At 46.8% G+C, this 57,671-nt stretch carries 57 protein-coding genes (2 of these 57 cut by a window edge); 26 read left to right on the forward strand and 31 right to left on the reverse strand.

Annotated features, from left to right (window positions below; all coding sequences use genetic code 11):
- The 14 genes from lpxB to rpsB all read right to left on the reverse strand — a co-directional run.
- Window positions 1-17 carry the start of a lipid-A-disaccharide synthase gene (gene lpxB / locus CWC33_RS00340; protein WP_100690329.1) on the reverse strand. It extends 1,129 nt beyond the left edge of the window, so the window shows 17 of its 1,146 coding nt (coding positions 1-17); its start codon is at window positions 15-17; its stop codon lies beyond the left edge, outside the window.
- A 39-nt stretch (window positions 18-56) separates the two neighbouring features.
- Window positions 57-824, reverse strand: a complete 768-nt coding sequence (lpxA, locus tag CWC33_RS00345) for an acyl-ACP--UDP-N-acetylglucosamine O-acyltransferase (protein WP_100690330.1) — start codon at window positions 822-824, stop codon at window positions 57-59.
- Entirely contained in the window at window positions 824-1,279 is a 456-nt protein-coding gene (gene fabZ / locus CWC33_RS00350; RefSeq protein ID WP_100692236.1) for a 3-hydroxyacyl-ACP dehydratase FabZ, read from the reverse strand. Before fabZ ends, lpxA begins: the two co-directional genes overlap by 1 nt.
- A gap of 17 nt (window positions 1,280-1,296) precedes the next feature.
- Window positions 1,297-2,313, reverse strand: coding sequence for a UDP-3-O-(3-hydroxymyristoyl)glucosamine N-acyltransferase (lpxD, locus tag CWC33_RS00355; RefSeq protein ID WP_100690331.1), 1,017 nt, complete (start codon window positions 2,311-2,313; stop codon window positions 1,297-1,299).
- Between the two features lies 1 nt (window position 2,314).
- A complete protein-coding gene (locus CWC33_RS00360; protein ID WP_088768394.1) occupies window positions 2,315-2,830 on the reverse strand; it encodes an OmpH family outer membrane protein in 516 nt (171 codons plus the stop codon).
- A 37-nt stretch (window positions 2,831-2,867) separates the two neighbouring features.
- A complete protein-coding gene (gene bamA / locus CWC33_RS00365; protein WP_100690332.1) occupies window positions 2,868-5,354 on the reverse strand; it encodes an outer membrane protein assembly factor BamA in 2,487 nt (828 codons plus the stop codon).
- A gap of 32 nt (window positions 5,355-5,386) precedes the next feature.
- A complete protein-coding gene (rseP, locus tag CWC33_RS00370) occupies window positions 5,387-6,742 on the reverse strand; it encodes a sigma E protease regulator RseP (protein ID WP_100690333.1) in 1,356 nt (451 codons plus the stop codon).
- Complete coding sequence (gene ispC / locus CWC33_RS00375) at window positions 6,736-7,932, reverse strand: 1-deoxy-D-xylulose-5-phosphate reductoisomerase (protein ID WP_100690334.1); 1,197 nt, start codon at window positions 7,930-7,932, stop codon at window positions 6,736-6,738. Before ispC ends, rseP begins: the two co-directional genes overlap by 7 nt.
- A gap of 4 nt (window positions 7,933-7,936) precedes the next feature.
- Window positions 7,937-8,803 (reverse strand): phosphatidate cytidylyltransferase, encoded by an 867-nt coding sequence (locus CWC33_RS00380; protein WP_100690335.1) that lies wholly within the window; start codon window positions 8,801-8,803, stop codon window positions 7,937-7,939.
- Between the two features lie 3 nt (window positions 8,804-8,806).
- Window positions 8,807-9,580, reverse strand: coding sequence for a polyprenyl diphosphate synthase (gene uppS, locus CWC33_RS00385; RefSeq protein ID WP_100690336.1), 774 nt, complete (start codon window positions 9,578-9,580; stop codon window positions 8,807-8,809).
- Between the two features lie 81 nt (window positions 9,581-9,661).
- Complete coding sequence (gene frr / locus CWC33_RS00390; RefSeq protein ID WP_088768400.1) at window positions 9,662-10,219, reverse strand: ribosome recycling factor; 558 nt, start codon at window positions 10,217-10,219, stop codon at window positions 9,662-9,664.
- A 30-nt stretch (window positions 10,220-10,249) separates the two neighbouring features.
- A complete protein-coding gene (gene pyrH, locus CWC33_RS00395) occupies window positions 10,250-10,984 on the reverse strand; it encodes a UMP kinase (protein ID WP_100690337.1) in 735 nt (244 codons plus the stop codon).
- A 98-nt stretch (window positions 10,985-11,082) separates the two neighbouring features.
- Window positions 11,083-11,961, reverse strand: a complete 879-nt coding sequence (tsf, locus tag CWC33_RS00400) for a translation elongation factor Ts (protein ID WP_053952692.1) — start codon at window positions 11,959-11,961, stop codon at window positions 11,083-11,085.
- A gap of 15 nt (window positions 11,962-11,976) precedes the next feature.
- Window positions 11,977-12,705: a 30S ribosomal protein S2 gene (gene rpsB, locus CWC33_RS00405; RefSeq protein ID WP_053952693.1), complete on the reverse strand. Its 729-nt coding sequence runs from the start codon at window positions 12,703-12,705 to the stop codon at window positions 11,977-11,979.
- A gap of 318 nt (window positions 12,706-13,023) precedes the next feature.
- Between rpsB and map the strand changes: the two genes are divergently transcribed.
- Genes map through dapD form a run of 3 tightly spaced genes read left to right on the forward strand, consistent with a single transcriptional unit; the run spans window position 13,024 to window position 17,297 of the window.
- Window positions 13,024-13,815 carry a type I methionyl aminopeptidase gene (map, locus tag CWC33_RS00410; RefSeq protein ID WP_100692237.1) on the forward strand — a complete coding sequence of 264 codons (792 nt, stop codon included), beginning with the start codon at window positions 13,024-13,026 and terminating at the stop codon, window positions 13,813-13,815.
- 11 nt (window positions 13,816-13,826) lie between these two features.
- Entirely contained in the window at window positions 13,827-16,463 is a 2,637-nt protein-coding gene (gene glnD / locus CWC33_RS00415) for a [protein-PII] uridylyltransferase (RefSeq protein WP_100690338.1), read from the forward strand.
- A 9-nt stretch (window positions 16,464-16,472) separates the two neighbouring features.
- Window positions 16,473-17,297 carry a 2,3,4,5-tetrahydropyridine-2,6-dicarboxylate N-succinyltransferase gene (dapD, locus tag CWC33_RS00420; RefSeq protein WP_100690339.1) on the forward strand — a complete coding sequence of 275 codons (825 nt, stop codon included), beginning with the start codon at window positions 16,473-16,475 and terminating at the stop codon, window positions 17,295-17,297.
- A gap of 11 nt (window positions 17,298-17,308) precedes the next feature.
- On the opposite strand, the gene truC is transcribed toward dapD, so the two are convergent.
- Window positions 17,309-18,034 (reverse strand): tRNA pseudouridine(65) synthase TruC, encoded by a 726-nt coding sequence (gene truC / locus CWC33_RS00425; protein WP_100690340.1) that lies wholly within the window; start codon window positions 18,032-18,034, stop codon window positions 17,309-17,311.
- Window positions 18,034-18,378, reverse strand: a complete 345-nt coding sequence (locus tag CWC33_RS00430) for a YqcC family protein (RefSeq protein WP_088768406.1) — start codon at window positions 18,376-18,378, stop codon at window positions 18,034-18,036. The genes truC and CWC33_RS00430 overlap by 1 nt, the downstream gene beginning before the upstream one ends.
- Before the next feature lie 92 nt (window positions 18,379-18,470).
- Between CWC33_RS00430 and CWC33_RS00435 the strand changes: the two genes are divergently transcribed.
- Window positions 18,471-19,496 carry a DUF3549 family protein gene (locus CWC33_RS00435; RefSeq protein WP_100690341.1) on the forward strand — a complete coding sequence of 342 codons (1,026 nt, stop codon included), beginning with the start codon at window positions 18,471-18,473 and terminating at the stop codon, window positions 19,494-19,496.
- Window positions 19,497-19,500: 4 nt separating this feature from the next.
- Window positions 19,501-19,812, forward strand: a complete 312-nt coding sequence (locus tag CWC33_RS00440) for a DUF3301 domain-containing protein (RefSeq protein ID WP_100690342.1) — start codon at window positions 19,501-19,503, stop codon at window positions 19,810-19,812.
- On the opposite strand, the gene CWC33_RS00445 is transcribed toward CWC33_RS00440, so the two are convergent.
- The 3 genes from CWC33_RS00445 to syd all read right to left on the reverse strand — a co-directional run bounded on the left by CWC33_RS00445 (window position 19,783) and on the right by syd (window position 21,397).
- A complete protein-coding gene (locus CWC33_RS00445) occupies window positions 19,783-20,097 on the reverse strand; it encodes a DUF962 domain-containing protein (RefSeq protein ID WP_100690343.1) in 315 nt (104 codons plus the stop codon). The two genes, CWC33_RS00440 and CWC33_RS00445, sit on opposite strands and share 30 nt — an antisense overlap.
- A complete protein-coding gene (locus tag CWC33_RS00450) occupies window positions 20,097-20,780 on the reverse strand; it encodes a GNAT family N-acetyltransferase (RefSeq protein ID WP_100690344.1) in 684 nt (227 codons plus the stop codon). Before CWC33_RS00450 ends, CWC33_RS00445 begins: the two co-directional genes overlap by 1 nt.
- Window positions 20,781-20,845: 65 nt before the next feature.
- A complete protein-coding gene (gene syd, locus CWC33_RS00455) occupies window positions 20,846-21,397 on the reverse strand; it encodes a SecY-interacting protein (protein ID WP_100690345.1) in 552 nt (183 codons plus the stop codon).
- Window positions 21,398-21,456: 59 nt separating this feature from the next.
- Here syd and queF point away from each other — a divergent pair, with 59 nt between their 5' ends.
- On the forward strand, window positions 21,457-22,287 hold the full coding sequence (queF, locus tag CWC33_RS00460) for an NADPH-dependent 7-cyano-7-deazaguanine reductase QueF (protein WP_100690346.1): 831 nt from the start codon (window positions 21,457-21,459) through the stop codon (window positions 22,285-22,287).
- A gap of 16 nt (window positions 22,288-22,303) precedes the next feature.
- Here the strand turns inward: queF and CWC33_RS00465 are convergent, their stop codons facing one another.
- On the reverse strand, window positions 22,304-24,085 hold the full coding sequence (locus CWC33_RS00465) for a M61 family metallopeptidase (RefSeq protein ID WP_100690347.1): 1,782 nt from the start codon (window positions 24,083-24,085) through the stop codon (window positions 22,304-22,306).
- Window positions 24,086-24,239: 154 nt separating this feature from the next.
- Between CWC33_RS00465 and CWC33_RS00470 the strand changes: the two genes are divergently transcribed.
- From CWC33_RS00470 to CWC33_RS00490, 5 genes are all read left to right on the forward strand, one after another.
- Window positions 24,240-25,784, forward strand: a complete 1,545-nt coding sequence (locus CWC33_RS00470) for a GGDEF domain-containing protein (protein WP_100690348.1) — start codon at window positions 24,240-24,242, stop codon at window positions 25,782-25,784.
- Between the two features lie 62 nt (window positions 25,785-25,846).
- Complete coding sequence (ppnN, locus tag CWC33_RS00475) at window positions 25,847-27,202, forward strand: nucleotide 5'-monophosphate nucleosidase PpnN (protein WP_100690349.1); 1,356 nt, start codon at window positions 25,847-25,849, stop codon at window positions 27,200-27,202.
- A gap of 7 nt (window positions 27,203-27,209) precedes the next feature.
- A complete protein-coding gene (locus CWC33_RS00480; protein ID WP_088768416.1) occupies window positions 27,210-27,596 on the forward strand; it encodes a DUF3192 domain-containing protein in 387 nt (128 codons plus the stop codon).
- Complete coding sequence (locus tag CWC33_RS00485; RefSeq protein ID WP_100690350.1) at window positions 27,593-29,131, forward strand: hypothetical protein; 1,539 nt, start codon at window positions 27,593-27,595, stop codon at window positions 29,129-29,131. The genes CWC33_RS00480 and CWC33_RS00485 overlap by 4 nt, the downstream gene beginning before the upstream one ends.
- Before the next feature lie 105 nt (window positions 29,132-29,236).
- The gene (locus tag CWC33_RS00490) at window positions 29,237-30,241 is read left to right on the forward strand and encodes an isocitrate dehydrogenase (protein WP_088768418.1); all 1,005 of its coding nucleotides are present in this window, start codon (window positions 29,237-29,239) and stop codon (window positions 30,239-30,241) included.
- 49 nt (window positions 30,242-30,290) lie between these two features.
- Here the strand turns inward: CWC33_RS00490 and rlmM are convergent, their stop codons facing one another.
- The 9 genes from rlmM to CWC33_RS00535 form a co-directional block, all read right to left on the reverse strand.
- Window positions 30,291-31,376, reverse strand: a complete 1,086-nt coding sequence (rlmM, locus tag CWC33_RS00495) for a 23S rRNA (cytidine(2498)-2'-O)-methyltransferase RlmM (RefSeq protein WP_100690351.1) — start codon at window positions 31,374-31,376, stop codon at window positions 30,291-30,293.
- On the reverse strand, window positions 31,376-31,756 hold the full coding sequence (locus CWC33_RS00500; protein WP_100690352.1) for a DUF423 domain-containing protein: 381 nt from the start codon (window positions 31,754-31,756) through the stop codon (window positions 31,376-31,378). Before CWC33_RS00500 ends, rlmM begins: the two co-directional genes overlap by 1 nt.
- Window positions 31,753-32,376: an alpha/beta fold hydrolase gene (locus CWC33_RS00505; RefSeq protein ID WP_100690353.1), complete on the reverse strand. Its 624-nt coding sequence runs from the start codon at window positions 32,374-32,376 to the stop codon at window positions 31,753-31,755. The genes CWC33_RS00500 and CWC33_RS00505 overlap by 4 nt, the downstream gene beginning before the upstream one ends.
- A complete protein-coding gene (locus tag CWC33_RS00510) occupies window positions 32,376-33,275 on the reverse strand; it encodes a transcriptional regulator GcvA (protein WP_088768422.1) in 900 nt (299 codons plus the stop codon). The genes CWC33_RS00505 and CWC33_RS00510 overlap by 1 nt, the downstream gene beginning before the upstream one ends.
- A 92-nt stretch (window positions 33,276-33,367) precedes the next feature.
- A complete protein-coding gene (locus CWC33_RS00515; RefSeq protein WP_088768423.1) occupies window positions 33,368-34,132 on the reverse strand; it encodes an SDR family oxidoreductase in 765 nt (254 codons plus the stop codon).
- A 20-nt stretch (window positions 34,133-34,152) separates the two neighbouring features.
- Entirely contained in the window at window positions 34,153-35,049 is an 897-nt protein-coding gene (gene mmsB, locus CWC33_RS00520) for a 3-hydroxyisobutyrate dehydrogenase (RefSeq protein ID WP_100690354.1), read from the reverse strand.
- A gap of 27 nt (window positions 35,050-35,076) precedes the next feature.
- Window positions 35,077-36,198 carry an enoyl-CoA hydratase/isomerase family protein gene (locus tag CWC33_RS00525; protein ID WP_100690355.1) on the reverse strand — a complete coding sequence of 374 codons (1,122 nt, stop codon included), beginning with the start codon at window positions 36,196-36,198 and terminating at the stop codon, window positions 35,077-35,079.
- A 9-nt stretch (window positions 36,199-36,207) separates the two neighbouring features.
- Window positions 36,208-37,365, reverse strand: coding sequence for an acyl-CoA dehydrogenase family protein (locus CWC33_RS00530; protein WP_100690356.1), 1,158 nt, complete (start codon window positions 37,363-37,365; stop codon window positions 36,208-36,210).
- A 12-nt stretch (window positions 37,366-37,377) separates the two neighbouring features.
- Window positions 37,378-38,877, reverse strand: a complete 1,500-nt coding sequence (locus CWC33_RS00535; RefSeq protein WP_100690357.1) for a CoA-acylating methylmalonate-semialdehyde dehydrogenase — start codon at window positions 38,875-38,877, stop codon at window positions 37,378-37,380.
- Between the two features lie 69 nt (window positions 38,878-38,946).
- On the opposite strand from CWC33_RS00535, the gene CWC33_RS00540 reads away from it, so the two are divergent.
- Window positions 38,947-39,825, forward strand: a complete 879-nt coding sequence (locus CWC33_RS00540; protein ID WP_100690358.1) for an EamA family transporter — start codon at window positions 38,947-38,949, stop codon at window positions 39,823-39,825.
- Between the two features lie 20 nt (window positions 39,826-39,845).
- Here CWC33_RS00540 and CWC33_RS00545 read toward each other — a convergent pair whose 3' ends face one another.
- A complete protein-coding gene (locus CWC33_RS00545; protein ID WP_100690359.1) occupies window positions 39,846-41,027 on the reverse strand; it encodes an acetyl-CoA C-acyltransferase in 1,182 nt (393 codons plus the stop codon).
- A gap of 78 nt (window positions 41,028-41,105) precedes the next feature.
- Between CWC33_RS00545 and CWC33_RS00550 the strand changes: the two genes are divergently transcribed.
- The 12 genes from CWC33_RS00550 (at window position 41,106) to rcsF (ending at window position 55,409) form a co-directional block, all read left to right on the forward strand.
- Window positions 41,106-41,525 (forward strand): MerR family transcriptional regulator, encoded by a 420-nt coding sequence (locus tag CWC33_RS00550; RefSeq protein WP_088768430.1) that lies wholly within the window; start codon window positions 41,106-41,108, stop codon window positions 41,523-41,525.
- A complete protein-coding gene (locus CWC33_RS00555) occupies window positions 41,522-42,691 on the forward strand; it encodes an isovaleryl-CoA dehydrogenase (protein ID WP_100690360.1) in 1,170 nt (389 codons plus the stop codon). Before CWC33_RS00550 ends, CWC33_RS00555 begins: the two co-directional genes overlap by 4 nt.
- 14 nt (window positions 42,692-42,705) lie before the next feature.
- A complete protein-coding gene (locus CWC33_RS00560; protein ID WP_100690361.1) occupies window positions 42,706-44,313 on the forward strand; it encodes a carboxyl transferase domain-containing protein in 1,608 nt (535 codons plus the stop codon).
- A 16-nt stretch (window positions 44,314-44,329) separates the two neighbouring features.
- Window positions 44,330-45,115 (forward strand): enoyl-CoA hydratase-related protein, encoded by a 786-nt coding sequence (locus CWC33_RS00565; RefSeq protein ID WP_100690362.1) that lies wholly within the window; start codon window positions 44,330-44,332, stop codon window positions 45,113-45,115.
- A 14-nt stretch (window positions 45,116-45,129) separates the two neighbouring features.
- Window positions 45,130-47,100 (forward strand): acetyl/propionyl/methylcrotonyl-CoA carboxylase subunit alpha, encoded by a 1,971-nt coding sequence (locus CWC33_RS00570; RefSeq protein WP_100690363.1) that lies wholly within the window; start codon window positions 45,130-45,132, stop codon window positions 47,098-47,100.
- Window positions 47,101-47,102: 2 nt separating this feature from the next.
- The gene (locus CWC33_RS00575) at window positions 47,103-48,008 is read left to right on the forward strand and encodes a hydroxymethylglutaryl-CoA lyase (protein ID WP_100690364.1); all 906 of its coding nucleotides are present in this window, start codon (window positions 47,103-47,105) and stop codon (window positions 48,006-48,008) included.
- Window position 48,009: 1 nt separating this feature from the next.
- Entirely contained in the window at window positions 48,010-49,953 is a 1,944-nt protein-coding gene (locus tag CWC33_RS00580; protein ID WP_100690365.1) for an acetoacetate--CoA ligase, read from the forward strand.
- Window positions 49,954-49,956: 3 nt separating this feature from the next.
- Complete coding sequence (locus CWC33_RS00585; protein ID WP_100690366.1) at window positions 49,957-52,173, forward strand: putative bifunctional diguanylate cyclase/phosphodiesterase; 2,217 nt, start codon at window positions 49,957-49,959, stop codon at window positions 52,171-52,173.
- A gap of 17 nt (window positions 52,174-52,190) precedes the next feature.
- Window positions 52,191-53,837 (forward strand): electron transfer flavoprotein-ubiquinone oxidoreductase, encoded by a 1,647-nt coding sequence (locus tag CWC33_RS00590; RefSeq protein WP_100690367.1) that lies wholly within the window; start codon window positions 52,191-52,193, stop codon window positions 53,835-53,837.
- Window positions 53,838-53,966: 129 nt separating this feature from the next.
- Entirely contained in the window at window positions 53,967-54,431 is a 465-nt protein-coding gene (locus tag CWC33_RS00595) for a hypothetical protein (protein ID WP_100690368.1), read from the forward strand.
- Between the two features lie 131 nt (window positions 54,432-54,562).
- On the forward strand, window positions 54,563-54,976 hold the full coding sequence (locus tag CWC33_RS00600) for an H-NS family histone-like protein (RefSeq protein WP_100690369.1): 414 nt from the start codon (window positions 54,563-54,565) through the stop codon (window positions 54,974-54,976).
- A 151-nt stretch (window positions 54,977-55,127) separates the two neighbouring features.
- Window positions 55,128-55,409 carry an Rcs stress response system protein RcsF gene (gene rcsF / locus CWC33_RS00605; protein WP_100690370.1) on the forward strand — a complete coding sequence of 94 codons (282 nt, stop codon included), beginning with the start codon at window positions 55,128-55,130 and terminating at the stop codon, window positions 55,407-55,409.
- 5 nt (window positions 55,410-55,414) lie between these two features.
- On the opposite strand, the gene CWC33_RS00610 is transcribed toward rcsF, so the two are convergent.
- Window positions 55,415-56,053 carry a hypothetical protein gene (locus CWC33_RS00610; protein WP_100690371.1) on the reverse strand — a complete coding sequence of 213 codons (639 nt, stop codon included), beginning with the start codon at window positions 56,051-56,053 and terminating at the stop codon, window positions 55,415-55,417.
- 177 nt (window positions 56,054-56,230) lie between these two features.
- On the opposite strand from CWC33_RS00610, the gene tsaA reads away from it, so the two are divergent.
- Window positions 56,231-56,956, forward strand: coding sequence for a tRNA (N6-threonylcarbamoyladenosine(37)-N6)-methyltransferase TrmO (gene tsaA, locus CWC33_RS00615; protein WP_232709809.1), 726 nt, complete (start codon window positions 56,231-56,233; stop codon window positions 56,954-56,956).
- A gap of 79 nt (window positions 56,957-57,035) precedes the next feature.
- Window positions 57,036-57,671, forward strand: the 5' portion of a protein-coding gene (locus tag CWC33_RS00620; RefSeq protein WP_100690373.1) for a proline--tRNA ligase. 1,071 nt of this gene lie beyond the right edge of the window; only the first 636 of its 1,707 coding nucleotides appear in the window; the start codon lies at window positions 57,036-57,038; its stop codon lies beyond the right edge, outside the window.

The raw sequence follows: 57,671 nt of genomic DNA on the forward strand, positions 1-57,671 counted from the left end.
GCAGTGCTATCTTTCATAGTAAGATCGCTAATTACCGGTGAACAAGCTCGGCTAAATCAGCCGCGAATAATGCCACGGCTGCTATGGCGAACAAAGTCAGTAAAGCCATCCAAAGCAGGTTCATTTAAGGCTTCAATATGCTCTAGCGCTTCTTCGGTCGTGTGTCCCGCGCGATAAAGAAGCTTATAAGCTCGGCGGATATTTTGGATTTGCTCTGGCGTATAGCCGCGACGTTTCAGTCCTTCTGCATTTATTGTACGGGGACGTGCATTATGTCCCTGCGCCATCACAAACGGAGGAATGTCTTGTACAACAATGGAGTTCACTGCTGCAAAGGCATGGGAACCAATATGACAAAACTGATGAACGCCTGTCATACCACCAAGAATAACCCAGTCACCAATATGCACATGTCCAGCTAAACTCACTTGGTTAGCAAAAATATTGTTATCGCCAATCATGCAATCGTGTGCCACATGCACATAGGCCATGAACAAATTATTGTCACCAATTTTAGTGACGCTGTTATCCTGAATCGTCCCACGGTGAATGGTGACCGATTCACGAATAACGTTATTATCGCCAATCACCAGTTCAGTGGGTTCACCGGCGTACTTTTTATCCTGACAGTCCTCTCCCACCGAGGCGAATTGGTAAATCGTATTACTCTGCCCGATAGTGGTTGGTCCCTTCAGAACAACATGAGAGCGAATGTCACAGTTATCACCAATAACAACGTCCGGCCCGATAACCGTCCATGGACCAACACTGACGTTCTCGCCAATACGTGCTTTAGGATCGATAATTGCTGTTTCGTGAATCACTACACTTCTCTTCTTGCACAGATAATGTCAGCCGTACACGCGACCTCACCATCGACTTCGGCACGACCACTAAATTTCCAGATACCGCGACGCTCTTTCTCAAACGTCACATAAAAGTCGATTGTATCGCCAGGCACAACCTGGCGTTTGAAACGTGCGTTATCGATACCCGCGAACAAATACAAGTCGTTCGCGTTTTTCTTACTTTCGGTAATTTTAAAACCCAATAGACCACAGGCTTGCGCTATTGCTTCCAATAACAGAACCCCCGGGAAAATAGGTTTTTCCGGGAAATGTCCATTAAACATAGGTTCGTTAAAGCTCACGTTCTTTATGGCGTGCAACGAGTCCTTTGAATTTGTCTCAATAACTCTGTCAATGAGCAAAAATGGATAGCGATGCGGGAGTAACTCAAGCACCCCCTGAATATCAAATCCTGAGTCCTTTATTTTCAAACCATTCACCTTGAAAGTTAATCTGCTTTTTTCTCAAGCTCTTTAACACGCTTGAATAAGTCATCCAGCTGCCTAAAGCGCGCACCGTTGCGTCGCCACTCACGATGGCTGGCCGCCGGTATACCCGATGCATAAACACCAGGCTCGGTTATTTCTTTTATCACCATGGCGAAGCCCATAATTTGGACGTCGTCACAAATACTGATGTGTCCGTTAATCGCTGATGCGCCGCCAATCATGCAGCGTTTACCGATATGGCAGCTCCCTGCTAATACCGTACAACCGGCAATCGCGGTGTCTTCATCAATAAAGACATTATGAGCGATTTGGCATTGGTTATCGATAATGCAGCCAGAGCTTATGACGGTGTCGTCTAACGCTCCGCGATCGATGGTGGTACTTGCACCAATATCCACGTTGTCTTTGATAACGACTCGACCTAACTGAGGTATTTTAACCCATTTACCGTCTTCTGGCGCCCAGCCAAAACCATCAGCTCCGACAATCGCTCCGGAATGGAACAGGCAGTTATTACCAATAACGCACTGATGATAAATTTTAACCCCTGACCATAAGGTACAGTCGGAACCAATTGTTGTTCCACGCCCTACATAACAGTGTGGCCCAATACTGGTGTTATCACCAATATGAACGCCTTCTTCAATTACTGCATACTCACCAATACTGACATTTTTACCAATGTGCGCCGACTCGGCGATCACTGCCGTTTTTGCGATTCCCTCTGCCGGTTTTGGTGTGGTATCGAGTAATTGAGCTATGTGAGCAAATGCGGCATACGGATTATTAACGATAATCGCGTTATCCACTGTATCGCTGTCATCCTTTGGGCTAACTAATACTGCCCCGGCCTGGGTTGTTTCTAACTGTTTTTTATAGCGACTGTTTGCCAAAAATGCGATGGCATCAGAGCTCGCTGATTGCAAGGTTGCCACGCGCAAAATGGGGAGCTGCGAGTTCCCTCGCACCTCCCCACCCACATGGTCAGCCAACTGCTGCAATGTGTATTCAGACATATTAATTTCCTGAAGACATTTTCTCGACAACTTCGTCTGACAAGTCGTTGTCGCTTTTCATGTACGCTACTGCGTTACTTTCTAAAACAATGTCATAGCCTTCTTCTTCGGCAACATCTGTTATCACGCCCTGAACCTTAGCAAGTAGCTTATTACGCTCCTCGTTCTGGCGACGACGAGTATCTTCTTGCAAGGCTTTGCTTTTAAGCTGAGCTTGAGAGATTGTTTGCTCAAGTTCACGAGCCAGCTGAGTTTTTTCAGCTTCTGACATGATCGACGCGTCGCGCTCTTGCTTCTGACGAAGTTCTTGAACTTTTTGCTCTAGTTGACGCATTTCTTCAAAGCGATCCTGAAATTCGTTTTGCAGGCTTTCAGAAATTTGCTCGCGCTGTGGCAGCTGTTGAAAAACGTTCATCATGTCAACAACACCAATTTTCTGCTGCGCCTGAGCGGCACCAGCAAACAATGCGGTTGAAATAGCGACAGCTGCTGCTGTTGATTTCATTAACTTTTTCAAAATATTACTCCTTCAAATTGCTATTTTAGCTTTATTATTAGAATGTCGTGCCAATATTAAATGAGAACACTTGGGTTTCATCGCCTTCTACTTCTTTAAGCGCTCGACCTAATGAGAAGGTTAACGGCCCCATTGGGGAGATCCACTGCACTGAAACACCAGCAGAAGCTCTAAAGTCTCCCGGTGAGCTATAATCGCTTAATTCGTAGCGACTGTTTGGACTCATCGGCAGATCCTTGTAGGTATCGTAATTGAATTCTGTATCCCAAACCATACCAAAGTCAACAAAGACGCTCGTTCTTACACTATTACGCATACCTTCGTCGATAAACGGTGTCGGTACAATCAGTTCCAAGCCACCAACGACTTTGGCATTACCCCCTACTGCGTATCGACTAACGAAAACGCTTTGGTTTGTCGACGGTATTCCATCCGGACTACCATCAACTCCTGGAGGAGAGGTCATACTACCATCCAAACGAACGGCTCTCGGCCCCACGGTATTCGATTCGAAGCCTCGCAAATCTCCTTGCCCAGCAACACGGAAGTTTTCCCAGAAAGGCAATAGAAACTCATTGCCACCATCGCTTTCTCCATACCCGTTACCATAACCCAAGTTTAGGCGAGTTAAGAAGGTCCATTGCTGATCCCGGGTAATAGGGAAGTAATGGTTATATTCATAATTAAAACGGAAATATTGTACATCACTCAACGGTGTTGCAACTTCGACACCGAGACGTTGTGATGAACCACTAGTCGGAAAAGTACCTCGGTTAAGGGTTACTCGCGACCACCCCGCGTTCAGCTCATAAATATCGAAACCTACAGCTTCATCGGGTGCTTCAGGATTCAAAAATGGTTGAAAGAAATTACTGATTTGCTCATAGGAATCTGTATTGGCTGCAGCAACTTCTTGGTTTTTATAGCCGACCCCAAAATTAAGACGGTTAATTTCGTCGACTGGAAAGCTCAGCCCTGTCGATACGCCGTAAGTCTTTTGGTTATACTGAACTAAGTTCTCAGCACGGCCAGCATCAAATTCACTCATATACACTTGGCCAGAAAGACTCACACCATTAATGGTAAAGTACGGATCGGTGTAAGAAATATTGGCGTTTTTATTAAAACGACTAGTGCTGATATTAAAGCCAACCCGGTTACCGGTTCCTAAAAAGTTATTTTGTTGTATGCCAGCGTTCAACTGAAGACCTGAATAGTCACCATAGCCGATACCTGCATTAAATGAGCCAGACGGTTGCTCTTTAACTTTATAAGTAATATCAACTTCGTCTTCACTGCCTTCCACGCGCTCTGTTGATGTTTCAACCGTTTCGAAGAAACCTAAACGTTCCAGGCGAACTTTACCCTGCTCTACGTTACTGTCCGAAAGCCACGCCCCTTCCAACTGACGCATTTCGCGGCGCAACACGCGATCTTGAGTAGCGCTATTTCCTTCAAATTTAATGCGGCGCACATAAACGCGTTTGCCTGGGTTTATAGAAAACGTAATTTTTACCGTTTTATCTTCTTCATTATGTTCCGGAATGGCTCGTACCTCTGGATACGCATAGCCATAACGGCCATAAAAACGGCTTATCATGTCTTCTATATAAGTGATTTGCGCGGCATTATAAAGTGTTCCCTCTTCAATCTGAGCGATACGCGTAATCATTTCCTCGTGACCTTTTAGATCACCAATGACGTCCGTTTCACTGACATTGTATTTGTCACCTTCATTAACATTCAGAGTGATATACACGCCTTCGCGATTTGGGGTCATAGAAACCTGCACCGACTCAACTCGGAAGCGCAAGTAGCCACGGTCTCGATAAAAGGATTCCAGTGTCTCCAGGTCGCCACTCAACTGCTGCTTCTGATAACGCTTTTCGCCGATAACATTCCACCACGGCAAATCATCTTTTAACTCAAACGTGTCAAGAAGCTGAGCATCAGAAAACGCTTTGTTGCCGACAATATTAATCTGCGCAATTTCAGCCGCATCGCCTTCTTCAAAGGTCATACGCAGTTCAACACGGTTTCGCGGTAAGTCAACGACCTGAACCTCTACTGACGCGTTGTATTTACCGACACTGTGATAAAAATCCTCAAGGCCCTTTTCGATACCTGCAATTGTCGTTCTGTCGAGCGGCTCCCCGACAACGATGTTGTTGTCAGTTAAGCTTTCTTGTAGCTGTTCATCTTTAATATCGCTGTTACCGTCAAAGGTAATGTCGGAAATCGTTGGACGCTCACTAACGTTAAAAATAAGCGTATTATCATCCCGTCTTGCATCGATATAATCGAAATGAGTCGATGAATAGAGAGAGCGAATGGCGCTGCGAATTTGCAGCTCGCTGACTTCGTCACCGACTCGCACAGGAATGTAAGTTAACGCAGCGCCCAAAGCGACACGTTGTAACCCTTTAACTTCGATATCTTCTACAACAAATTCTTCTTGTTGTGCATAAGCCGGAGCGACAGCGCTCGCTATCATTGCACTTACTAACAGCTTTTTAAACGTCATTATCACTAGCTACTTATTGTTTATTTCGTGATTTAGAATGCAAAACGGATGATATCATTTGATATTGCCAACGCCATTAACGCGAATACCAACATCCCGCCTATCCTATAGCAAATATCCTGCACCCTTTCGGATACCGGCTTCCCTTTCAACCACTCAATGCAATAAAACATCAAGTGACCGCCATCGAGAACCGGCAACGGTAATAAATTTATAATCCCCAAATTGACACTCAGCAGGGCTAAAAAGCTCAAGAAGTAAACAAAGCCGTTACTTGCACTAACACCGGCTCCTTCCGCAATGCTTAATGGCCCTGCCAAATTCTTAACTGACACATCACCGGTCAGCAGTTTACCTATCATTTTGACGCTAACAACCATTAACTCCCAAGTTTTTTCAGCGCCTTTTAAGAATCCGCTAAATACCCCATATTGGTGGTTATAGACATACCCTTCCGGCAGTGCGTCCGTTTTCGGCGCAACGCCAAGATACCCTATGACACCATTTTCAGTATCGCGTTCCCCAATTTTAACTGGAACGGTTGTTTTTTCCCCATCCCGAAGGACTAATACGTCAAGCAAAGCCCCAGGAGAGTCAGCAATACGCTGCTGAAGGGAACGCCAATCATCAATACTCTGACCATTAATTGCGAGGACATCATCTCCTTCTCGCAAGCCAGCTAAAGCCGCAGGAGAGCCAGCTTCAACGCGAGCTAATACAGTATAAACTTCCGGCTGATACACCGAAATTCCTAAACTTCCAAAGGTTGACTCAGTTTCCGGATCAAACTGCCAGTTTTCGATATTTAATACACGCGTAACTTCTTGTTGGTCACTCGTACGCAACGTCATGCTTGTCTGCTCATTACCTATCGCGGACATAAGACCCAATTGGACTTGCTGCCAGTCATAAGTTTCCACGTCGTCGATATAGAGTATTTCACTGCCTTTTTGAATACCGGCTTCCGCTGCAATAGAATCTGGCTCGACTTCCCCTACTACCGGCTTAACGGTGGGAACACCAACACCAAACATCAACCATAGAACAGCTACTGCTAACACAAAGTTCGCGATGGGGCCTGCCGCAACAATGGCGAAACGTTTATAGACAGACTGTGCATTGAAACTCACGCTCTTTAACGCATCTGGAACGTCGTCAACGCGTTCATCGAGCATGCGAACATACCCGCCAAGCGGTATTATGCTGACTTGATAAACGGTGCCATCTTTTGCTTCTCTTTGCCAAATAGGACGCCCGAAACCAATAGAGAATGTCAGTACTTTGACCCCACATCGACGTGCCACCCAAAAGTGACCGAATTCATGAAAAGCAACAAGAATGCCCAGAGTGACAACAAAAGATAAGGCGTACCACAAAATCTCTAACATACCCCATACTCCTTGATCCATTCAGAGGCCTGCCGACGAGACTGGGCATCGAGTTGTGTCAATACATCAAGGTTGTCAGCAATAACGGGTACTGTTTTTTGCAACGCGAAATCACACACTTTTGCGATATCAGTAAACAGGATATGGCCATCCAAAAAGGCTTGCACTGCGACTTCGTTGGCTGCATTTAACGTCGTTGTTGCCCATTGACCATCCCAGCACGCCTGAATGGCAAGCTTCAAACACGGGTAGCGTGCGTAGTCAGGCTGTCTGAACGTCAGTTCATTAAGCGTACTGAAATCTAGGCCTCCAACGCCACTTTGCAACCGCTCTGGGTATCCAAGAGTATGTGCAATTGGGGTGCGCATATCGGGTTGCCCCATTTGCGCCAAAACCGAACCGTCAGTAAATTGCACCATTGAATGAATGACACTTTGTGGATGAATAACCACTTTCAACTCAGACTCTGAACAATTAAACAACCAACGCGCTTCAATATATTCAAGCCCTTTATTCAGCATTGTTGCAGAGTCCACCGAAATTTTTTGCCCCATTGACCAATTAGGGTGGTTACAGGCTGCTTTCGGCGTTTGTTTATCAAGTTCGCGAACAGGCAAATCACGAAACGGACCGCCAGATCCGGTCAACAATAAGTAGTCGACGCCATGTTCACCCAACTGCATTGAGCCAACTTGTTCCTGAGCCTCTTTAGGTAAACACTGAAAAATTGCATTATGTTCGCTGTCAACGGGTAATATTGTCGCTCCTGAGCGATTGGCATGATCAATAAACAGCTGCCCACTCATAACCAGAGCTTCTTTATTGGCAAGCAAAACCGTTTTGCCTGCATCTATGGCAGCCAGTGTTGGCTTTAAGCCAGCGGAGCCGACGATAGCCGCCATAACCGTATCAACCTCGTTACTTTGACTCACGTCGATTAATGCATTCTCGCCGTACAAAACTTTGGTTGGAACCTTGCCACTTAGCGCCGATTCTAATTCGTCCGCTACTTTTTTAGAGCCCATCACTGCGAATTGCGGTTTATAAATTAAGCACAATTCAGCCATAGCACTGACTTGGCTATTCGCTGTCAACGCGTACACCGAAAAGTCACCAGGGTGTCGTGACAAGACGTCCAGTGTATTCTGGCCAATAGAGCCAGTTGCTCCAAGTATGGTTATACTGCGCATAGAATTAATGCAAAAACTCCAGGTAAGCCAAAGTAAATACCGGTACTGCAGCAGTAAGACTGTCTATTCGGTCTAAAATTCCACCGTGCCCTGGCAAAATTGAGCCGCTGTCTTTAACGCCGGCACTGCGTTTGAACATACTTTCGTTTAAATCGCCAAACACCGACGCGACTACAGTGAAGAGTCCTGTCAGGTAATAACCGGTAAATTGGTCGGCAGGCACTTTTGTCCAATGTGCAACTACCATCATCACGACAAAAGCCAAGGTAACGCCGCCACACAGCCCTTCCATGGTTTTACCGGGACTCACTGCGGGCATCATCTTATTGCGACCATAACGCACGCCAGCAAAATAAGCGCCAACGTCAGCCGCCCACACCAGTAAGAGAATAAACAGAACGACCCAACCACCAAAATAAGGGTTATCTTCAAAGTTGATTGAGCGGACGGTCATTAAAGCCGCCCAGGTAGGGATAAAAATAAGCACCCCAAAAACACCAACGATTGCGCGAGTTCTGGACCAAACGCGGCGACTCGATGGATAGTTAACAATTAAGGCCAACGCCACAACCCACCAAACACCGCCAAATATTATTGTGTAATAAGTCACGCTATTTAATGCGCCGTCGTTCCCCCATAAATCGCCCAGGGGTACCAACCAGGACAACACACCAATAATGCCCCCTATAAAGGCTACGTAGGCAATTCTAGCTGACTTACGACGTACCCCCATTAACGGGGACCACTCCCAGGCTCCCATCATAATGACGGCCTGAATAAATAACGAAAAGCCCCACAGCGGAAGCAAAAATACGCAGTAGAGCGCAATTGGAATGAGTAATAATGCCGTTAAAATTCGTTGTTTTAGCAAGTGTTATTCCTCTGTTCGAGTATCTATGTCTTGCATTAGCATAGTTAGCTGTTCGCTGGTCAGTCCAAACCGACGTTCACGCTGTGCAAAGTCGTTAATGGCTTCTGCAAAGGTGGTATCGTCAAAGTCAGGCCATAATACGGGCGTAAAAAACAGCTCTGCATACGCCAGTTGCCATAACAGAAAATTACTGATGCGATGCTCACCGCCAGTACGAATCAGTAAATCCGGTGTGGCTTGGTCAGACAGCATCAAGTTGTCCGCAAGTGTTTTATCTGTTATTTCATCAGCCTTTAATTCACCACTTTCGACTCTTCGAGCCATGGCACGACAGGCTTGCGTAATGTCCCACTGACCGCCATAGTTGGCAGCAATATTCAGAGTCAGCTGATCGTTTCCTGCGGTTTTTTCTTCCGCCTGTGCAATTTGTTTTTGTAGACGCTTAGAAAAGCGGCTTTTATCACCAATAATGCGCAGCTGAATATTATTTTCGTCGAGTTTCACGACCTCTTTTTTAAGAACCGACATAAACAGCTCCATCAACAGAGAAACTTCTGTTGCTGGCCTGTTCCAATTCTCGCTGCTAAACGCAAAAAGCGTCAACGACTCTATGCCGTTACGCCTTGCAAAAGCGACCGCACGACGCACAGCTTCGGCACCAGCCTTATGACCCGATGTCCTTGCTTTGCCTCGTTGCTTCGCCCAGCGCCCGTTACCGTCCATAATAATGGCAACGTGTTTTGGGACTAACTGTTTTATTGACGGTAGTTCTTTCATGTATCAGCCATGAACATTAAAAAACGCCGTGCGAGTATACCTGACACGGCGTCATACACCAATGAAGTCATTGCCTGATGCTTATATTTCCATCAAGTCTTCTTCTTTTGCTTTCAATGCTTCGTCGATTTGCTTGACGTATTTATCGGTCAGCTTTTGAACTTCATCTTCCGCTTGGCGTTCTTCATCTTCAGTGATTTCTTTTTCTTTCAACAACTCTTTAATGTCACCGTTTGCATCGCGACGAATGTTACGTACGGCGACACGGCCTTGTTCAGCTTCCGCACGAACAATCTTCACTAAGTCCTTACGACGCTCTTCCGTTAGCGGTGGTAACGGAATACGAATAACAGCACCTGCAGACGCTGGATTCAAACCTAAGTCGGAATCCATAATTGCTTTTTCGACGGCTTGCGATGATGATTTATCAAATACAGTCAGAGCCAGAGTTCTAGAGTCTTCAGTCGTGATATTAGCCAACTGTTTAAGCGGCGTATCTGTACCGTAGTAATTAACCATGACACCATCAAGAATGCTTGGGTGAGCACGACCCGTACGTACTTTTGACATTTGACTGCGCAGTGATTCTACACTCTTTTCCATGCGCGACTTTGCATCTTCAATAATTTCTTTTATCACTGTTTGTACCCTTTAATCTTAGAATCTGTCTTATTCTGCATCGTGACTGATCAGTGTACCTTCTTCTTCACCAAGAATCACTGATCGCAGAGAGCCGGGCTTATTCATATTAAACACCCGAATCGGTAAACCATGGTCTCTGGCAAGAGTAAATGCCGCTAAATCCATGACTTTAAGCTGTTTCTCAAGCACATCATTATAGTTTATGTGCTTATAAAGAGTGGCGTCCGGATTGCTAACCGGGTCATCTGAATAGACCCCATCAACCTTTGTGCCTTTCAAAACGGCTTCAGCTTCAATTTCAATACCACGTAAACAAGCTGCAGAGTCAGTTGTGAAAAACGGATTACCCGTACCGGCAGAGAAAATAACAACGCGACCAGACTTAAGCAAGCTAATAGCTTCTGCCCAGTTGTAACTGTCGCACACACCAGTCAATTCAATTGCCGACATAAGGCGAGCGTTAACAAAGGCGCGGTGCAATGCGTCACGCATAGCCAGTCCATTCATGACCGTCGCCAACATACCCATGTGGTCACCCACGACTCGATTCATGCCTGCTTTTGCAAGACCCTCACCACGGAATAAATTGCCGCCACCAATGACCAAACCGACCTGAACCCCCAGTTCAACCAGTTCTTTAATTTCTTGCGCCATGCGATCTAACACTTTGGCATCGATACCAAATGGCTCATCGCCCATAAGCGCTTCACCACTGAGCTTTAACAATATGCGTCGATAACTGGGTTTAGGATGGGTAGTCATTATTGCCTCTACTCTTATTTAGGTTAAAAAAAACCGCGTCCTGAACGCTCAAGACGCGGTTGTATTTTTATGGTATCAAGTTGGTCGAAACCACTAGATTAACCTTTGTTCGCTGCTGCCACTTGAGCTTGAACTTCAGAAGCAAAGTCTTCTTCTTTACGCTCAATGCCTTCGCCCACTTCAAAGCGTACGAAAGTAACAACGTCTGCGCCAGCTTTCTTCAGTAACTCACCAACAGTCATTGATGGGTCTTTTACGAAAGGTTGGCCGGTCAGGCTGATTTCGCCAGTAAACTTACGCATACGGCCTTCAACCATTTTCTCAGCGATTTCTTTTGGCTTACCGCTTTGCATAGCGATATCAACCTGAATAGAACGCTCTTTTTCAACAACTTCTGCGTCTACGTCTTCAGGCTTAACAAACTGAGGGCTGCTTGCTGCAACGTGCATGCACAGGTCACGAGCTAAGTCTTCGTCACCGCCGGTTAATGCAACAGCAACACCGATGCGAGCACCGTGCGTATAAGTTGCAACAACGTCGCCAGCTTCAATCGTTTGAACGCGACGAACATTCATGTTCTCGCCGATTTTAGCGACTAAGTCTTCACGAGTTTTCTCAACTGTTTCGCCACCGATGTCGGTTGCTTTCAGTTTTTCAACGTCGTTTTCTTTGTTAGCAAACGCAGCGTTGATAACTTTCTCACCAAAGCCTAAGAAGTTTTCGTCACGAGCAACGAAGTCAGTTTCACAGTTCAGTTCAACCAATGTTGCCTGGCTGCCTTCAGACTTAACTAAAATAACACCTTCAGCGGCAACACGGCCCGCTTTCTTAGCGGCTTTAGCCTGACCACTTTTACGCATCAGTTCAATTGCGGCTTCCATATCGCCGTCGACTTCCTGCAATGCTTTTTTGCAGTCCATCATGCCAGCGCCAGTGCGCTCGCGCAGTTCTTTAACTTGAGCTGCTGTAATTGCCATGATCTCTATCCTCGATTATTCACTTGCTTCGACGAAGTCGTCAGAGTCTTTCGCTTCAACCTGTGCTACGCGCGCTTCTTTAATCGCATCAGCAGCTGAGTTCAGGTATAGCTGTACGGCACGGATTGCGTCATCGTTACCTGGAACAATGTAGTCAACGCCGTCTGGATCTGAGTTGGTATCAACAACAGAAACAACAGGAATACCCAAGTTGTTCGCTTCTTTAATTGCAATGTGCTCGTGGTCAGCATCGATAACGAAAAGAACGTCAGGCAAACCGCCCATGTTCTTGATACCGCCTAAACCTTTCTCAAGCTTTTCCATTTCGCGGGTGTTAACCAACGCTTCTTTTTTGGTCAGCTTGTCGAAAGTGCCGTCTTGGCTCATTGTTTCAAGGTCTTTCAAACGCTTGATAGACTGACGTACTGTTTTCCAGTTAGTCAGCATACCGCCTAACCAACGGTGGTTAACGTAGTACTGACCACAGTTGTTAGCTGCTTCTTTAACCGCTTCAGACGCTGCGCGCTTAGTACCAACAAACAGAATTTTACCTTTGTTTGAAGCAACATGCTGCATGTAGCTCAACGCATCGTTGAACATTGGCACAGTCTTTTCGAGGTTAATGATATGAATCTTGTTACGAGCACCGAAAATGTAAGGTTTCATTTTCGGGTTCCAGAAACGAGTTTGGTGACCGAAGTGGACACCTGCTTTCAGCATGTCACGCATTGACACGTTAGCCATAATATTTTCCTTTTGTAAGGGGTTAAGCCTCCATACACCCCATAAGCCGACTTAGTCGAACTAAGCACCCCGCCTTATGTGCCGGTGTATGTGTGGATTATACAATTGTTTATTAAGTTGCTCGTTGCGGTGACCATTTATTAAAGAGAATATCCGGCCAACCGAAAAAGCGTGCGTTTTATACCATAAAGCCACTACAACAACAACTAAAAACCACTTAAATCGTGTTTTTAAAAGCCCTTGATGAGTGAACATAGCGAAGTTTTGCTGCGGCTGTTAAACTGTCGTTTTTTAAGAGCGGTATGGACGAATAACAAAATGAGCATCTCTATTAAGACTCCGGAAGAAATTGAAAAGATGCGCGCAGCGGGCAAGCTCGCCGCCAGTGTACTGGAAATGATAGGCGAGCATGTAAAGCCCGGCGTAACCACTGAAGAGCTTGATGACATTTGCCATAAATACATTACCGATCACGGTGCTTACCCTGCGCCGCTGAATTATCACGGTTTCCCTAAGTCAATTTGCACCTCAGTTAACCATTGTGTGTGCCATGGTATTCCAGGGTCAAAGAAACTCAAAGACGGCGATATCATGAACATCGATGTCACTGTGAAACTGGATGGTTATCACGGTGATACATCAAAAATGTTTGTCGTTGGAAAGCCCTCCATTTTAGCTGAGCGCCTTATTCGCGTTACGCAAGAATCCCTATATAAAGCAATAGAAATGGTGAAGCCCGGTATTCGTCTTGGTGACTTTGCAGAAGTCATTCAAAAGCACGCAGAAGGCCACGGCTACTCAATCGTACGCGAATATTGTGGCCATGGCATTGGGGCGATATTCCACGAAGATCCTCAAATTCTTCATTATGGCCAAGCAGGCACCGGTGAAGAACTCAAACCCGGCATGTGCTTTACCATAGAACCGATGGTGAATGCCGGCAAACGCCAAACCAAGTTAATGAAAGATGGTTGGACCGTACTAACAAAAGATCGCAGTTTAAGTGCTCAGTGGGAGCATACTTTGCTCGTCACAGAAAACGGCGTAGAAGTACTGACTTTGCGCAATGACGAGCCCGACTTACCGCGGGTTATTGAACACAACGATTAAAGGTCACGCTTATGGTCAATGCTGACAATGACAAAGATTTTCACGGCCATTGGCCAAGCCGCGACAGCACCCCGCAGACAAAGGATTATAAAGAGCTGCTGACCAGTTACCAAAACTGGTCAGCCACACGTTTTGTCACCGCCGACATTGACGAGTTGGTGCATCATCGAGCAACGTTTTTTGATCAGCTGCTCAATCAGCTATGGGCTCAGTTTAAGCTTACCGAAGAGCCCGCCACATTAATTGCCGTCGGTGGTTATGGCCGTGAGACCCTTCATCCGGGGTCTGATATTGATTTATTAATACTGATTGATGACACCAGTAATCGGCTTCATAAGATTGAAGACAAACTGAGTCGTTTGATTACCTTTCTCTGGGATTTACATCTCGATATCGGCCACTCTGTTCGCTCTATCGATGAATGCTTTCAGCAAGCGGCTGAGGATATTACGGTTGCGACCAACCTGATAGAAAGTCGCTTTCTGACCGGGTCAGACGAATTATTCAACGACTTCCAGCAGCACTTAATCAATGACTTTCCATGGAGCAGCCGGGATTTTTACCAAGCTAAGCTGGACGAGCAACAGCAGCGCCATCAACAATACCACAGCACCTCTTATAACCTCGAACCGAATATTAAGTCGAGTCCCGGTGGGCTACGCGATATCCAGACCATCGGTTGGATAGCTAAACGACACTTTCAGACGCACTCCGACGAAAACCTGGTTGAATACGGTTACATGACCGCTGATGAATTCGTCGAACTGCGAGACTGTATGAATTGGCTTTGGCGCATTCGCTTTGCACTGCACATTGAAGCGGGAAAACGTGAAGACCGCTTACTGTTCGATTTCCAACCCGGCGTCGCCGTTCGTTTAGGGTACGGTAATGAAGGCAAATCGTCTGTCGAAACCATGATGAAAGACTATTTCAAAGTCGTACTGCGAGTCAGTGAACTTAACCAAATGCTACTGCAGTTTTTTCATCAGGCCATTCTGGGTACACAAGACCTTCAGGATGCCGAGCTCATTGATCGCGACTTTGCTATTTCAAATACGCTATTAACCGCTCGTCACGATGAGGTTTTCGATAACCCAGTTAATCTCATTCGCGCTTTCGTTTGTATTGCCGAGTACCCACAAATAACCGGGATTCATTCGAACACGATAAGACTGATTCGCAACGCCCGCGGGCAGCTTGGCGAACCACTGAGCCACCACCCCGATTGTCGTGAAAAGTTTAATCAGTTGATTCAGCACGAGCGCGGTTGCGGATTGGCTTTTTCACTCATGCATCACCACAGTGTGTTAGCCAGTTACCTACCACAGTGGCAACAGATAGTCGGACAAATGCAATTCGACCTCTTCCACGCTTACACAGTAGATGAACACACGTTCCGCTTAGTTCGAAATTTATATCGTTACAGCGACGAAAAATACGCCGATCAATTCCCGCTATGCGAAAAAATCGTTCAGCAAATGGAACGTAAGTACTGTTTGTATCTGGCCGGCATATTCCATGATATCGCAAAAGGTCGTGGTGGCGATCATTCCGAGCTTGGTGAAATGGACGCCCGCAACTTCTGTCATCAGCACGGGTATTCCGAAGATGACGCCGAGCTGGTTGCCTGGTTAGTGCGTCACCACTTAACCATGTCTGTCACCGCCCAAAAGCGTGACATTCATGATCCGGAAGTGATTCAGGAGTTCGCTAACCAAGTACAAACCGTTGAACGGTTGGACTTTCTCTATTGCCTGACGGTTGCTGACATTCGTGCCACCAACCAGTCATTGTGGAATAACTGGAAAGCGACTCTTTTAGAAGAGCTCTACAACGCAACGGCGTATTTGCTGCAACAAGATAGCAGCCAACCCACACTAGATGTCCGTGAAAAAATAAAAGAAAACAAAGCCAGCGCTATGGCACTATTGCTCAGTGCCGGTTTTGATAAAAGTGACATTAACGCCCTTTGGGGACGCTTTACGGCGGACTATTTTTTTCGTCACACTGCAGAGCAAATTAGTTGGCACTCACAGCACATTCTTAATTTACCGACGGATCAATTGCCACTCATCCTCATTGGTGATGAAAACAACTACGGCACCACCGAGCTGTTCATTTATCACCACGAAGAAAGCCATTTATTTGCGTCTGTTGCCGGGGTTTTAGACAGCCAGCAACTGAATATTTTAGACGCCCAGATACTGGCAACACGCGATGGTTTTGTCATGGACACCTTCATTGTTTTACAGCGAGACGGCAAGCCGTTAACCGAACCGCAACGCATTGAAGAGGTCAAGCAACAACTGCTGGACGTATTGCACAAACGAGTACCGGTTCCTAAAACAAATCGCCCACTTTCGCGCCGGATGAAAAACTTTTCGGTGAAAACTGAGGTGTCCTTTATTCCCAGCAAACATCAGGGCCGCACCACTTTTGAACTGGTAACACTAGACAGACCGGGACTTATTGCTAAACTGGCGGCTATTTTACAGCAACAAAAAGTGACCCTGCTGGCTGCTAAAATCACCACTATTGGCGAACAGGCTGAAGATTTGTTCATTGTCACATCAGAAGATAATACGTCGCTGGATGAACAACAAAAACAAGCGCTTAAACAACAGATTATCGAAGACTTGGAGTTTTAAATTAAAACCATGGAACACATTAAACAGTTAATTATTGATGCTTTTGACAAGCGTGACCAGATCAACTCGAATACCGATGACGATGAGCTACGAGAAGCCGTACGCTATGTGATCGATGAGATCGATCGTGGTGAGCTTCGGGTTGCCGAAAAGATATCGGGTGAATGGGTCGTTCATCAATGGCTGAAAAAAGCCGTTTTGTTGTCTTTTCGCCTAAACGACAATGACTTAATTGAAGGCGGTGAAACACGCTTTTGGGACAAGGTACCTGCTAAGTTTGCTGACTACGATAGCGCCCGTTTCCGTGCAGAAGGTATGCGTGTCGTACCGCCCGCCATGGTGCGTAAAGGCGCTTACATTGGGCGTAATGTTGTCGTCATGCCATCTTATGTCAACATTGGTGCCTATGTTAGTGAAGGCAGCATGGTCGATACCTGGGCAACCGTCGGCTCTTGCGCGCAAATCGGTAAAAACGTGCATTTGTCGGGTGGCGTTGGCATTGGTGGCGTATTGGAGCCATTACAAGCAAACCCAACTATCATTGAAGACAACTGTTTTATCGGTGCACGTTCTGAGATTGTTGAAGGCGTTATTGTTGAAGAAGGTGCCGTTATTTCAATGGGCGTATACATTGGTCAAAGCACCCGTATTTATGACCGTGAAAATGATCGTATTCTCTATGGTCGTGTACCCGCTGGAGCGGTTGTTGTTCCGGGGTCACTGCCAGCGGCTGACGGCACTCATAGCTTATATGCAGCTATTATTGTTAAACGCGTTGATGCGAAAACACGTGCCAAAGTGGGAATCAATGCTCTCCTCCGGGGCGCAGAGTAAACACCAGGAACTCAGCCGGCTTCGGCTGGCTGAAAGACTTTAAGAAACTCATCCGGAAGTGGCGCAGTCAGAGACATCATTTCGCCATTTACCGGGTGTTTAAATTCTACTGCCGTTGCCGCTAATAGTAAGCGATGACTGTCAAAATGCTCCCTAAAGAAGCGATTATGCCGACCGTCTCCATGGTTCGTGTCACCAATAATCGGGTGGCGAAGATGCGCCATATGTCGACGCAACTGATGCTTACGCCCGGTTTCAGGAGTTAACTCGACCAGAGAATAACGTGTGGTATCGTGCTTTTTACTGACTTTATACGGTAACTCTATTTTCTCCAGGCAGCGGAAATGCGTGACAGCGTCCTGAGCTTCTTTGTTCTGATCGGCCTGCGCGTCAGCAATTTTATCCAGCTCTTCTTTTAACGGGTAATCGACAGTACCTTCTTCAGGCAAGTAGCCACGAACAACCGCGTGGTATTGTTTGCTCACTTGGTTAGTCGCAAAGCTCTCCGACATTTTCGTGGCTACTTCACTGCTTAGCGCAAAAATTAAAAGCCCTGACGTTGGTCTGTCCAGGCGATGAACCGGGTACACATGCTGACCAATTTGGTCGCGCAGCATTTGCATAGCAAACTCTCTGGCCTCGCTCGCTATGCGACTGCGGTGAACCAGTAAACCGCTGGGTTTGTTAATGACGGCTAAATCATTGTCCTGATAAACAATATCCAGAGGTGGGAGCATTAGAGATCATCCTGCAAAGGGTCTGTGCCACTTAGCAGAACGTCAAACTCACGAATAAGGCCGATGAGTTGTTCGTATTGTTCCAGTTCATTACGGTAGGTATGAGCCGCCATTGGGCTGATAGAGGTACTTTCAGGGAGCGGCCGTTGCCCGTCTATTAACGACCACATTCTCGGTATCATAATAAATTGCAGCCACTGATGAAATTCCAGAGTGTCGACCGCAAAAGGCTGTTGACTCTCCAACGCCTGAACCGGCGGTTGATGTGACTGCCAAAGACCTAAACTGTTGAGCTCGCGTTCAATCCTGTCTAATAGCCGAGCCGCTTTCTGATACTGCTCCATATCAGACTCCGTTACCACATAAGGTTATAAATCGTTATAATGGCGCAATAGTGGTTTAATACGTTCCAAAATTCAAGTGAAATGGAGTTTTTGTGGCAGAGCAGAGCATTACAACCCTGGGTGATTTTCTAAAAGCCGGCCAAACCGATTACCAAATCTTTGATATTGGTCGCCGCTTGACCGAGATCTCCCAAGAGCAGTTCGACGCTATAGAACATCAGCAGCAGCCTTACCCATACCCTATTGCTCGCCAGGCACAAATCGCCGTGTTGTTTCAGCATAAAAGCGCCGAACAACCGCCCTATTTATGGTTTCTACAGTTTCCTTTAGATGAACGTGGACTACTTAACCTGGCAGCAAGAAATCAATACCTTGAGTATGTCATTAACGCTCTGGGCCACGAAATTACCGGCGAGCTTACCGAGGAGCAACAACAGCAGTTGCAGCGGAATCCGTATTTATTGACGCCCTCAGAAACACAGCGAGCCGCATTGCACGCTCACGTTCAATGCCAACATAACTTATCGCCCTCCATTCATTTTGAAACAGCAGAAGCCTATCTGCTAAATCCTAACGATAGTCTGGATTGGCAAAATATTGGTCTGCAAGGCCTTCATGATGTTGCTGCACGTTTGATGCAACGCAACGATATCAGTACGGCTATTGCTGAGCATTTTGCGAGCTATCCCGGGGGTGTACGTTCGCCTCTAGCCGCAGCACTCGAGCATCAGTCCATACCCGCACACTTACGCAACGCGTTACTGGAACTGATAAACACAGAGGATTCAGAATTTACGACAGACGCGTTGAGAGCATTAGCAAGCACGTCAGATGAGCCAAAAGTGCAGAAACAAATTGCGTCACTGATTGAGAACGCCAATGCGGACCAACTGGTCGTGATAGCTGCTCGTTTATGGCCCGTTTTGTCAGAGCCGAAAATCCTAAATAGCTACCTCAACGCTATTTCTAAACTGGACGAGACTTTATTTGATGCGCTTTTCCAGGACATCATCGCACTGCCAACTGTAAGGCCACAGTTACTTTCTCTTATTGCGCAGCAGCAATTGTCAAAGCCAGTACAACAGGCGCTAAACCGTTTGAAGTCGCAGGTGCAGTAAGCGCATGAATTTACTCGATGTCATAATTTTTCTGGTTTTACTGCTTGCAGTTTGGGTGTTCTGGCAACATCGGCAGCAGTCTGAAAGCGCCCAAAAACACGCGTTATATTATTGCAAACAACAAGACTTACAGTTCTTAGACATTCGGCGTGACAAAACTCGCTGGTCGTTTAAAGGCAACCAGCCCGGTTGGCGCAGCACCTTTAAACTTGGTTTTTCCAGTGATGGTGAAACTCGCTATGAAGGCGACCTAACTCTGCATAACCAAAAGTTAGTCGGTGTGGAACTACCGCCCTTTCGAATGCCCGGTCAATAGCTTAACCCACGCGTCCTTATACATGACCCAGTCGCCCATCAGGCTGTATAGAGGGTATTTAAACGTGGCCGGTTTGTTTTTCTCAAAAATAAAGTGGCCTAGCCAGGCAAAACCGTAGCCAATAACAGGCAACGCAAGCAGCCACCAGTAGTTTTGGCTGACGAGCGCGTAAGCCAGCACCGCAAGTACCAGTGTGCTACCAATATAGTGCAGGGCTCGACAGCGTTTATCGGAGTGTTCTTGTAAGTAATACGGATAAAATTCTTTGAAGCTCGAGTAGCTCATTACTCAACCTCCTCGCGCGGGTAAAACAATAACTCTCCGGGCAGTGTTTCAAACTCGATTTGCGCTTGCAGACGGTAGCCACGCTTTTTGAAAAACGCCTGGTAGTCAGCGCGGGTCACAAATACGGCAACGCCTTGAGATTCAGGATCTTCCTGAAACGCCGATTTAGCAGCCTCAACCAGTAAATGACCAACGCCCTGTTGCTGATACTGTGGCGCTACGGCAATAAAGGCCAGCATATGATAAGGCACGTCTGGCATAGCCTCCTGAATACGGCGCTCTTTCTCCATGACTTGTTTGGTGCTTAGAAAGCCTGCCGTCAGCAGCATGCTAATGCGCCAGTGCCAAAAACGACCAGGTCCAAAGCTTTTCCCGGGGCGGGTCAGACAGGCCACACCCAATAATGTACCACCGTCACGAATACCAATGATTGGCTGTCCACTTTCCCAAAACGACGTTAAATCTTCCCGTATGGCCGCTCTCAAGCGTTTCTCGTAATCCGGTTTGTCGGCACGAAATATTTTCTGTAATAACGCATCATCGTAATACGTTTGAAATAACAAAGACGCTGCCATTTTCAAATCTTCAGCAACTAGGTAGGTTAACTCCCCTTTTACGTTACTATTCGCATTTTCACTGGCGTGTTGTATTTCCTGCTCTGTAGCCTCTGTCAGCCCCTGCATTACGGACAACCTCTTAATTATTCTTGATAAACATCAAGCTAACCTTTTTTTAACAGGCTGTCGAGTCACTCAATATCAGAAAGTTCGTTCTTAGGTTGGCAAGTGGCCAGCCACTCTTCGAGTGAGTCAGCAAGACACTCATGCTGCTCTTTACCGACCCACTCTAAACCAACTTGCCCGGTAGCGTTATCAATTGACACGAGTAAATCGTCATTTTCAACACCTAAACCAATAAACACCGTCTCCGGTTGCTTTAAGCGGCGCTTCATGAGGATATGCCCGGTTAAATTTGCCAATAAGCGTTCACCGTCTTCCAGGCTTTGCACTTGCAGCAGAGTAACCGGATGCCCGTCGTATTCCAACGATAAGTCACCGGCAAACCAACGTCCAAAAATCGCTTTTATGCTGTCATGAAAGGTTATTTCAAGCGCACTTTCTAATTCATTGAAGGACAATGGAGAGGTCTGTTTTACCGGAGCCCACTCGACCGTATCTTCGTCTATCACTGAGCCATAAATGGGGCTATTCCATTCGGCAACGTACTCAGTGTAACGAATTGGCAGCTGCTCAACATAGCGTTCAATAAGGTCATCTAAAGCACTTTCTAAGTTCTGCATCTGGTACTACCTACTCAGACATTTTACAATAGCGTCATTGTACGTATGGAGTGACACAAATGCCAAAAAAGGATGCTCTCGGCCATTTAAACCTTGGTCAGCACACTGAATACCCCAATCAATATGATGCAAATCAGTTGCAGGCGGTTCCACGTTCATTGAATCGAGAACCTATCGGTATTACCGGAAAGCTGCCATTTGACGGTGTTGATCAATGGACCGGGTACGAGCTCTCATGGCTAAATACTAACGGCTTACCACAAGTGGCTATCGGCTACTTTGAAGTGCCCGCTTCAAGCCCTAATTTGGTTGAGTCAAAATCGTTCAAATTGTACTTGAACAGCTTTAATGATAGCCGCTTCGATACTTGGGAAAACGTTCAACATATCATGGAAAACGACTTATCCGCCTGTGCCGGTGCTTCAGTATCCGTTAGACTTACTCCGTTAAGTTACGTTACTAATGAATCAATTGCTGATTTCGGAGGCGAGTGTATCGATTCACAGGATATCCGAGTTGAGCACTACGATTACCGCCCTGAGCTACTGAAGCTTGAAAACAATGCAGAACAGGTTGAAGAGCAGCTTCACAGCCACCTGTTAAAATCCAATTGCCTTATTACAAATCAGCCTGACTGGGGCTCAGTCTCTATTCATTATCAAGGGCCCAAAATCGATAGAGCGGCCTTATTAGCCTATTTGGTTTCTTTTCGGGGGCATAACGAGTTTCATGAACAATGCGTCGAACGAATCTTTCAGGACTTACTCGCTCTGGGTATTAGTAAACTGAGCGTGTACGCACGTTACACACGACGGGGCGGACTTGACATTAATCCGTTCCGCTCTAACTTTGAGCCAGCGCCGCAAATGCAGCGCATGGCTCGTCAGTAGTAGGTTGCTGGTTAAACTACGCGTTCGGGTGCGGAATTTGTAACCATTGTAAGAAGCGCGCTTGCTGTTTTTCCGTTGGCGCCTCTAAGGGCTTAATAGACGCATCTGTTGCCGGCGCTTGCTCCAGCCTCAGCGTTTTCTCATGCAACTGATTGCGACGGAAGAAGGTGACTTTAACCTCATCTCCTGCCTTATATTCCTGAAGCGCTTCATCAAAGCGGCCATGCATTACCGTATGTCCATCATAGGCAATAATCACATCGTCTGGTCTAAAACCGGCTTCCCATGCCGGGCTACCACGACTGACCCGAGTCAATTCCATGCCGCCATCCACTTTTGACGCCCGCCATCCTGTCCAATTCTCTGGCTCTTCGCTTTCTTCATAAACCAATTCTAAGCCCGCATCGTTCAGCATTTTTTTAAATGGAATATCGGTTGCAGGGCTTTCAACATTCTCTTGCCACCATTGTTGCCAGGAATTTCCGGTCAAGTCCTTGAGTATGGCTAGCACATCGCTGGCCTTAAAGCCCTGCTCCTCCGCGTCGAAGCGCTGATACAACTCGTCATGCACGTCACGATAGCTGACTTCGCCATTCGTGGCTTCAAGTAATGCGCTGTCCAGCATCCAGGAAACTAAAGCACCTTCAGAGTAAATGCTCACCGAGTCGTTATGGCCTCGATCTCCATACTGATCAATCCAAGCTTCAAACGAAGCTTCTGCAACCGACATCACTTGACTACCGGGCTTGGCTTTGTGCCGGTCAATGCTACCCGCTAACCTTTCAAAGAATTCGTCCGGCTCCATAATTCCTGCCTGCAGCAGCAAATGATTTTGGAAATAGCTGGTGGAACCTTCAGCTATCCAAAATAAATCAGTGTAGTTTTCTTTTTGGTAGTCATAAGGTACCAAACCGTCGGGACGATACGCTTTCACATTCCAGGTATGCACGAACTCATGCGATGCCGTTGACATAAACGACAAGTAATCGTCACGGCTCGCGAAGCTATATCGGGGGCGCTGAATAATTGTCGAGTTTTTATGCTCAGTAGCACCACCTGCACCAGATGTTGCATGAATCATAAATACATAGCGCTCGTAAGGATAGCGGCTCCAAATAGAGTCGCCGGTAGCAACTAATTTTTCCAGATCTGCAACGGTTTGCTCAGTGTCATAGTTACCTTCACCCCAGAACACCACTTCATAGTCACGGCCGTCCTGTTCAAAGGCAAAGTGCTTATTTATGCCGGTTTCGATTGGCGAGTCGACCAGAACATCCCAATTATCGGCGGAAAAGCGGTGGTCACCTTCTCGCTCCATACCAGAATAGCTGCGCCACTCTTTCGGTACATTCAAAGACACCGTTACTGGCTCGTTGCGCCACTTATCGGCGTACATAAACACAGCAGAAGCATCCAAATACGCGTGACTGTCATCGATGTGGCGACTTCTGCGCCCTAACTGATCCGCGTAAATTTCATAATTAACGGTCACTTCCCCAGCATCTTTTGGTAAATGGATACGCCAGGTACTTTTATCCACCTTTTCCCAGCGCAGACTTTGCCCATCGGTTTGAGCCGTGAACTCCCTGACGCCATTGGCTAAATCTAAAATTCGGTAATAGCCCGTGCGCCACGCCGGCATTTTTATATCCAGAAACGGTTCATCACTTTCGGGAAAAGTGATGCTAACGTCCCCGCGCTGGTGCTCTGGTTGAGTGAGATCAATTTTATATTCAGTATCTGCCCATGCCGCAGAAGATGTTAATAGAATCGATAATGCTAATACGCTTATACGCACAGTACGTCCCCGCTATTTTCGACTTTTTTGTTAGGAAATAAATGGCAAGACTACCACAATCTGTGAATAGTATTTAATGCAGAAAACGATAAACTTTGTCATCCTAAGGCTCGTATTAACCTAAGCCATCAGTGTGAAAGTAAGAAGGTGAGTAGTGTCGATACCTGAAACACCGCAAGAGCAGGTGCAGCATCTAAGCAAAAAGTTGCAGCAAAGCATTCAGTCCAGAAAACAACTCGAGGACGATTACCGTCGCGATTCAGAACGCTATTCTGAGTTTGTTAATCAGTTGTGTCTGGCGCTTAATGGTGTAGATAGCGACCTCGACACTATTATTCATCAACTTCGCAGTCAAATTCAGCAAAATGCGTCGGCTGCAATACTGGACCCTCTGATTGAAAAGCTCAGCGATGCGATTGCTGATTACAATATTCGGTTTCAGCAACAGACCCGGCAAACAACAGATACCATTTCACAGACTCTGGCGAAGCTAACTCCTTCAACAAGACAGACCGAAAGAGAGTTTGCGAGTATCGCAACGGCGTTTGAAAAGCCGACCACAGCACTGATGCATTACTTGCCATTGGTCAACCGCTTGCTGAACTTATCGCACCAGTGTGCAGTTAATAGCAGCACAGCTAAAGCAGAAACGGCTCCGGTTGAAAACTATCAAACCCAGTTATTTGATCTGTTAAGTGAAGTGGAGTTTAGTGGTAACTCGGCAGAGGCATTGCAACAGGTTAAAACAGCTCTGCAGAAACCTCAAAGCCTCGATACGCTCATGGGCATTAGCCTTAAAGTCATGCGGCTTATTTTTACCAGTATTAACGAAGAACGTAAGTCGGCACAGAGCTTCTTACAGCAGTTAAACGCGTCACTGGAGTCTGTTAATAATATTCTTGGCACTACGGTCAGTACATCGGGTTACTTCGCCGAGCAGCGCAGTAAGCTTAACAAGCAACTCAAGGTTGGGGTGTCCGACATTTCAGACTGTGTACACGGCGCTTCGGAACTGTTCGAGTTAAAAGAAAACGTAGGCAGCAAACTCGAGCAGTTAGGGGTTACTCTCGAACAGCATATTTTGTTGCAAAACCAAGAGCGCGAAAACTTCACGAAAAACAGCACAGAACTAGAAGCTAAGCTGAGAGAGACAGAGGCCGAAGTTGAGCGTTATAAGCGTGAGTTAGCTCAACAAAAATTCCGTAGCTTACAAGATTCGCTCACGAAACTTCCTAACCGTTCGGCGTTTGAAGAACGACTTAATATGGAGTTTTCACGTTGGCAGAATGGTCAGACACCGCTAACAATTGCCATTGTCGACGTCGACTTTTTCAAAGACATAAATGACAGCTTCGGACACATTGCTGGTGATAAAACTCTTCAGGTGATTGCGGGCACGCTGAACAAAGCATTGAAAAATGATGGCTTTGTATGTCGCTATGGTGGTGAAGAATTTGCTATTATCTTTTGTCTTGATGAGAATCAAGTAAAAGATAAGATGGAATTAGCACGAGAAAAAGTCGCTAATATCCCATTTAAGTTTAAAACTGACGATATTCGCATTACTGTATCGGCAGGTGTGGCGTCGTTTAAAAATAATAGCGACACCACCGTTTCCGTTTTTGAGCTCGCAGACAAGGCGCTGTATCAGGCAAAAGCAAACGGACGAAATAACGTTAAGTTGGCATCAGGCGAATAGGAACGATGAGGTGCCATATGAAGTGACAAGGGTCACTATTTGTAAAGGAGTATTAAATAATAATGAGAGCAAGTATTTCTCCCAGAGGCACGATGTCTCTGTTGTCACAGTTAGAAATCGAACGATTAAAAAAATCTTCAAACAGCCAACTCTATAAACTTTTCAGAAACTGTTGTCTTGCGGTCCTGAATGCCGGCAGCAACACCGACAGCAGTGCCGAAATTTACGACAAGTATCAAGATTTCTCCGTTAATATCATTCGCAAAGAGCGCGGCATCAAAATTGAACTGATAGAGCCACCAGAAGAAGCGTTTGTGGATGGTGAACTTATTGTCGGTATTCGCGAACTGCTGGAGTCAGTCCTTCGTGACATTCTGTTTACCGGCGAACGCTATTCAGAAGAAGAATTAAAAGGCGCTGACAGTGCCACCCTGACCCATGTGGTTTTCGATATTCTGCGCAACGCCCGTACCGTTCAGGCCATGCAGGAGCCCGACATGGTGGTTTGCTGGGGCGGCCACTCAATCAGCGAAGGCGAATACAAGTACACCAAAGAAGTGGGCTATCAGCTGGGGCTGCGTGGCTTAAATATTTGCACAGGCTGTGGTCCCGGCGCTATGAAAGGCCCAATGAAAGGAGCGACTATAGGCCATGCCAAGCAAAGAATTCGCAGTGGTCGCTACTTAGGTCTAACGGAGCCAGGTATTATCGCCGCAGAGCCACCGAACCCGATTGTCAATGAACTGGTCATTTTACCGGATATTGAAAAGCGACTGGAAGCCTTTATTCGCTGCGCCCACGGTATTGTTATTTTCCCAGGCGGCGCCGGTACGGCCGAAGAGTTACTCTACCTACTGGGTATTCTTATGCACCCTAAAAACCAGCAGCAAAGCCTGCCGGTTATCCTGACGGGTCCGGAAAGCTCGCGTGACTACTTTGAGGCATTGGATGAATTCATTGTCGCAACACTTGGTGAAGACGCGCGTCAGCTGTATCGCATTATTATTGCCGATCCAGCCAATGTTGCCCAACACATGAGCGCTGGTATGGCTTCAGTAAAACAATACCGCCGCGATTCAGGCGATGCTTATTACTTTAACTGGACGCTGTTCATTGACGATAATTTCCAACGTCCTTTTGTGCCCACGCACGATAATGTGGCAGCGCTGAACCTTCATCCTGACCAACCAAAAGAAGAATTAGCCGCCGACTTACGTCGCGCCTTCTCCGCTATTGTTGCCGGTAACGTGAAAGATGACGGTATTCGCCGTATTCGCGATAAAGGTGTGTTCACCATTCACGGCGAAACCCAGTTAATGAAACGACTGGACGTATTATTGCAAGCGTTCGTCGAACAGGGGCGTATGAAATTACCGGGTTCGGTGTATTATCCTTGCTATAAAGTCGTTACCGATTAAGCTCGTTATGAAGAACAAAGTTTTTGTCATTTTAGCCATTGGAGCTATAAGCTACCTGGCAATAGTCGGATTGGTCCTGATGCTTTATCAGGCTGATCCGGCCGATCTTAAATGGCAGGAACGCGAAACTTATAACGCACGTCAAATAGGTCAACTCGATTTAGGCATGTCAAAAGACAGTGTCATTCGCGTGCTTGGCTCCCCTGATATTAACGAAGCCAAGTCGTCTGAAGAAGGTGACATGCAGGTTCTGTTTTATCGAACCCATCATGTCACATCGGATGGCATTACCACCAAAGACGAATGCACACCTCTGGTTTTCAAAAATAATGAGTTAATTGCCTGGGGCAATGACTCATACAGAGACTTCCAAAATACACAGAGGCGGCAATGAACAAGCTTGCTAATTGTTGTGCTAAAGCTTACGGGCTAATGAAAAAGCATGACATTCGCCAGCTTTATCAATTTGTGAAATCACTTGACGAAGAGTGTCAGGAGTATCGCTGGCCTGAACTACTGCCATGCTACGCAGAATCTCGCTTTAACAATAATGCGGTAGATAATAAGCCGTTGGTTGAGTTCTTATCGAATGCCGTTAATGCCTTAAAACTAGGTAAGATGTTAGCCCTGCACACGCATTACCGACGAGTATTAGCAGCTGCCTGTCTCAGCGGCTTCATTGAGGAAAGCGTTGACTACTGGCGCGCGAAACAATTGCGACAAGCGCTATGGTTAGAGGCACTCAAACCGTTGCACTTTAACTCACATGATATTGCGTTCTACCGCCATTGGGTTGGCCTTATGTCGGCAGTACAACAACAACGTTCAAAGCCCGAAATTAAGTTCGCCCCCCGCCTGAATAGCGTTTTTCGATACAAGTTCTGGCCGTTAATGAAGCAAAGTTCAGATTTTTGCCGGTACTTTATTGGTCAACGATTTAAGCACATTGAAAAATCACGCTCCGCCATTCTGATGGATTATCAAAAAGGTCAGTTTTTGCTAGCATTTCCTCATAAACTCCACACGCCTTTTTATGTAGGAGTTGAGGAACTAGCACATTGGCAGCCAAGTAACGAGGCGACTGATTCAGAGGTTCTGGAATCGCTAGTTAAACACCGGGATTTTTTACTGACAGCAAAAGCCCCAGCCCCCGGCTTACAAACACCCAAGCCTTTACTTAAAGCCATCAACCAATATGCCAATGCGTCTGGTTCACTAAATGCGGTCATTCAACAAATTAGAAAAATTCCCTATTTAAGTCAGTCGGTTCATCAATCCGTTATTGAGAATGAGCGAATTAACAACGACGAAGCGGCGAAAATGAACGTCAAACAAGCTTATTTATGGCTAGGAGCGAAGCGTGCCTCGGTTATTCTTGCAACTGCTTTCCTGCAGCATCAATTTGCACAGAATAGTATTCCTTTGCACAAAGCACTGATGCAACGCACTAACTTATTGTGCTCTTTGCTGGAAACAGTCAGCCAAAGCAGCGGCATTAAGCTGCCGACGCCAGCCCCGTTATTGGCGCTGTTGTCAGCGTCCGATTTATTTCGCCACCCCGAGTTGTTGAAGTCTTCTAAATGGCCAAAAGTCTCAGTAATAGAGCACTTCTACTCGACTAGCTGGGTTGGCTCCGCGTTAGACCCGGCAGACTTTAGACGTAGCCGTCAGCTGACAGCTCGTTGGCAGTTACCCAATAAAACACAAGCGCTGCTTGATCCAGAGCAAACAACCGATAAAAAACTGACGGCATTGTATTACGTTGCCCACTTTCTTACGCTTAAAGTGTACCACCCACAAGCAACGTTAAGTGAACCCGCTCAGAAGCTGCTAGACTCTTGTTATGAAGCGTTAACAGCAACCGCTAATGATGCGCAGAAGTTTCAAAAAATAGCGGCATTTGAGAGTCACTGTCACTCTCCGTTATAGCACCTATTCACTAAGTGAATAATGCTTTTCTAGTCACATAAACCGCAGGGGTGGTAGAATCACTGCCTGTATTTAGTTGTAACACGGTTTGAAGGAACTCTTTAAATGAGCAAAACAATCACAGTTATTCCAGGCGACGGTATTGGTCCCGACATTGTAAAATCGGCGACAGCCATTCTTGATAAAGCAGGTTGCGATTTTGAATACGAATATGTAGACGCAGGCTTAACCGCTTTAGAAAAAACTGGTGAGCTTTTGCCTCAGAATACGCTTGATGCCATAGCTCGTAACGGTGTTACTTTAAAAGGCCCCCTTACAACGCCAGTAGGGGAAGGTTTTACCTCTATTAACGTTAGCTTGCGCAAACACTTCGGCCTGTATGCAAACATGCGCCCTGTTTTGTCATTTAAAGGCACCCAAGCTCGCTACGACAACATTGATATCATCACTATTCGTGAAAACACCGAAGGTATGTATTCTGGCCTGGGTCAAAAAGTCTCAGAAGACGGCAACGAAGCCGAAGCCGTCAGTAAAATTACTCGCGAAGGCGCTGAACGTATCGTACGTTTTGCCTACGAAACAGCACGTCGTGAAGGTCGTAAAAAAGTAACGGCAGTGCATAAAGCGAATATCTTGAAGTCAACGTCGGGTTTATTCCTGAAAGTGGCTCGCGAAATTGCAGAAGAGTACCCGGATATTGAATCCGCTGAGATGATTGTCGATGCAGCGTGTATGCGCTTAGTTATGAATCCGGAAGAATTTGACGTTATTGTCACGACCAACCTGTTCGGGGATATTTTATCTGATCTATGTGCAGGTTTAGTCGGCGGGCTTGGCATGGCGCCTGGTGCCAACATTGGTAAAGATTGCGCTATTTTTGAAGCAGTACACGGCTCTGCACCAGACATTGCAGGCAAAAACCTGGCCAACCCAAGTTCTGTTATTTTGGCTTCTATTCAAATGCTAGAGTATTTGGGCATGGCTGACAAAGCTGAGAAAATTACCAAGGCTTTGGCTGATGTTATTGAGTCTGGCGACCGCACCACGCGTGATCTCGGCGGCTCGCACGGTACTACGGACTTTACCCAAGCCGTTATTGACCGCCTGTAAATAAGTACACAGCAGGCTTTCCTGGTGAAAGCCTGCTTGATCTTGTCATTTACTGCTTAGGCAGCCAACGTAAGTGTACTGTGATTTCTTCACGGTCGTGATACAGATGTTTCGCCTGAATTTCGAAAGGTTTCGTGCCTTCTGTTTGTAGCTGATCTTTTATCTGATCCAAATACTCTTTCACGGCTGCGTAGCGCTGGCGCATTGGTAGCTTCAGGTTAAAAATCGCTTCCTGACAGTCACCTTCTAACAACCAACTCGTCATCAATTCGCCGACTCGCGCAGGCTTTTCAACCATATCGCAGACAAGCCAGTGAATATTTTTGCGCTTAGGTCGAAACTTAAAACCATCTTCTTTGATGTGCTGAACCTGTCCAGTTTCCATTAACGACTCTGCCATCGGACCGTTATCAACCGCTTGTACCATCATGCCGCGCCGCACCAACTGATAGGTCCAGCCGCCCGGTGCGGCCCCTAAATCAACAGCTTTCATACCGGGCTGGATACGTTTTTCCTGCTCATTTTCCGGTACAAAAACCTGAAACGCTTCATCAAGCTTTAACGTTGAGCGGCTTGGTCCGTCTTTTGGCATTCTTAAACGTAAAATACCACCGTCATAAGGGGTCTGGTTATAGCTATAAGAATAACCAACCAAGGCATGCGCAGAATTAACAAAAAGCACGTGCAGTAAAGGGCGTTTTGCCAAAGGCTTATTGCTTAATAGCTCTTCTTTACGCAACGCCTGACGAAGCGGAACACTAAACTTACGACAAAACTTCGACAGCTGATTGGCTTCATTCGTATCAGGCGTTTCAACCCGCAGCTCACCAGCTAGACCAAAGGTTTCCCGGTGTGGCTCTAGCGCTTTTATGACCTCACTGGCGCGATCTTCAATACCTGCCAGTTTAACCGGACTTAACAACGCAAACATTTCGCGGGCAAATACCAAGTCCTTTAAAGGCAGTTTGCGCGCAATGTGCTCCGCTTCTTCAGCCTGACAGTTATAAGTGACATAGGCTTGGTTCGGCTGTGTCTGGCAATAGCCATAAATGCCAAGCTCTGTTGCTTTATCTTGTATTTCTGCTGCACAGTCGCCTTCAAAACCGGCGCGACACAATAAAATAATTCCGCTCATTAACTCACTGCTCCTAACTTTATTGCGCCAATTAGCAGGCTTATCCAGCCCGCTATAAATAATAAACCACCGAGCGGCGTTATCGGTCCGAACCATTTTATACCGGTAATCGCTAATGCGTATAAACTGCCGGAAAACAGAATAACACCGGCGAGCCACAAATAGCCGCTGGCGACCAACCACCCTGATGAGGCCTGTTTAAGCCACAGGGCTAACGCCATTAACGCCAATGCGTGATAAAACTGATAAGTAACACCGGTTTCAAACGCACTTAATAAATTTTCAGTCAGCTTGGACTTAAGGCCATGTGCTGCAAAAGCTCCGAGCATCACCCCCGTTGCTCCTAGCAGCGCCGCTGCAATTAGAAATAACTGACTCATTGAATAAACTCCTTAATTGCCGCTGCTGCCTGCTGCCAAATTATTGGTGTGTCTGCCGATTTCGCTTTCGTTGCTTCAAAGCCGTGATCGGCCCCTTCTAGCCAATGCAGCGACCAGTTGTCAGGTAAGGTTATACATTCACCTTGATCTTTTTTCTTCATTAAAGGTTTGCTGAAGGGATCGCGCGTTCCCTGAAGAATAAGTCCGGGCGCCGTGCTCATTGATAACTCTTCCAGACGCGAATTTTCAGGCTTTTGTGGCGGATGAAACGGAAAACCTAACGCAATAGCCCCCTTAGCGCGGAACGAATTAGCAACCCGCAACATGACTCGACTGCCCAGCGATTTGCCCATTAACACCAGAGGCTTATCGTCTTGCTGCAAGTCTTTTAATAGCGCTTCCACCGCATCAACTAATACCGGCATTCTGTTTGGCGGTCTGGGCTTTCCTGTTTCCCGCACTTTCTCCCAATATGGAAAGTCAGGTCGAACAACCTCAGCACCAAACTCTACACACTGATCCGCAAAGTAATTCATAAACGCAGTATCGGGACCACCGCCGGAGCCATGTAAAAATACAACCCTGATTGTGCCCTCTGGGTTTTGCCGCTGATAACGCATCACTCCTTAAACTCTCGCTCTTCTTGCTGCACAATGTCGAGCAACCACTGTCGAAAGGTCGCGATTTTACCGATTTCCGCCTGGTTGTCACGGCAAACCAAGTAAAAGGCTTTATTCCGCTGTAAAGCCTGCGGGAATATTCTCACTAAATGACCACTATCAATTTCAGGTTTCACTAATACGTTATTGGCTAATGCGACGCCCTGCCCGTGCACCGCCGCTTGTAACGCCAAACTTGAATGACTGAATACAGGACCGTTATCCCCCTTATACTGAGGCAAGCCAACCAACTGAAACCAGTCTTTCCAGGCGTTACGCGTTTCATCATGCAGTAGTGTCTGTTTGAATAAATCTGCAGGCTCTTTTATATCAGCTTTATTCAGCAATAACGGTGAGCACACCGGCCATAAGTATTCTTCATGGAGCTGATACGCTTTTACGCCCGGCCAACGTCCGTCACCATAATAAATAGCGACATCAACGTCATCAGTGAGAGAGCCGCTAATTTCATCCACCGCCTTAATACGAATATCCATATCCGGGTGAGCTTCCCGAAAGCTGCTTAGCCGAGGAACAAACCATAAAATGGCAAAGCTGGGAGGCACCGAGACTGTAAGCGCACCACGCTCTGATACCAGCCGCAGCTTATCCGTAGCTTGCGCCAATTGTTCAAAAATATCACGAAGTTCCAGATAGTACTCCTGCCCTTCTTCAGTCAATAACAACGACCGGTTCCGGCGAATAAACAGCTTAAGCTCAAGAAAGTCTTCTAGTGCTTTAACCTGATGACTTACTGCCGCCTGGGTAACGAATAGTTCTTCTGCAGCCTTAGTAAAGCTAAGATGACGCGCGGCCACTTCAAAAGATTTCAGTGCATTTAAGGGGGGTAATTTGCGCATGCCAATAAAAAAGCGTCTCTGTTTTTAGTTAATCGCTACTATAACAGAGACGCCCGTCATTCGGCTATTTACATTACTTTATCTAATGCGATTTACAGTCGAACGCCACCGTCAATTTCAACAACACGACCACTGAAAAAGTCGTTTTCAATAATGTAGCGTGCGCTGTGCGCGATTTCATTAGGCTGCCCCCAGCGCTTTAGTGGCACCATAGACAATGCACGTTCAACCGCTTCCGGTTTCATTTGAGCGGTCATTGGCGTTTCAATAAAGCCTGGAGCAATAGCACCACAACGAATACCATAGCGACCCAATTCACGCGCCCAGGTAACGGTCATAGCGACTACGCCCGCTTTCGTTGCTGAGTAATTGGTCTGCCCCATATTACCTGCGCGAGCAACGCTAGAAATGTTAATAATGACGCCCTTTTTACCGGCTTTAACCATTTGCGCCGCTGCTTCACGACCACATAAGAACGTACCTGTTAAGTTCACGTCTAATACGGACTGGAACTGTTGCAGTGGCATTTTCTGCTTGAGTTCGCCATCTTTGTATTTAATCAATAAACCATCACGCAGCAAGCCTGCGTTATTAACTAATACATCAATACCATTAAACTCTTGCTGAATTTGTTCAAAAACGGTTTCTACCGACTCTTCGTCGGTAATATCAACCTCATAGCCGACAACCTTAGCCGCGCCTAACTTCTCGCAATGCTCCTGAGCATCGCCCAGCACGTCGCCGTTAATATCGATAAGCGCTAATTGAGCGCCCTGCTTGGCAAAGTCTTCAGCCATAGCAAGTCCCAGCCCCTGAGCGCCACCGGTAATTACAATCACACTGTCTTTAATTTGCATGTGTTTCCTCAATTCTTAAGTTACTTCTGTGACTTAGGTGCCACATAGTTAAAAATACTGGAAAAGTCCTGACGACCATGACCTTGTTCAGACCAGCTGTGGTAAAGGTTACGTGTCAATGACCCCATTGGTGTCGCCGCCCCACTTTCTAACGCAGTCTGCTGTGCTAAACCTAAGTCTTTCGCCATTAGGTCAACCAAAAAACCGCCCTGATAGTCGTTGCTTGACGGCACGTTTTCCATAACGCCCGGACATGGGTTGTACACCTCTAATGTCCAGTTACGACCAGAGCTCGCTAACATAATTTCAGACAGCACTTTCGGGTCAAGCCCGTTCGCCTTGCCTAGTTGCAGTGCTTCTGATGTACCTACCATTAATACAGATAGCAGCATGTTGTTGCAGATTTTGGCAATTTGCCCTGCACCCACATCGCCCGCGCGAAACACGTTTTTACCCATGTCATTCAACACAGTTCGTGCGCGGTCAACATTTGTCTCTGTACCGCCACAAATAAAGGTTAACGTGCCTGCTTTTGCACCGCCAACGCCACCGGACACCGGCGCATCAATAAAAGCAATTCCCGCTTTTTCAAGTTCTTCACCGACGTACATCGCAGTATCTGAAGAAATAGTGCTGCAGTCGATAACTAACTGTTCTTTGGAAAGCTTATCAATTAGCCCATTATCACCTAAGTAAACGCCTTTAACATGACGGTCAGCTGGTAACATCGAAACCACAAACTCAACGCCTTCAATAGCTTCTTCAGCTGTTTTCGCCGCCGTTGCGCCATCAGCCACAACGGCTTTTAACGCTTCCTCTGACAAGTCAAACGCTTTAACCTTGTGGCCTGCTTTTGCCAAGTTGCTGGCCATTGGACCACCCATGTTACCCAGACCAATAAATCCTACGGTTGCCATGTTGGCACTCCTTCTTGTTTGTTCGTTTTATTTATCAAGATCAGCCAATGGATGCGTTCTGTCACCCCACGGAGGTAAGAAGAATGCATCAACCTCCTCTGCTGGGACTTCCGCTACCGAGCTATGCTGCCATTGTGGATTCTTATCTTTATCAATCAACAGCGCTCGAATGCCCTCCGCAAAGTCCCCACGAACCGCGCAATTACAGGACAGAGTTAACTCTAAACGAAAGCAATCCGCTAATGACAAATCTGAGCCTTGTTGCAACTGATTCCAGACTAAGTGAGAGGTGAACGGACAGCCATTCGCTAAGTTCTTACGCGCTCTCGCTAACCATTTGTCGTCAGTTTCATCATTTACTATACGCTCAACTATATCGCCAATGTCATTGCCTGAGGTGAACTCTGAAATTAACGACTGGTGCGGCTCAACTTGAGGAGCAGGTAATGCGGTCGTGTCACTGCTTGCAATCGAGCTTAATAAGTCAGTCACTTTTTGTTTATTAAGGGCCGCAGTATCGCCCCACTCAGTCTCTTTTAATGCCGTCAAAATAGCTTCTTTGCTGTCGTGCCCAACAAAGTGGTCAGCCAGGTTTAAGTAAAGTGCATCATTAGCATTCATTGTGGCGCCTGTAATTCCTAGAAAGAGGCCGCAGCCTTCAGGCATGCGATTCAAGAAATAGGTTGCGCCAACATCAGGGTATAAGCCAATCGTCACTTCCGGCATGGCGAGTAAAGAGCGTTCAGTCACAATGCGATGGCTGGCACCATTCATTAAGCCCATACCACCACCCATAACAATACCGTCACCCCAGCAAATGAAAGGCTTAGGGAATGTCTGGATAAAGTAATCTAGCTGATATTCCTGTGTGAAGAAGTTTTCCACTTCCTCCACCAGTTTGCCAGGCTCTGCCTGCATGGCTTTATACATAGCAACAATATCGCCGCCGGCACAAAACGCTTTTTCACCAGCGCCTTGCAGCCAGACACAGGCTACTTCGTCGTTCTCAGCCCATTCTTTCAGTTGCGGCAGTAGCTTTTCAGCCATTGCCAAACTCAGCGCGTTTAGCGATTTCTCGGAATTTAATGTAGCAACGCCGATGACTTTGTCACCGGCGTTCAGTTCTTCAAAAAGTACTACGTCTTGCATGGAGTCTCCTTACAAGATTTCTCGGTCGTTATCCGCCAACATACGGCGACCAATGATCATACGCATCACTTCGTTCGTGCCTTCCAGAATCTGGTGAACACGGACATCGCGAACGTGGCGCTCAAGTGGGTATTCTTTGATGTAACCATAACCACCGTGCAACTGCAGTGCGTCGTTACACACTTTAAAGCCAACATCGGTTGCAAATTGCTTAGCCATCGCGCAATATGTGGTTTTGTCCGCATCGTTATTGTCGACTTTGCTAGCAGCCAACCGCACCATTTGACGCGCGGCCACCAGTTCAGTAGCCATATCGGCTAACTTAAACTGCAATGCCTGGAATGCCGCCAGAGGCTTACCAAACTGAGTACGTTCCTGCATATAAGCTTTAGCTGTATTCAGCGCTGCTTGAGCGGTACCGACAGAGCAAACGGCAATGTTAATGCGACCACCGTCTAAGCCCATCATGGCAAATTTAAAGCCTTCGCCTTCTTTACCCAGCAGGTTTTCTGCCGGAATACGAACGTCTTCAAACGTCACTAAGCGAGTTGGTTGAGCGTTCCAACCCATTTTGTCTTCCGCTTTACCGTAGACAATGCCTTCAGCATCGGCAGGTACTGCAAACGCCGAGATACCTTTCGGACCGTCTTCACCAGTACGCGCCATAACGACTAATACGTCAGTCTCACCCGCTCCAGAAATGAACATTTTGGAGCCGTTCAAAACATACTCGTCACCATCTTTTTTCGCACTGGTACGTAAGCTCGCTGCATCTGACCCTGAACCTGGCTCCGTCAGGCAGTAAGAACCTAACTTCTCACCCGTCACCAATTCTGGCACCCATTCATCAATTACAGACTGCTTTCCGAATGAGCCAATCATCCAGGTGACCATGTTGTGAATGGTCATCATGGCCGTAGTGGCCGTACAACCACCCGCCAGTTGCTCAAAAATTAAAGCAGAGTCGAGTCGGCTCATACCAAAACCACCCGCATCTTCAGGCGTGTACATGCCCATAAAGCCCATTTCACCGGCTTTACGGAAAACCTCTATTGGGAAATGGTGTTCTTCGTCCCACTTCGCCGCATTAGGCGCCAGCTCTTTTTCAGCAAAGGCCTTTGCTGTATCGACAAAGGCTTGTTGATCTTCTGTCAGTTCAAAGTTCATCGTTGTTCCCTACTACCTAAGGTTAATCGACATATTTGGACCGGCGACTTCATCAATGTCGCTCTCGAACCAGCGCGCCGTCACAGTCTTCGTTTCGCTGTAAAAACGCACCGCTTGCTTACCATAAGCGTGGAGATCACCGAAGAATGAACGTTTCCAGCCAGTAAACGAGAAGAATGGCAGAGGTACCGGAATTGGAATGTTAATACCGACCTGACCCACTTCAACTTCGTGTTGATATTTACGAGCAGCCGCACCGCTGGCAGTAAAAATAGACGTACCGTTACCGTATGGGTTGTTATTAACCAGCTCTAAAGCGTCTTCCAGGCTGTCGACTTCAGTCGCACATAACACCGGACCAAAAATTTCCGTTTTATAGACTTCCATATCTGGCGTGACATTAGAAAACACGGTCGGACCAACCCAGTTACCGTTCGGTAAGCCGTCAACTTTACAGTTACGTCCGTCGACTAAAAGCTTCGCGCCTTCCTTTTCACCCTGAGTAATTAAGGCTTCAACACGCTCTTTTGCTTGTGGACTAATGACTGGGCCATAAGCGGCGTTTTCATCGTTCCAGGCACCCGGGCGAACTTTAGCAATAGCTTCAGCCACTTCCGGAATCCACTCTTTCGCTGCGCCAACAAATACAGCGACAGAAATGGCCATACAACGCTGACCGGCGGCGCCAACCGACGAACCAACCAAGTTATTGATCACTTGCTGCTTGTTTGCGTCCGGCATAATAACGCAGTGGTTTTTCGCACCCGCAAACGCTTGAACACGTTTACCGTTTTCCGTACCCCGGCGGTAAATGTACTCAGCTACCGGTACTGAGCCCACAAATGACAATGCACGAACGTCAGGGTGGTCAAGTAAGAAGTCAACTTGCTCTTTGTTACCATGTAGAACTTGCAGAACACCTTTTGGTGCGCCCGCTTCTTCAAACAGTTCAACCAAACGCGTTGGTGTTAAAGGATCTTGCTCAGACGGCTTAAGAATAAAGGTATTGCCACAGGCAATTGCCAACGGGAACATCCAAAGTGGAATCATTGCCGGGAAGTTAAACGGTGTAATCCCCGCGCAAACGCCTAACGGCTGTGTGTAGCTGTATGAGTCAATTTTGCGAGCAACGTTCTCAACCGTTTCGCCCATTAATAACGAAGGGATATTAGCTGCATGTTCAACCACTTCAATACCACGCCAGACATCGCCTTTTGCGTCTTCAAATGTCTTACCGGTTTCCTGAGCCAGAATTTCAGCAATTTCTTCCTGATGTTCTTTAAGCAGTGCCTGATAACGCATCATTACGCGAGCACGCTCTGATACAGGTACTTCTTTCCAGGTTTTAAACGCTTCGCGCGCGCTCTCAACCGCTGCCTCCATTTCACTTTGAGTGGCAACGGGCGCTTCGGCGATAACTTCCTGTGTCGCTGGATTGGTGACAGGAATCCACTGTTCCGACTTCGAGGCGACAAATTCGCCATCTATGTACAGAGGCACTTTCTTAGACATAATTCACCTTCTTGTTGTGTTATTTTGTTCACATCATAATGAACGAATTTAGTTAAGTGAGCCTTTAACGTGACCCTCTTAATTCTGATTACTTTACTTTGGGCCGCCAGTTTTTCTCTCATTGGCGTTTACCTTGCCGGACAAGTTGACGGCTATATTGTTGTTTTTGTGCGCATGATTCTAGCACTGTTAACCGTTCTACCCTTGTTCCGTTGGCGACATTTATCGCCCAAAAGTGGGCAGCTACCTCAACTGACTAAGCTGGCCATTATTGGCGCCGTGCAAATTGGCGCCATGTATTTATTTTTGTATCACGCATTTTTGTATTTGAGCGTCGCTGAAGTGCTTTTGTTCACTATTTTTACGCCGCTCTACATTACTCTTATTGATGAGCTCATACTCAACCGCAAGCACTTACCCCTACTATGGTGGATAGCAGCAGCGGTATCTGTCGGTGGCGCTGCCATTATTCGCTATCAACCATTGTCCGATGACTTCATCACTGGCTTCTTTTTAATTCAAGCAGCCAATGCGTGCTTTGCCTTAGGTCAAGTTGCTTACAAACGTCTACCCACAGGTAAAACCCTCGCCCAAAGTCAGCAGTTTGCCGCTTTTTTCTTTGGCGCCAGTGTCATTGCCGGACTTGGCGTATTATTTTTCGCCGACTTAAACCTATTGCCAACCACTCAGCTTCAGTGGGGTATTTTGCTCTGGTTGGGCATTGTTGCCTCCGGCCTCGGCTACCTTGGCTGGAACCTCGCCAGCAAGTGGGTTAACACCGGGCAACTTGCCACCATGAACAATGCGCTCATTCCTGCCGGAATTCTAGTTAATGTCTTATTTTGGGAACAGTCTTTCGACTATACCCGACTTATTAGTGGCGCTTTAATTATCGTACTTGCTGTTTGGTTAGCCGGGCGCGCTCACAAATTGAAGCCCGCCGGCTAACTCATATAGGCGTACGCCAGTTACATCATCTCCACTGCCAGAGCGACGGCTTCGCCACCACCAATACATAGCGAGGTGACACCGCGCTTCTGGCCTTTTTGTTTCAGTGCATGTAGCAGCGTTACTAATAAGCGTGCACCGCTTGCACCAATTGGGTGCCCTAATGCGCAAGCACCGCCATGCACGTTCACTTTAGCTGGGTCTAATTTCATTTCCTGAATAGCCAACATAGTGACCATGGCAAAGGCTTCGTTAATTTCCCATAAGTCGACATCGTCTTTTGTCCAGTCTAACTTGCCAAGCAGAGAGTTCATTGCGCCAATAGGAGCAACAGTAAACTCAGACGGAGCTTGCGAGTGCGTTGTGTGACCCATAACTCGCGCCAGCGGCTGCAGGCCTTTGGCTTTAGCTTCACTTTCACGCATTAAAATAAGTGCAGCCGCACCATCGGAAATAGAACTGGAGTTCGCCGCAGTAATAGTGCCGTCTTTCTTGAACGCAGGACGCAGTTCAGGAATTTTGTCCAAACGCGCTTTGCCTGGCTGTTCGTCGGTATCAACGGTAACGTCGCCTTTACGAGTTGAATAAGTTACCGGCGTAATTTCCCCCTCAAACAAACCGTCTTTGATAGCCGTTTGAGCTTTGGTCAATGAATGAATCGCAAATTCATCCATCGCTTTACGGTCAAGACCATAATCATCGGCCGTTCCCTGAGCATAAACACCCATCGCCTTATGCTCGTAGGCATCTTCCAGACCATCCAGCATCATGTGATCAAGCACCTGCCCGTGCCCCATGCGGTAACCGCTGCGGCCTTTTGGCAACATATACGGTGCATTTGACATGCTTTCCATACCGCCAGCGACCACAACATCAGCAGAACCCGCCTTAATTAAGTCGTGAGCCATCATTGCGGCTTTCAAGCCAGAACCACATACTTTATTGATGGTAGTTGCACCGGTTGAACGCGGCAAATCAGCGTATAGCATAGCCTGGCGAGCCGGCGCCTGACCTAAACCAGCCGGTAGCACATTACCCATAATAACTTCCGAAATATCATCGGCACTTAAACCACTGTTACTCAAAGCGGCTTTTATAGCGGTTGCCCCTAAATTGGGTGCAGCTACGTCGCTCAAACTGCCCTGAAAACCGCCCATTGGCGTGCGGTTGGCCGCTACAATCACGATCGAATCGCTTGACATCTTTCCTCCAAATGCACTTTACGTTAACGTAAACTTCCTCTAAGCTTAGATCCCAGAGCAACCAAAAAGCAAGTACCGATGAACAATAAAATTACCTACAGTATTGGTGAACTGGCAAAACAATTTGACATTACCACTCGTAGCATCCGCTTCTACGAGGACGAAGGCCTGCTTTCACCAAAGCGACAGGGCCAGCAGCGCATCTATACCAATAAAGACAGAGTCCGTTTAAAACTCATTTTACGGGGCAAACGCTTAGGCTTTTCGTTGGCTGAAACGCGTCGCCTGTTTGAGCTTTACGACGCAGATAACAGCAGCGCTGCACAACTTCAAAAGGTACTTGAGCTTATTAGTGAGAAGAAAGTCTCACTCAAACAACAAATGGAAGACATTAATGTATTGCTGACGGAACTCAGCGGTCTGGAACAACGTTGCCAGGACGAACTTGAAGTTATTCAGCAGTCAACATCCAAAGTTCACTCTCAGGAGTCGTTATGATTAGTCAATACACCACCTTTAATTTTGGCCTCGGCGAAACCGCTGACATGATCCGTGAGCAAGTTAATGCGTTTGCTCGTGATGAAATTGCGCCGCGCGCAGCTGACATTGACGAGAAAAATGAATTTCCAAGCGATTTATGGCGTAAGCTTGGCGACATGGGTCTGCTCGGCTTAACCGTTGCTGAAGAATACGGTGGTTCGGGTATGGGCTACCTGGAGCACGTTATTGCTATGGAAGAAATTAGCCGAGCTTCAGCCTCAGTCGGTCTGAGTTACGGTGCTCATTCAAACCTTTGCGTGAATCAAATTCACCGTAACGGTAATGAAGAGCAAAAGAAAAAGTACTTACCTAAGTTGTGTACTGGTGAACATGTTGGCGCCCTGGCAATGAGTGAACCTAACGCAGGGTCGGATGTTGTCAGCATGAAGCTACGCGCTGAGAAAAAAGGCGACAAGTACATTCTGAATGGCAACAAAATGTGGATCACTAATGGTCCTGAAGCCAATGTTTTCGTGATTTATGCCAAAACCGAGCCTGAGAAAAATTCTCGCGGGATCACCGCATTTATCGTTGAAAAAGACACTCCAGGGTTCAGTCAGGCGCAAAAACTCGACAAACTGGGCATGCGTGGTTCAAACACCTGTGAGCTAGTATTCGAGAACGCTGAAGTTCCTGAAGAGAACATTCTGGGTGAATTGAACGAAGGTGTTGCTGTACTCATGAGTGGTCTGGACTACGAGCGAGCGGTTCTGGCATCCGGGCCTTTAGGTATTATGCAAGCGTGTCTGGACACTTGCGTGCCTTATATTCACGACCGTAAACAGTTCGGGAAAGAAATTGGTGAATTCCAGTTGGTTCAGGGTAAAGTTGCTGATATGTACACTCGTACAAACGCCGCCCGCGCGTATGTTTATGCAGTTGCCCAGTCATGCGATCGTGGAGAGACGACTCGCAAAGACGCAGCTGGTGCTATTTTATACGCGGCTGAATTAGCCACTCAATTGGCGCTAGACGCCATTCAATTATTAGGCGGTAACGGCTACATTAATGAATATCCTACTGGGCGCTTGTTGCGTGATGCTAAGCTGTATGAAATAGGCGCCGGCACTTCAGAAATTCGCCGCATGCTGATAGGTCGCGAAATCTTCAGCGAATCCAAATAACAGGAGACTGCGCTGTGGCAATTTTATCGAGTAAAGTAAACACTCGTGACGAGCAGTACGCTGCAAATTACGAGTCGATGCAGGCTGTGGTTGACGACTTGCAGGAAAAAGCAGCACAAATACACCAAGGTGGTGGCCCTAAGTATCAGGAACGCCATTTGTCTCGCGGTAAATTACTACCGCGCGACCGCATTAACAAGTTGCTCGACGCCGGCTCGCCATTTTTAGAAATTGGCCAGTTTGCCGCCTGGGAATGCTATGAAGATTACGTTCCTGCTGCCGGCGTTGTCGCTGGCATTGGTCAGGTTGAAGGCACTGAGTGCATGATCATCGCCAACGATGCCACCGTGAAAGGCGGCACCTACTACCCACTGACCGTGAAAAAGCACTTGCGCGCTCAGGAAATTGCCGAGCGTTGTCACTTGCCCTGCATTTACCTGGTGGACTCTGGCGGCGCTAACCTGCCTCGCCAGGATGAAGTATTCCCTGACAAAGAACATTTTGGGCGTATTTTCTTTAATCAGGCCAACATGTCAGCCAAAGGCATTCCGCAAATTGCAGTGGTTATGGGCCTGTGTACCGCCGGCGGCGCGTACGTACCCGCAATGGCCGATGAAAGCGTTATTGTTAAAGAGCAAGGTACTATTTTCTTAGCCGGTCCCCCGCTAGTTAAAGCGGCAACGGGTGAAGAAGTTTCAGCCGAAGAGCTTGGCGGCGCCGACGTGCACACTCGCATTTCCGGTGTTGCCGACCATTTTGCTCACAACGATGAGCATGCTTTAGCTTTAGCTCGCCGCTCGGTAGCACGCCTTAACCGAGGTGAGCCAACTCAGCTGGACCGTCAACCATCAAAACCACCGCGTTACGACGCCAAAGAGCTGTACGGCATTGTTGGTACCGATTTGCGTAAGCCTTATGACGTTCACGAAGTCATTGCGCGCATTGTTGATGACTCTGACTTTGATGAATTTAAAGCCAACTACGGTAATACGCTGGTGACAGGTTTTGCCCGCATTGACGGCTACCCCGTTGGTATTGTCGCGAATAACGGCATCTTATTCTCCGAGTCGGCACAAAAAGGTGCTCACTTCATTGAACTTTGTGCCCAACGTAAAATTCCACTGGTGTTCTTACAAAACATTACCGGCTTTATGGTCGGTAAAAAGTACGAAGCCGAAGGCATTGCCAAACACGGCGCGAAAATGGTTATGGCCGTTTCCTGTGCAAAAGTTCCTAAGTTTACCGTCTTAATTGGTGGTAGCTATGGTGCCGGTAACTACGGCATGTGTGGTCGCGCTTATGATCCAACCATGATGTTCATGTGGCCAAATGCCCGCATCTCGGTCATGGGTGGTGAACAAGCGGCAGGCGTTATGGCACAGGTCACCAAAGACAATTTAGCCCGTAAAGGCGAAAGCCTGAGTGAAGAAAAAGAACAAGCGCTGAAAAAGCCGATTGTTGAGCAGTACGAGAAACAAGGTCACCCGTACTACGCGTCTGCCCGCTTATGGGACGACGGCATTATTGACCCGGCACAAACGCGCGAAGTTCTGGCATTAAGCCTTGCCGCTTCATTAAATGCACCGATTGAAGACAGCCGTTTTGGCGTCTTCCGCATGTAATCGGAGGTTATTTATTATGGCAAAATACACCAATCTTGATATCAGCGATAAGGGTGTTGCGACGCTGACATTAAATCGTCCCGAGGTTCATAACGCCTTTGACGACGTAATGATTTCAGAATTGCTTCAGGCGTTAAAAAACGTCGAAGACAGTGAGCAAGCTCGAGTTCTTGTATTACGCTCTGAAGGCAAAAACTTTTCTGCCGGCGCAGACTTGAACTGGATGCGCTCTATGGCGGACAAAAACTATCAGCAAAACGTTGAAGACGCCGGTGAGCTTGGTTTATTAATGGAGCGTTTAGATTTGCTCAGCAAACCAAGTATTGCGTTAGTTCAAGGCGCAGCCTTTGGCGGTGCCGTCGGTTTAGCCGCTTGTTGTGACATTGTACTGGCGCAACCACGCAGCAGCTTTTGCTTAAGTGAAGTCAAAATCGGACTGATACCAGCGGTTATTAGCCCTTATGTAGTCCGCACTATTGGCGAAAGGCAGTCTCGTCGTTACATGCTCACCGCAGAACGCTTTTTCGCGGATGAAGCTCAAAAGCTTGGCCTAGTGAATGACGTTGTTGACGACTTTGACGAGCCGCTGAACAAATTACTCGATACGCTATTAGCTAACAGTCCTCAAGCCGTCACGGCCTGCAAGGAACTTATTCGCAACGTTGGTTCGCGTCCTATTAATAAAGACGTACGCGATCACACAATAAAAGCCATTGCAGAAATTCGCGTATCGGATGAAGGTCAGGAAGGCTTAAGTGCGTTTTTAGAAAAACGTCCTGCTGCCTGGCTCAATAAGAATTAAAAACAGGTCCCATTATGATCAATACATTACTGATTGCGAACCGTGGTGAAATCGCTTGCCGTATTATTTCAACGGCAAAGAAAATGGGCATTCGCACTGTCGCAGTATACTCTGACGCCGACCGCAACGCCCGCCACGTTAAGTTGGCTGACAATGCGGTTCACATTGGTCCTGCAGCTAGCACAGAGAGTTACCTGCGCAGCGACAAAATTATTGCTGCAGCCAAACAAACGGGTGCCGAGGCTATCCATCCCGGTTATGGCTTTCTATCAGAGAACGAGGACTTTGCTGACGCGTGTCAGGTCAATGACATCATCTTTGTTGGACCGCCAGTTGCTTCCATCGCAGCAATGGGTTCGAAGAGTGCTGCAAAGGCTATTATGCAGGACGCGGGAGTGCCATTGGTTCCGGGCTATCATGGCAGCGAACAAGACACTGACACGTTAAAGGCAGAGGCCGAAAAAGTGGGCTTCCCACTGCTTTTAAAAGCCGCATACGGTGGCGGTGGTAAAGGCATGCGCGTGGTTGAAAACATGGGTGAGTTTGACGAAGCACTCAGCTCCGCCAAACGTGAAGCAAAGTCTTCTTTCGGTAACGACAAAGTGCTGTTGGAGCGATTTATTCGTAATCCTCGCCACGTGGAAATTCAGGTATTTACCGACGAACATGGCAATGCTGTCTATTTGGCCGAGCGTGACTGTTCAGTCCAACGCCGTCATCAAAAAGTACTGGAAGAAGCCCCTGCTCCAGCGCTGACTGAGAAAACCCGAAAAGACATGGGGGAAGCCGCTATTCGAGCCGCTCAAGCCATTGATTATGTTGGTGCTGGTACGGTTGAGTTCCTGTTTGATCAAAGCGGCGAATTCTACTTTATGGAAATGAATACTCGCTTGCAGGTTGAGCACCCGGTGACGGAAATGATCACTGGACAGGACTTAGTTGAATGGCAATTACTGGTTGCTTCAGGTCAACCATTACCGCTTGCTCAAAATGATATTCAGGTTAACGGTCATGCGTTCGAAGCGCGTATTTACGCAGAAGATCCAGACAACGACTTCTTACCCTGCACCGGCATCATTAATCATTTACGCACACCAGCTGAAATAAACGGTGTACGAATTGATACCGGCATTGAAGAAGGCGATGAAATTTCAGCTTTCTACGATCCAATGATCGCCAAGCTAATTGTCTGGGATACCGATCGAAGTCGTGCCCTGCTTCGTCTGCAGAAAGCATTGCGTGAATACCGGTTAACGGGGCTGACAACCAATATCGACTTTTTGCATCGTTTGGCATCGCACCCCGAGTTTGTGAATACCAATTTAACCACCGAGTTCATTCAACAGCACCAAGAAGACTTGGCACCTGATTCGTCTGTGAACTATCAGCAAATTGCGACGGAAGCGGCGCTGTTCGATATTATTCAACGCCAACAGCAGCGTGGCAGCTCTCCTTGGCAAAGCGGTAATGCCTTTAGAATGAACTCAGCAGCAACGCACAACATCCCGCTGCAATTCAATGATGACAATTACACCATTTCACTGACAGAAATTGGAAATGGTGAGTTTACCCAGCGTATCAGTGAAGAAACGATTCATTGGCAGGCTAGCCTAACCGATGACAAGCTGACACTAACCGCAGGTGATATGCGTTACTCTCGCTATGTCAGCGCAGATGACCAACAAATTACCGTCTTTACCAACAATGGCCCTGTCACTTTCCATCGCCACCGTGTGGCTGATACCCTCTCTGATGATACAGCGCACGGCGGACACGTCGCGCCTATGAACGGCACGATTATGGAGGTGCTGGTGACTAAAGGTGATACCGTCGAAAAAGATCAGGCGCTTGTCATTATGGAGGCGATGAAAATGGAGTACACCATACGCGCTGGCCATGACGGCGAAATCACCGATATTTTCTTTGCCGCTGGCGATCTTGTCAGTGACGGCGATGAACTCATTGCTGTTAGCGAGACGGAGTAACTATGGCTATTGCAGAGCAGATTAAAATTGTTGAGGTAGGCCCGCGTGACGGTTTGCAGAACGAAACAACTGTGTCTGTTGAAGCTAAGGTCGCTCTTATCGAGGCTTTAGCTGATGCTGGCGTTTCTTACATTGAAAGCGCCAGCTTCGTCAGCCCGAAATGGGTGCCCCAAATGGCTGACAGCATGGCAGTCATGGAAAAAGTGAATCGCCGTTCAGATGTTACTTATGCCGGACTCACGCCGAATTTGAAAGGCTTTGAAGCGGCAGTTGCTACCAATATGGACGAAGTTGCCGTGTTTGGAGCCGCCTCCGAAGCCTTCACGCAAAAAAACATAAATTGCAGTATTGACGAGTCACTGGAGCGGTTCAAGCCAGTTATTGCCGCCGCCAAAGAGAAAAACATACCCGTTAGGGGTTATGTTTCCTGTGTACTAGGCTGTCCTTACCAAGGTGAAGTGCCACTGGAAAATGTCGTTAAAGTCGCCAAAGCGCTTTATGAAATGGGCTGTTATGAAGTTTCTTTAGGTGACACTATCGGTATTGGCACACCGCTTAAAGCTCAGGAAATGCTGGCTGCGGTTGCCGCGCAAGTACCGATGGAGAAGCTTGCCTTACATTTCCACAATACCTATGGACAAGCACTGGCCAATATCATGGCGTGCCTACCGTTAGGTGTTGCAACCATTGACTCTGCCGTTGCTGGCCTTGGGGGCTGCCCTTATGCCAAAGGCGCAAGCGGTAATGTTGCTACCGAGGACGTCGTTTACATGCTGAATGGTATGGGTATAAAGACCGGCATCGATTTAAATAGGCTTATAGCCGCAGGTGCTGGTATTTGTAAACAACTCAACCACGGACCTCGTTCACAAGTAGCTATTGCAGAATTAGCAAAACAAGGGGAATAAAATGACTTCAGAAGCATTATGGCAACCGTCAGCGGATACCATTGCCAATGCCCGCATGACCGATTTCCTGCAGCAAGTTAATACGGCAAAAGGTCTCGCGTTGGCCAACTATCACGACCTTTACCAATGGTCGGTTGATAATGACGAAAGCTTCTGGTCAATGATATGGGACTACTTTGATGTTATTGGAGAGAAAGGCGCCACCGTTGTCACCGATAAAGATAAAATGCCGGGCGCAAGATGGTTTCCTGAAGCAAAACTGAATTTTGCAGAAAACTTGTTGCGACACAAAGATAATAAAATTGCGCTAATTTTCCGGGGTGAGAATGGCGCCCGGCAGCAGCTTACTTACGCGGAGCTTTATCGCCGTGTTGCTGCGTTTGCCGCCGGGCTTCGTCAACAAGGTGTCACCGCTGGGGACCGCGTTGCAGCCATGATGCCAAACTGCATAGAAACCATTATTGGCATGCTGGCTACAACCAGTATGGGTGCAATTTGGTCATCCTGTTCGCCTGATTTCGGCGTGCAGGGTGTATTGGACCGGTTTGGCCAAATTGAGCCAAAGGTGCTAATTACCGTAGATGGCTACTTCTACAACGGCAAAAACCTTAATATAAAAGACAAGACTGCCGATATTGTCGAACAAATTCCCAGCATTGAAGCCACAGTAATCGTTAATTTTAGTGACCAAACGGACACGTTAAGTGGCAGCTCAGTTGTTTCGTGGGACAAGTTTTGCGACGACAGCGCCACTCAAATTGAGTTTATCGAGCGCGATTTTAATGACCCGCTTTATATCATGTTCTCATCCGGTACAACCGGTGTTCCAAAGTGCATTATTCACGGTACTGGCGGTACCCTATTACAGCACTTGAAAGAGCATGGCTTGCACACCGACCTGGATACTGAAGACAACCTTTTTTACTTCACCACTTGTGGCTGGATGATGTGGAACTGGCTAGTCAGCGGCTTAGCGGTTGGCGCAACCCTGACCTTATTTGATGGATCACCGTTTGCGCCAGAGCCGGAGTTCCTATGGGATGTAGCCGACGAAGAAGACATTACTGTTTTTGGTACCAGTGCTAAGTATCTTGCTGCACTTGAGAAGGCGGGTGTAAAACCTAAAGAAAGCCATCAACTTGAAAAATTAAGAAGCATACTGACAACAGGCTCAGTGTTGCCACCTGAAAGTTTTGACTATGTGTATCGAGACATAAAAAAAGATCTCTGCTTGTCTTCTATTTCAGGGGGTACTGATATCATTTCATGCTTTGCGCTGGGATGCCCTATTCTGCCCGTCTACCGCGGCGAACTTCAGTGCCGTGGCCTCGGCCTGGCAGTGAATATCTATGACGACAATGGCCATCCCATACGCGGTGAAAAAGGCGAGCTGGTTTGCGAAAACTCATTCCCGTGCATGCCCGTTGGCTTCTGGGGAGATGACAACGGCGAACGCTACTTCAACGCCTATTTTGCTCGTTTTGACAATACTTGGGCACATGGCGACTTCGCTGAGTTAACTGAACACAACGGTATAATTATCCACGGTCGTTCAGATGCCGTTCTTAATCCTGGCGGCGTTCGTATCGGTACTGCCGAGATTTACCGACAGGTGGAAAAAGTTGATAAGGTACTTGAAAGTATCGCGGTTGGACAACAATACGACGGCGATGAACGCGTGGTTCTTTTTGTTAAATTACGCGAGGGTATTGAGCTTACCGATGACCTCAAGCAAACTATTGCAAAAACCATAAGGGCAAACGCAACGCCACGTCATGTGCCAGCCGTAATTTTGCAGGTTGAGGACATACCCCGTACTATAAGTGGTAAGATTGTCGAGTTGGCCGTGCGCAACGTGATTCATGGCGAGCCCGTTAAAAATACAGACGCACTAGCGAACCCTGAAGCACTCGAATACTTCAGGGACATAGAGGAGCTACGCTAAGTAATGATGTTTATTCAGGGGTCGCGGCAAGCCGTTATCGCGGCAGTTGTGGGAGTGGCTGTCACTCTCACCGCATTTTTCTATCTGCGATACACTGAAAATGAGCAGGCTCATGAAGCACTTGAGACGGAAGCCTACAGTTTACAGCGAGATATTCGTCAGAGCCTTGTGTCACATCTATTCGTCGCTGAACTACTGGCTCGCGAGTGGGAACGAAGCGAAATAAACTTGAGCTCCCGACGCAGTGCTGACGCAGACATTGTTACGCTTTACTACCCCAACGTGCAGAATGTGGTTTGGCTTGATGACAGCCAGACAATCCAGTTTCTGTATCCAAGAAATGAACAAACCGCATTGGTGGGCTCCGTATTCTCCGGCAGCTCACTCAGTGCTCAGCTCAGTCAATCACAAAATAACCGCCACGCGATGATGGGCTATGCCGGGAACTTGGGTCAGTTAAGCAGTGATATCGCCATTTTTGTTCGGGTTCAACGTTCCGACACCCCAGGTTTCTTAGGCTTCATAATAAGCTTGCAGAGCATGTTCAACAACGTCATTCGCACCAATATCAGCGAAGGATTTCAAGTCAGTATTAGTAACGATTCAGGTGTACTCTACGAATTTGCAGGCGATCCGTCGTTGAAAGATGACTGGACACACAGCCGTCGCTTGCAGGTTGTCGGCAATAGCTGGGAACTGTCGGTTTGGTCAACCACTGAACACATGAGCGATCTTCGTGGAGCCGTTTCTGTAGCGGTTTTACTTGCCGGATTGTTTATCACGGCAGCGCTGACCTTTGTACTGTATATCCTGGGGCAAAGTCGTTTTAAAGCACAACAACTAGCGGATGCTAATATTGAGCTTTACAGTGAAATTGATGAGCGTGAGCGTGTTGAAAAACAAATGGCCTACCTGGCGGAGCACGACCCTCTTACCGGTCTTATTAATAGAAATGCACTAAAACGTATTTTGGGCGAATGGTTAGAAAGAACCGACACCCGAACAAACTCGGCATTGTTGTTTATTGATCTCGACCGATTCAAAGAAGTTAATGATGCGCTGGGACATACCGTCGGCGATGAACTGTTAAGACGTGTCGCGCGTCGAATTAATAAGCTGGCTCCAGCCGACAGCCAACTCGCTCGCGTTGGCGGTGACGAGTTCCTGCTGGCAATTGAAAGCACAGAAAGTCGAGAACAGGTAGTCACACTGGCAGAGCGATTACTCCAGGCTTTGGATGCACACTTCTTTGTCGATGTTTATGAGCTTTTCATCAGCGCCTCTATTGGCATTACATTTGCTGAAGACGCCGATTTTAATGCCGAGTACTTTATTCGTAATGCCGACACCGCACTTTATCAAGCTAAAGAACAGGGTCGTAATACCTACAAAATTTATGATAAAGCCATTCATAAAGATTTAACTAAAAAACTCGAACTGGTTAAACGCTTGCGTCATGCGGTGAATAAACAGCAGCTGACTGTTTATTACCAGCCTAAAGTCGAGCTTAGTAGTCGACGTATTACCGGTTTTGAAGCGTTAGTTCGCTGGGTAGGTGAAGACGGTTCCATCATTCCGCCGGATAAGTTTATTCCGTTAGCGGAGGATACCGGTTTAATTATTCCTATTTCAGAATACGTTATGCGCGAATCGTTTTTGCAGCTGAAACAATGGCATGAGCTTGGCTTCACTGAACTGAGTATTGCGATTAATATTTCAGGTAAGCAGCTTCACCTGCCGGATTTTGCCGACGATGTTATCGAAAAGGTTAATGAAACCAAACTGCCCCCGAATAAAGTTGAACTTGAGCTTACCGAGCAAGTTTTTATTGAGAATATACAGTCGCACACACGTTTTATGCACTCAGTGCGTGAATACGGCATGTCATTAGCCATTGATGATTTTGGTGTGGGTTATTCGTCACTTTCTTATTTAAAGAACTTCCCGGTAACGTCGCTGAAAATTGATCGCTCCTTCGTGAAGGACTTACCGGATAACGAGGATGATGCGACAATTACTCAAACGATCATTAGTTTAGCACGCAACTTAAATATCCAATTGGTTGCTGAAGGCATTGAAACGGAAGAACAAGTTGAGTTCCTGCTGCATAGAGAGTGTGCGACCGGTCAGGGTTACTTATTCAGTAAGCCTATTCCCGCTCAACAAGTGACTCAATTATTACAGCAGTACAACGGGCTAATACCAATACAAATAGCCTGAATAAAGTGGAGGTTCACGTGGAACGCGAAAGCATGGAATTTGATGTCGTTATAGTTGGAGCTGGGCCTGCGGGTTTAGCAACGGCATGTCGACTCGGTCAGCTGGCTCAGGAAAACGAGCAAGAGCTGATGATTTGTGTTGTTGAGAAAGGTGCAGACATTGGCGCTCACATTTTATCGGGCGCGGTATTTGAGCCTCGCGCTTTAAACGAACTATTTCCAGACTGGAAAGATCGAGGGGCGCCGCTTAATACAGAAGTCACCGGCGACGATATTTTATTGCTTAAAGATGAGCAGAACTTCAGCCGTTTGCCTAACTTTTCGGTGCCTAAAACCTTCCACAACAAAGGTAACTATATCGCCAGTATGGGAAACCTGTGCCGCTGGATGGCTGAACAGGCCGAACAGTTAGGCATTGAAATCTTCCCTGGCTTTTCAGCAGCGGAACTACTCTACAACGATGACGGCTCTGTCGCAGGTGTACAAACTGGCGATATGGGTGTCGCAAAAGATGGTTCTGAAAAAGACGGCTACATGCCGGGTATGGAGCTAAGAGCAAAATACACCGTCTTTGCAGAAGGCTGCCGCGGTCACTTGGGCAAGCAGCTTATTAATCAGTTTGAGCTGGACAAAGACGCCACTCCACAACACTACGGTCTTGGCTTTAAAGAAATATGGGACATTCCTGAAGAGCTGCACGAACCAGGTAAGGTGGTGCACACCGCCGGCTGGCCTTTAGAAGGTCATGCTAACGGTGGCGGCTACCTTTATCACGCTGAAGACGGTCAAGTGTACCTGGGTCTGATTGTCGATTTAAACTATGAAAACCCGTACGTGAACCCTTTTCAGGAATTCCAACGCTTCAAGACGCATCCGGCTATTAAGCAGATTATCGAAAACGGTAAGCGTGTATCTTATGGCGCCCGGGCTATTGCCAAAGGTGGTTACTATTCATTACCTAAAATGACTTTCCCTGGCGGTTTAATTGTTGGCTGCAACGCAGGCACATTGAACTTCTCTAAAATTAAAGGGAATCATACGGCAATGAAGTCAGGCATGATTGCCGCTGAAACGCTGTTTGATGAATTAAAAGCTGGCAACGCGAATACCGAAGCGGCGCAATACACAGAACGTTTTGAATCATCATGGGTGTACGACGAGTTATATCGTTCACGCAACTTCGGTGGTGCTGTTCATAAACTCGGCACGATGCTAGGTGGCGCTTATAATATGGTCGACCAGAACTGGTTTGGCGGAAAACTTCCGTTTAAATTCAAAGAGTGGACACCCGATTATAAAGCGACCGGTAAGGCTCGCAATTTCAAGCCTATTGACTACCCTAAAGCGGATAATAAATTAACCTTTGATCGCCTGTCTTCTGTGTTTTTATCGAATACGAACCATGCTGAAGACCAACCATGTCATCTAAAACTAAAAGATGACGATATTCCATTAAAAGTTAATTTACCGGAATACGCTGAACCAGCACAACGCTACTGCCCTGCAGGAGTGTATGAAGTTGTGGAGGAAGACGGAAAAGAAGTTTTCCAAATAAACGCCCAAAACTGCATACATTGCAAAACCTGTGACATTAAAGATCCCAGTCAAAATATTACTTGGGTCGTTCCTGAAGGTGGCGGCGGACCGACTTACCCGAATATGTAATTGTTCTGTAAAGGTCACTTATAAAAACACCCAGGCATGCTATATGTCTGGGTGTTTTATTTTTTAGAGCTTGTAGAAATAAACGTTCTGGACTAAACCTAATTAAAACGAAGATATGAGGTGACTATTATGAAACACAGCAATTTAGGAATAACATCGCTTTTCGCTGCTTTATTAGTTTTCAGCGGGTCTGCTTTAGCTCAGCAAAAAGCGGAAGAAACTAAAAAAACAGCTGAAATGAAGCAAGACAAACAGGAACTTAAAGCTGATATGGAAGCCATGCGTGAAGAACGCAAAGCGGAGATGGAAGCGATGCATGAAGAGCACAAGGCTGAGATGATGGAGCGTAAGGCGGAACACAAAGCCGAAATGCAAGCAGATAAGGAAGAGCGGAAGTATGAAAAAGAAGAGCGCAAATTAGAAAAAGAGAAAAGAAAGTACGCTAAAGAAGAGAAAAAAGAAAAATGGAAAGCTGAAAAAGAAAAACGCAAACATGAAATGAAAGAAAAGCGTCAGTCACTAAAGGATAAGAAAGACGACTCTGATAATGACTCAGATGACGACGATAATAACGGTGACAATAATATCTCTTAAGCACCACTAATATTAGATAGAAAAAGAGCGCTTATCGCTCTTTTTCTGTTTTAGACCTTATTTTATTGCTGCCTTTTTCATCAGGCGTTATTATTCTAAATAATTAAATAACTAAAACTAGGAAAGTCAGTATGAGTGAGTTTTTAAATATTATCCGTCACGAAAGACGTTTAAAGTCGGCGTTAAAGTCTCTTTCAATTGAAGAGTTAGAAGCAATAAAAGAAAAATTTGATTCCGTCGTCGCAAAACGCAGAGAGGAAGAAGCCCAAAAGCTTCGGGAACAGCAAGAAAAGTCAAAAAAAATAAAAGAATTTAAAGCCGCCATGGCCGATGCTGGTATTGAGCTTTCAGATATTCTTGAACAAGAGCTAGGTGGTGACCCCATTGTAAAAACCACCAAAAAACGCGCACCGAAGCCGCCTAAATATGAATACATTGACGATGAAGGAAACCGTCAAACCTGGACAGGCCAAGGCCGAATGCCAAAACCGATGAAAACGGCCTTAGATAATGGCAAGCCGCTGGAGTCTTTTTTAATTAAGTAGCGCTTTTTGTTGAACAAAGTCTAAAGCTTGATTAGGCTATGAAAAAACAAAAACGCAAGGATACAAGTTGCGCTTTCCATTACTGATAGTTTCAATACCACTAATAACATTAACAGGCTGCTCGATCTTACCGAGCAGCTCTGGTTCGCCTGTGAGTTGGTCACCACATTCCGCTGATATTTATCGGCTCGGAAGTTTGCCCAGTTCAAACTACAAAATGGTCAGTATTGTTAATGGGGAAAGTTGCCAGCGAGAGTATAAAGCTGATCCTGCGTCAGAAAGCGAAGCGCTAAAGGCATTACGAGCAGATGCCGCTCGCTTTAAAGCCGATGCCATTATTGAAACACAGTGTTTTCATTTAAAACCCGACGCGGACTCCATTTGTTATAGTGAAGTCAGTTGCGCCGGGCGTGCTATTCAGTGGGTCGATTAAACGTTTTAGTTATCGAGCTTACTTAGACGAACGTCGCCCACTCCCACTTCGACTTCAACCGTCACTGAGCCAGCGCCTTCATAGCTTGATTCAGATGTCACGACCATGCGCTCCTCATTACTGTTAGCAAAGTTCTCCAGGCGCGTATCACCCACACCGACTGATGCTTTCACTTCTTTGTAGTCACCAGCACTCAGATCTAAGTCGATATCGCCAACACCCAGCTCAATATCACTGTTTACAAAAGGCAGAAGCCCGCTAATTTCGCCAACACCTAACTCTAAGTCAAGTTGCTTAACGTTCGGTACTCGAACCACCCAATGCTGAACCATATCGTCGGCAGGCGTTGCCGACACCATCAACTTATTACCTTTTCTTTCGCTTTTTATTAATACTGCGTCGATGTCACCACCGCTGGTAAACCAACTGTCACCATCTGACTCAACGCGCAATTCAATTTCTACTGCTTCATTGTCTGACGGCTCAATTTCAACCGTTCCTACCGTAGCGTCTATGTGAAGCTCTGTCTCAGAGTCAACAATATAGCTCTCCGATAATTCTTTTTCCTTAGCAAAGGCTGCTGTACTTAAAGTCACTAAACCAATAAACGCCAGTGTTAACGGCCAAATTTTATGCTTCATCATTTTGCTTTTCCTTTTTTGGTAGCACGTATTCATGATTAGTCAGTAATAACCTCAAATGGTTACTGCTATTCTGCAATCGCTGTGCCAAAAAAATAAACTCATAAAATTCAATGCTTTAAATAGCCAGCGATTCTTAAGTTAGGCAAAAGCGCAATAATATGGTCAAATCGACTATTATTGAACAGACAAAACAACTTGATGAAAAGCCAGCAAAAATTGACACCTATTGCGCATATCAGAACGCCCTACCCTGAAAAATTCAGCGTGCCCAGGCAAAGCCGTCTTACACCGAACATTTATGCCACCGTTGAGCTAACCGGCGACTACGATCATGCCCAAGCCGTAAAGGGTATCGAGCAGTTTTCACATTTATGGCTTGTTTTCGAGTTTCATCAACACAGCCATTGGCAAGAGAAGGTGCGACCGCCAAGATTAGGAGGCAACGAATCGGTCGGCGTTTTCGCATCGCGAGCACCTTTTCGTCCCAACCAGTTAGGGCTGTCTGTTGTTGAACTCATTAGCGTAGAAACGAGTCCGAATGTGAAGTTAGCAGTATGCGGAGCTGATATTGTAGACGGTACACCTATTGTCGATATTAAGCCTTATATTCCATACGTCGACGCTGTACCTGATGCTAAAGGTGGTTTTGCTGACAACACGCCCAATGTACTTAATGTCCGGCTATTAGATAACGCCAAACATCAATTAGAACAAACCTCCAACGCGCCTCTAGCTCTGGAGGCGGCTATAATCGAAGTACTTCAACAAGACCCCCGTCCGGCGTATCATAAAGAGAAACGCACCGACAGACGCTACGGAACGGCGCTTTTTGACTATAATATTCGTTGGTACGTGGAGGAAAATACGGTTTTTGTTGAAGAAATTATACAAAATACCCTGTAAAAGGCTTTTGACCTTCAACAGACACTGCTAAACTTCGCCCTAATTTTTGACCATCCAATTTGCAGAGAATTGCCAGACTATGCGCAGTAGCCAATATTTATTATCAACGCTAAAAGAAACTCCGTCTGACGCTGAAATTGCGAGCCACAAGTTGATGTTAAGAGCCGGTATGATACGAAAAGTCGCTGCCGGCCTTTATAACTGGACCCCAACGGGCTTGCGTGTTCTGCGTAAGGTGGAAGCGGTTGTCCGTGAGGAAATGGAAGCCATTAATGCATTGGAAATACTAATGCCGATGGTTCAGCCGGCTGATCTCTGGCAAGAATCTGGTCGCTGGGACGACTACGGCCCAGAGCTACTGCGTTTAAAGGACCGTAACCAGCGTGACTTTTTACTGGGTCCAACGCATGAAGAAATCATCAGTGAGTTAGTGCGCAAAGAAGTCAGCAGCTATAAGCAGTTGCCTTTAACTCTGTTCCAAATTCAAACCAAGTTCCGTGACGAAATTCGCCCTCGTTTTGGTGTGATGCGTGCACGCGAATTTATTATGAAAGACGCCTACTCTTTCCACTTGAGCCAGGAGTCGCTGCAGGAAACCTATGACGCTATGTACAAAGCGTACAACCGTATATTCGAGCGCTTAGGTTTAGACTTCCGTCCGGTCATTGCCGATACCGGCTCTATTGGTGGTAACAGCTCTCACGAGTTTCATGTA

Source organism: Idiomarina sp. X4 (genome assembly GCF_002808045.1).
GTDB lineage: Bacteria > Pseudomonadota > Gammaproteobacteria > Enterobacterales > Alteromonadaceae > Idiomarina.

Coding starts and splice junctions, on each gene's coding strand:
- lpxD (WP_100690331.1), bottom strand. CDS start 2,313: ATGTCTGAATACACATTGCAGCAGTTGGCTGACCATGTGGGTGGGGAG.
- bamA (WP_100690332.1), bottom strand. CDS start 5,354: ATGACGTTTAAAAAGCTGTTAGTAAGTGCAATGATAGCGAGCGCTGTC.
- rseP (WP_100690333.1), bottom strand. CDS start 6,742: ATGTTAGAGATTTTGTGGTACGCCTTATCTTTTGTTGTCACTCTGGGC.
- ispC (WP_100690334.1), bottom strand. CDS start 7,932: ATGCGCAGTATAACCATACTTGGAGCAACTGGCTCTATTGGCCAGAAT.
- uppS (WP_100690336.1), bottom strand. CDS start 9,580: ATGAAAGAACTACCGTCAATAAAACAGTTAGTCCCAAAACACGTTGCC.
- pyrH (WP_100690337.1), bottom strand. CDS start 10,984: ATGACTACCCATCCTAAACCCAGTTATCGACGCATATTGTTAAAGCTC.
- tsf (WP_053952692.1), bottom strand. CDS start 11,961: ATGGCAATTACAGCAGCTCAAGTTAAAGAACTGCGCGAGCGCACTGGC.
- rpsB (WP_053952693.1), bottom strand. CDS start 12,705: ATGGCTAACGTGTCAATGCGTGACATGCTGAAAGCAGGTGTCCACTTC.
- map (WP_100692237.1), top strand. CDS start 13,024: ATGAGCATCTCTATTAAGACTCCGGAAGAAATTGAAAAGATGCGCGCA.
- glnD (WP_100690338.1), top strand. CDS start 13,827: ATGGTCAATGCTGACAATGACAAAGATTTTCACGGCCATTGGCCAAGC.
- dapD (WP_100690339.1), top strand. CDS start 16,473: ATGGAACACATTAAACAGTTAATTATTGATGCTTTTGACAAGCGTGAC.
- truC (WP_100690340.1), bottom strand. CDS start 18,034: ATGCTCCCACCTCTGGATATTGTTTATCAGGACAATGATTTAGCCGTC.
- CWC33_RS00430 (WP_088768406.1), bottom strand. CDS start 18,378: ATGGAGCAGTATCAGAAAGCGGCTCGGCTATTAGACAGGATTGAACGC.
- CWC33_RS00440 (WP_100690342.1), top strand. CDS start 19,501: ATGAATTTACTCGATGTCATAATTTTTCTGGTTTTACTGCTTGCAGTT.
- CWC33_RS00445 (WP_100690343.1), bottom strand. CDS start 20,097: ATGAGCTACTCGAGCTTCAAAGAATTTTATCCGTATTACTTACAAGAA.
- CWC33_RS00450 (WP_100690344.1), bottom strand. CDS start 20,780: ATGCAGGGGCTGACAGAGGCTACAGAGCAGGAAATACAACACGCCAGT.
- syd (WP_100690345.1), bottom strand. CDS start 21,397: ATGCAGAACTTAGAAAGTGCTTTAGATGACCTTATTGAACGCTATGTT.
- queF (WP_100690346.1), top strand. CDS start 21,457: ATGCCAAAAAAGGATGCTCTCGGCCATTTAAACCTTGGTCAGCACACT.
- ppnN (WP_100690349.1), top strand. CDS start 25,847: ATGAGAGCAAGTATTTCTCCCAGAGGCACGATGTCTCTGTTGTCACAG.
- CWC33_RS00480 (WP_088768416.1), top strand. CDS start 27,210: ATGAAGAACAAAGTTTTTGTCATTTTAGCCATTGGAGCTATAAGCTAC.
- CWC33_RS00485 (WP_100690350.1), top strand. CDS start 27,593: ATGAACAAGCTTGCTAATTGTTGTGCTAAAGCTTACGGGCTAATGAAA.
- CWC33_RS00490 (WP_088768418.1), top strand. CDS start 29,237: ATGAGCAAAACAATCACAGTTATTCCAGGCGACGGTATTGGTCCCGAC.
- rlmM (WP_100690351.1), bottom strand. CDS start 31,376: ATGAGCGGAATTATTTTATTGTGTCGCGCCGGTTTTGAAGGCGACTGT.
- CWC33_RS00500 (WP_100690352.1), bottom strand. CDS start 31,756: ATGAGTCAGTTATTTCTAATTGCAGCGGCGCTGCTAGGAGCAACGGGG.
- CWC33_RS00505 (WP_100690353.1), bottom strand. CDS start 32,376: ATGCGTTATCAGCGGCAAAACCCAGAGGGCACAATCAGGGTTGTATTT.
- CWC33_RS00510 (WP_088768422.1), bottom strand. CDS start 33,275: ATGCGCAAATTACCCCCCTTAAATGCACTGAAATCTTTTGAAGTGGCC.
- CWC33_RS00515 (WP_088768423.1), bottom strand. CDS start 34,132: ATGCAAATTAAAGACAGTGTGATTGTAATTACCGGTGGCGCTCAGGGG.
- mmsB (WP_100690354.1), bottom strand. CDS start 35,049: ATGGCAACCGTAGGATTTATTGGTCTGGGTAACATGGGTGGTCCAATG.
- CWC33_RS00525 (WP_100690355.1), bottom strand. CDS start 36,198: ATGCAAGACGTAGTACTTTTTGAAGAACTGAACGCCGGTGACAAAGTC.
- CWC33_RS00530 (WP_100690356.1), bottom strand. CDS start 37,365: ATGAACTTTGAACTGACAGAAGATCAACAAGCCTTTGTCGATACAGCA.
- CWC33_RS00535 (WP_100690357.1), bottom strand. CDS start 38,877: ATGTCTAAGAAAGTGCCTCTGTACATAGATGGCGAATTTGTCGCCTCG.
- CWC33_RS00545 (WP_100690359.1), bottom strand. CDS start 41,027: ATGTCAAGCGATTCGATCGTGATTGTAGCGGCCAACCGCACGCCAATG.
- CWC33_RS00550 (WP_088768430.1), top strand. CDS start 41,106: ATGAACAATAAAATTACCTACAGTATTGGTGAACTGGCAAAACAATTT.
- CWC33_RS00555 (WP_100690360.1), top strand. CDS start 41,522: ATGATTAGTCAATACACCACCTTTAATTTTGGCCTCGGCGAAACCGCT.
- CWC33_RS00565 (WP_100690362.1), top strand. CDS start 44,330: ATGGCAAAATACACCAATCTTGATATCAGCGATAAGGGTGTTGCGACG.
- CWC33_RS00570 (WP_100690363.1), top strand. CDS start 45,130: ATGATCAATACATTACTGATTGCGAACCGTGGTGAAATCGCTTGCCGT.
- CWC33_RS00575 (WP_100690364.1), top strand. CDS start 47,103: ATGGCTATTGCAGAGCAGATTAAAATTGTTGAGGTAGGCCCGCGTGAC.
- CWC33_RS00580 (WP_100690365.1), top strand. CDS start 48,010: ATGACTTCAGAAGCATTATGGCAACCGTCAGCGGATACCATTGCCAAT.
- CWC33_RS00585 (WP_100690366.1), top strand. CDS start 49,957: ATGATGTTTATTCAGGGGTCGCGGCAAGCCGTTATCGCGGCAGTTGTG.
- CWC33_RS00595 (WP_100690368.1), top strand. CDS start 53,967: ATGAAACACAGCAATTTAGGAATAACATCGCTTTTCGCTGCTTTATTA.
- CWC33_RS00600 (WP_100690369.1), top strand. CDS start 54,563: ATGAGTGAGTTTTTAAATATTATCCGTCACGAAAGACGTTTAAAGTCG.
- CWC33_RS00610 (WP_100690371.1), bottom strand. CDS start 56,053: ATGATGAAGCATAAAATTTGGCCGTTAACACTGGCGTTTATTGGTTTA.